Annotated in this window: 55 protein-coding genes and 1 tRNA gene (1 of these 56 running past the window's edge); 12 read left to right on the top strand and 44 right to left on the bottom strand. The window is 68.3% G+C overall.

Annotated elements, in window-relative coordinates; translation table 11 throughout:
* A protein-coding gene (locus VKT83_11500; GenBank protein ID HLY23079.1) for a HoxN/HupN/NixA family nickel/cobalt transporter crosses the window boundary here: on the top strand, positions 1 to 759 show its 3' portion. 258 nt of this gene lie to the left of the window's left edge; the window shows 759 of its 1017 coding nt (coding positions 259-1017); the start codon falls outside the window, past its left edge; the stop codon is at positions 757 to 759.
* Positions 760 to 802: 43 nt separating this feature from the next.
* Here the strand turns inward: VKT83_11500 and VKT83_11495 are convergent, their stop codons facing one another.
* Genes VKT83_11495 through VKT83_11485 form a run of 3 tightly spaced genes read right to left on the bottom strand, consistent with a single transcriptional unit; the run spans position 803 to position 4207 of the window.
* On the bottom strand, positions 803 to 1219 hold the full coding sequence (locus tag VKT83_11495) for a MaoC family dehydratase (GenBank protein HLY23078.1): 417 nt from the start codon (positions 1217 to 1219) through the stop codon (positions 803 to 805).
* A gap of 41 nt (positions 1220 to 1260) precedes the next feature.
* Positions 1261 to 2451: a glycine C-acetyltransferase gene (locus VKT83_11490; GenBank protein ID HLY23077.1), complete on the bottom strand. Its 1191-nt coding sequence runs from the start codon at positions 2449 to 2451 to the stop codon at positions 1261 to 1263.
* Between the two features lie 25 nt (positions 2452 to 2476).
* Positions 2477 to 4207 carry a hypothetical protein gene (locus tag VKT83_11485; protein ID HLY23076.1) on the bottom strand — a complete coding sequence of 577 codons (1731 nt, stop codon included), beginning with the start codon at positions 4205 to 4207 and terminating at the stop codon, positions 2477 to 2479.
* Between the two features lie 244 nt (positions 4208 to 4451).
* On the opposite strand from VKT83_11485, the gene VKT83_11480 reads away from it, so the two are divergent.
* Positions 4452 to 5222, top strand: a complete 771-nt coding sequence (locus tag VKT83_11480; GenBank protein ID HLY23075.1) for a response regulator transcription factor — start codon at positions 4452 to 4454, stop codon at positions 5220 to 5222.
* Positions 5219 to 7006, top strand: a complete 1788-nt coding sequence (locus VKT83_11475) for an ATP-binding protein (protein ID HLY23074.1) — start codon at positions 5219 to 5221, stop codon at positions 7004 to 7006. The genes VKT83_11480 and VKT83_11475 overlap by 4 nt, the downstream gene beginning before the upstream one ends.
* A 6-nt stretch (positions 7007 to 7012) precedes the next feature.
* On the opposite strand, the gene VKT83_11470 is transcribed toward VKT83_11475, so the two are convergent.
* The 6 genes from VKT83_11470 to VKT83_11445 all read right to left on the bottom strand — a co-directional run bounded on the left by VKT83_11470 (position 7013) and on the right by VKT83_11445 (position 12969).
* A complete protein-coding gene (locus VKT83_11470; protein HLY23073.1) occupies positions 7013 to 7726 on the bottom strand; it encodes an ABC transporter ATP-binding protein in 714 nt (237 codons plus the stop codon).
* A gap of 4 nt (positions 7727 to 7730) precedes the next feature.
* Positions 7731 to 8507, bottom strand: coding sequence for an ABC transporter ATP-binding protein (locus VKT83_11465; protein ID HLY23072.1), 777 nt, complete (start codon positions 8505 to 8507; stop codon positions 7731 to 7733).
* The gene (locus tag VKT83_11460; protein ID HLY23071.1) at positions 8504 to 9655 is read right to left on the bottom strand and encodes a branched-chain amino acid ABC transporter permease; all 1152 of its coding nucleotides are present in this window, start codon (positions 9653 to 9655) and stop codon (positions 8504 to 8506) included. Before VKT83_11460 ends, VKT83_11465 begins: the two co-directional genes overlap by 4 nt.
* Before the next feature lie 4 nt (positions 9656 to 9659).
* Positions 9660 to 10577 carry a branched-chain amino acid ABC transporter permease gene (locus VKT83_11455; protein HLY23070.1) on the bottom strand — a complete coding sequence of 306 codons (918 nt, stop codon included), beginning with the start codon at positions 10575 to 10577 and terminating at the stop codon, positions 9660 to 9662.
* Between the two features lie 70 nt (positions 10578 to 10647).
* Positions 10648 to 11820, bottom strand: coding sequence for a branched-chain amino acid ABC transporter substrate-binding protein (locus VKT83_11450; protein HLY23069.1), 1173 nt, complete (start codon positions 11818 to 11820; stop codon positions 10648 to 10650).
* 195 nt (positions 11821 to 12015) lie between these two features.
* Positions 12016 to 12969: a proline dehydrogenase family protein gene (locus VKT83_11445; GenBank protein HLY23068.1), complete on the bottom strand. Its 954-nt coding sequence runs from the start codon at positions 12967 to 12969 to the stop codon at positions 12016 to 12018.
* A 192-nt stretch (positions 12970 to 13161) separates the two neighbouring features.
* Between VKT83_11445 and VKT83_11440 the strand changes: the two genes are divergently transcribed.
* Entirely contained in the window at positions 13162 to 14382 is a 1221-nt protein-coding gene (locus VKT83_11440; protein HLY23067.1) for a transposase, read from the top strand.
* Here VKT83_11440 and VKT83_11435 read toward each other — a convergent pair.
* The 5 genes from VKT83_11435 to VKT83_11415 form a co-directional block, all read right to left on the bottom strand.
* Positions 14373 to 15626 (bottom strand): Glu/Leu/Phe/Val dehydrogenase, encoded by a 1254-nt coding sequence (locus VKT83_11435; GenBank protein HLY23066.1) that lies wholly within the window; start codon positions 15624 to 15626, stop codon positions 14373 to 14375. The genes VKT83_11440 and VKT83_11435 overlap by 10 nt on opposite strands.
* 34 nt (positions 15627 to 15660) lie before the next feature.
* Complete coding sequence (gene ftsX / locus VKT83_11430) at positions 15661 to 16584, bottom strand: permease-like cell division protein FtsX (GenBank protein ID HLY23065.1); 924 nt, start codon at positions 16582 to 16584, stop codon at positions 15661 to 15663.
* The gene (gene ftsE / locus VKT83_11425; protein ID HLY23064.1) at positions 16568 to 17254 is read right to left on the bottom strand and encodes a cell division ATP-binding protein FtsE; all 687 of its coding nucleotides are present in this window, start codon (positions 17252 to 17254) and stop codon (positions 16568 to 16570) included. Before ftsE ends, ftsX begins: the two co-directional genes overlap by 17 nt.
* Positions 17255 to 17363: 109 nt before the next feature.
* Positions 17364 to 18197 (bottom strand): 5'/3'-nucleotidase SurE, encoded by an 834-nt coding sequence (gene surE, locus VKT83_11420; GenBank protein HLY23063.1) that lies wholly within the window; start codon positions 18195 to 18197, stop codon positions 17364 to 17366.
* The gene (locus tag VKT83_11415; protein ID HLY23062.1) at positions 18163 to 19338 is read right to left on the bottom strand and encodes a HEAT repeat domain-containing protein; all 1176 of its coding nucleotides are present in this window, start codon (positions 19336 to 19338) and stop codon (positions 18163 to 18165) included. The genes surE and VKT83_11415 overlap by 35 nt, the downstream gene beginning before the upstream one ends.
* 190 nt (positions 19339 to 19528) lie before the next feature.
* Between VKT83_11415 and VKT83_11410 the strand changes: the two genes are divergently transcribed.
* Both VKT83_11410 and hpt read left to right on the top strand, forming a co-directional pair.
* Positions 19529 to 19903 (top strand): hypothetical protein, encoded by a 375-nt coding sequence (locus tag VKT83_11410; protein HLY23061.1) that lies wholly within the window; start codon positions 19529 to 19531, stop codon positions 19901 to 19903.
* On the top strand, positions 19903 to 20538 hold the full coding sequence (gene hpt, locus VKT83_11405; protein ID HLY23060.1) for a hypoxanthine phosphoribosyltransferase: 636 nt from the start codon (positions 19903 to 19905) through the stop codon (positions 20536 to 20538). The genes VKT83_11410 and hpt overlap by 1 nt, the downstream gene beginning before the upstream one ends.
* On the opposite strand, the gene dinB is transcribed toward hpt, so the two are convergent.
* The gene (dinB, locus tag VKT83_11400) at positions 20429 to 21793 is read right to left on the bottom strand and encodes a DNA polymerase IV (protein HLY23059.1); all 1365 of its coding nucleotides are present in this window, start codon (positions 21791 to 21793) and stop codon (positions 20429 to 20431) included. The two genes, hpt and dinB, sit on opposite strands and share 110 nt — an antisense overlap.
* Before the next feature lie 197 nt (positions 21794 to 21990).
* Between dinB and VKT83_11395 the strand changes: the two genes are divergently transcribed.
* On the top strand, positions 21991 to 24267 hold the full coding sequence (locus VKT83_11395; protein HLY23058.1) for an aconitate hydratase: 2277 nt from the start codon (positions 21991 to 21993) through the stop codon (positions 24265 to 24267).
* 72 nt (positions 24268 to 24339) lie between these two features.
* Here the strand turns inward: VKT83_11395 and mutM are convergent, their stop codons facing one another.
* Positions 24340 to 25128, bottom strand: a complete 789-nt coding sequence (gene mutM, locus VKT83_11390; protein HLY23057.1) for a bifunctional DNA-formamidopyrimidine glycosylase/DNA-(apurinic or apyrimidinic site) lyase — start codon at positions 25126 to 25128, stop codon at positions 24340 to 24342.
* 174 nt (positions 25129 to 25302) lie between these two features.
* Between mutM and VKT83_11385 the strand changes: the two genes are divergently transcribed.
* The 3 genes from VKT83_11385 (at position 25303) to VKT83_11375 (ending at position 29743) form a co-directional block, all read left to right on the top strand.
* On the top strand, positions 25303 to 26847 hold the full coding sequence (locus VKT83_11385) for a hypothetical protein (GenBank protein HLY23056.1): 1545 nt from the start codon (positions 25303 to 25305) through the stop codon (positions 26845 to 26847).
* A 202-nt stretch (positions 26848 to 27049) separates the two neighbouring features.
* On the top strand, positions 27050 to 29392 hold the full coding sequence (locus VKT83_11380; GenBank protein ID HLY23055.1) for a tetratricopeptide repeat protein: 2343 nt from the start codon (positions 27050 to 27052) through the stop codon (positions 29390 to 29392).
* 84 nt (positions 29393 to 29476) lie between these two features.
* Positions 29477 to 29743 carry a DUF4242 domain-containing protein gene (locus VKT83_11375; protein HLY23054.1) on the top strand — a complete coding sequence of 89 codons (267 nt, stop codon included), beginning with the start codon at positions 29477 to 29479 and terminating at the stop codon, positions 29741 to 29743.
* Here VKT83_11375 and VKT83_11370 read toward each other — a convergent pair whose 3' ends face one another.
* Positions 29744 to 31888, bottom strand: coding sequence for an HD domain-containing phosphohydrolase (locus VKT83_11370; GenBank protein HLY23053.1), 2145 nt, complete (start codon positions 31886 to 31888; stop codon positions 29744 to 29746). It lies immediately after the preceding gene.
* A 745-nt stretch (positions 31889 to 32633) separates the two neighbouring features.
* On the opposite strand from VKT83_11370, the gene VKT83_11365 reads away from it, so the two are divergent.
* A complete protein-coding gene (locus tag VKT83_11365; GenBank protein HLY23052.1) occupies positions 32634 to 33584 on the top strand; it encodes a MoxR family ATPase in 951 nt (316 codons plus the stop codon).
* A 1125-nt stretch (positions 33585 to 34709) separates the two neighbouring features.
* Here VKT83_11365 and VKT83_11360 read toward each other — a convergent pair.
* From VKT83_11360 to VKT83_11350, 3 genes are all read right to left on the bottom strand, one after another.
* Positions 34710 to 35762, bottom strand: a complete 1053-nt coding sequence (locus VKT83_11360; GenBank protein HLY23051.1) for a hypothetical protein — start codon at positions 35760 to 35762, stop codon at positions 34710 to 34712.
* A 1389-nt stretch (positions 35763 to 37151) separates the two neighbouring features.
* Positions 37152 to 37316, bottom strand: a complete 165-nt coding sequence (locus VKT83_11355) for a hypothetical protein (protein HLY23050.1) — start codon at positions 37314 to 37316, stop codon at positions 37152 to 37154.
* A gap of 152 nt (positions 37317 to 37468) precedes the next feature.
* A complete protein-coding gene (locus VKT83_11350; protein ID HLY23049.1) occupies positions 37469 to 38275 on the bottom strand; it encodes a methyltransferase domain-containing protein in 807 nt (268 codons plus the stop codon).
* 645 nt (positions 38276 to 38920) lie between these two features.
* Here VKT83_11350 and VKT83_11345 point away from each other — a divergent pair.
* A complete protein-coding gene (locus VKT83_11345; GenBank protein HLY23048.1) occupies positions 38921 to 39820 on the top strand; it encodes a site-specific integrase in 900 nt (299 codons plus the stop codon).
* A gap of 7 nt (positions 39821 to 39827) precedes the next feature.
* Here the strand turns inward: VKT83_11345 and VKT83_11340 are convergent.
* The 24 genes from VKT83_11340 to VKT83_11225 all read right to left on the bottom strand — a co-directional run.
* Positions 39828 to 39902 (bottom strand) — tRNA-Ala (locus VKT83_11340).
* A gap of 92 nt (positions 39903 to 39994) precedes the next feature.
* Positions 39995 to 40906, bottom strand: coding sequence for a GNAT family N-acetyltransferase (locus VKT83_11335; protein ID HLY23047.1), 912 nt, complete (start codon positions 40904 to 40906; stop codon positions 39995 to 39997).
* Positions 40907 to 41245 carry a ribosome silencing factor gene (gene rsfS / locus VKT83_11330; GenBank protein HLY23046.1) on the bottom strand — a complete coding sequence of 113 codons (339 nt, stop codon included), beginning with the start codon at positions 41243 to 41245 and terminating at the stop codon, positions 40907 to 40909.
* Entirely contained in the window at positions 41245 to 41958 is a 714-nt protein-coding gene (gene nadD, locus VKT83_11325) for a nicotinate-nucleotide adenylyltransferase (GenBank protein HLY23045.1), read from the bottom strand. Before nadD ends, rsfS begins: the two co-directional genes overlap by 1 nt.
* Positions 41951 to 43132, bottom strand: coding sequence for a GTPase ObgE (gene obgE / locus VKT83_11320; GenBank protein ID HLY23044.1), 1182 nt, complete (start codon positions 43130 to 43132; stop codon positions 41951 to 41953). Before obgE ends, nadD begins: the two co-directional genes overlap by 8 nt.
* A gap of 62 nt (positions 43133 to 43194) precedes the next feature.
* Positions 43195 to 43455 (bottom strand): 50S ribosomal protein L27, encoded by a 261-nt coding sequence (gene rpmA, locus VKT83_11315; GenBank protein ID HLY23043.1) that lies wholly within the window; start codon positions 43453 to 43455, stop codon positions 43195 to 43197.
* Positions 43445 to 43777: a 50S ribosomal protein L21 gene (gene rplU, locus VKT83_11310; GenBank protein ID HLY23042.1), complete on the bottom strand. Its 333-nt coding sequence runs from the start codon at positions 43775 to 43777 to the stop codon at positions 43445 to 43447. The genes rpmA and rplU overlap by 11 nt, the downstream gene beginning before the upstream one ends.
* 81 nt (positions 43778 to 43858) lie before the next feature.
* Positions 43859 to 45658: an Rne/Rng family ribonuclease gene (locus VKT83_11305; protein HLY23041.1), complete on the bottom strand. Its 1800-nt coding sequence runs from the start codon at positions 45656 to 45658 to the stop codon at positions 43859 to 43861.
* Between the two features lie 14 nt (positions 45659 to 45672).
* On the bottom strand, positions 45673 to 46782 hold the full coding sequence (gene rodA, locus VKT83_11300) for a rod shape-determining protein RodA (GenBank protein ID HLY23040.1): 1110 nt from the start codon (positions 46780 to 46782) through the stop codon (positions 45673 to 45675).
* Positions 46779 to 48746 (bottom strand): penicillin-binding protein 2, encoded by a 1968-nt coding sequence (gene mrdA, locus VKT83_11295; GenBank protein ID HLY23039.1) that lies wholly within the window; start codon positions 48744 to 48746, stop codon positions 46779 to 46781. Before mrdA ends, rodA begins: the two co-directional genes overlap by 4 nt.
* A 2-nt stretch (positions 48747 to 48748) precedes the next feature.
* On the bottom strand, positions 48749 to 49258 hold the full coding sequence (mreD, locus tag VKT83_11290; GenBank protein HLY23038.1) for a rod shape-determining protein MreD: 510 nt from the start codon (positions 49256 to 49258) through the stop codon (positions 48749 to 48751).
* Positions 49258 to 50094: a rod shape-determining protein MreC gene (gene mreC, locus VKT83_11285; protein ID HLY23037.1), complete on the bottom strand. Its 837-nt coding sequence runs from the start codon at positions 50092 to 50094 to the stop codon at positions 49258 to 49260. The genes mreD and mreC overlap by 1 nt, the downstream gene beginning before the upstream one ends.
* A 1-nt stretch (position 50095) precedes the next feature.
* Positions 50096 to 51139, bottom strand: a complete 1044-nt coding sequence (locus tag VKT83_11280) for a rod shape-determining protein (protein HLY23036.1) — start codon at positions 51137 to 51139, stop codon at positions 50096 to 50098.
* Between the two features lie 120 nt (positions 51140 to 51259).
* Entirely contained in the window at positions 51260 to 51976 is a 717-nt protein-coding gene (gene radC, locus VKT83_11275; GenBank protein ID HLY23035.1) for a DNA repair protein RadC, read from the bottom strand.
* 111 nt (positions 51977 to 52087) lie between these two features.
* Complete coding sequence (locus tag VKT83_11270; protein ID HLY23034.1) at positions 52088 to 52360, bottom strand: DUF4321 domain-containing protein; 273 nt, start codon at positions 52358 to 52360, stop codon at positions 52088 to 52090.
* 98 nt (positions 52361 to 52458) lie between these two features.
* A complete protein-coding gene (locus VKT83_11265; protein ID HLY23033.1) occupies positions 52459 to 52647 on the bottom strand; it encodes a twin-arginine translocase TatA/TatE family subunit in 189 nt (62 codons plus the stop codon).
* Between the two features lie 84 nt (positions 52648 to 52731).
* On the bottom strand, positions 52732 to 53763 hold the full coding sequence (locus VKT83_11260; GenBank protein HLY23032.1) for a polyprenyl synthetase family protein: 1032 nt from the start codon (positions 53761 to 53763) through the stop codon (positions 52732 to 52734).
* 4 nt (positions 53764 to 53767) lie between these two features.
* Positions 53768 to 53959 (bottom strand): hypothetical protein, encoded by a 192-nt coding sequence (locus VKT83_11255; GenBank protein HLY23031.1) that lies wholly within the window; start codon positions 53957 to 53959, stop codon positions 53768 to 53770.
* A complete protein-coding gene (locus tag VKT83_11250) occupies positions 53959 to 54567 on the bottom strand; it encodes a hydrogenase iron-sulfur subunit (protein ID HLY23030.1) in 609 nt (202 codons plus the stop codon). Before VKT83_11250 ends, VKT83_11255 begins: the two co-directional genes overlap by 1 nt.
* Entirely contained in the window at positions 54555 to 55712 is a 1158-nt protein-coding gene (locus VKT83_11245) for a cytochrome b N-terminal domain-containing protein (GenBank protein ID HLY23029.1), read from the bottom strand. The genes VKT83_11250 and VKT83_11245 overlap by 13 nt, the downstream gene beginning before the upstream one ends.
* Positions 55705 to 55899, bottom strand: coding sequence for a hypothetical protein (locus VKT83_11240; GenBank protein ID HLY23028.1), 195 nt, complete (start codon positions 55897 to 55899; stop codon positions 55705 to 55707). The genes VKT83_11245 and VKT83_11240 overlap by 8 nt, the downstream gene beginning before the upstream one ends.
* Positions 55896 to 56162, bottom strand: a complete 267-nt coding sequence (locus VKT83_11235; protein ID HLY23027.1) for a hypothetical protein — start codon at positions 56160 to 56162, stop codon at positions 55896 to 55898. Before VKT83_11235 ends, VKT83_11240 begins: the two co-directional genes overlap by 4 nt.
* 1 nt (position 56163) lies before the next feature.
* Positions 56164 to 57309 (bottom strand): cytochrome b N-terminal domain-containing protein, encoded by a 1146-nt coding sequence (locus VKT83_11230; protein ID HLY23026.1) that lies wholly within the window; start codon positions 57307 to 57309, stop codon positions 56164 to 56166.
* A 3-nt stretch (positions 57310 to 57312) separates the two neighbouring features.
* Positions 57313 to 57671: hypothetical protein (locus VKT83_11225; GenBank protein ID HLY23025.1), on the bottom strand; the 359-nt coding region annotated here is incomplete at its 5' end.

Below are 57671 nucleotides of genomic sequence, written 5' to 3'. Positions count from 1 at the left end.
TCGAGCGTCGTGTTCCTGATGGCGGCGGCCACCGTGCTCGTGACGCACTGGACGCAGCGGTCGCTGCCGTACCTCCAGACGGTCGGCGGGCTCATCGGCATCACCGTCTCCGGCGGCTTCCTCCTGCTCATCGGCGTGCTCAACCTGTTCATCTGGCTCGATATCTATCTGATCTTCCAGCGGATGCGCCGCGGCCATCACGACGCGGAGGAACTGGAAGGCCTCCTGCTCTCCCGCGGGCTCGTCATGCGCGTGGCGAGCCCGCTCTTCCGCCTGATCACCCGCGACTGGCACGTCTACCCGCTCGGGATGGTCTTCGGCCTCGGGTTCGACACCGCGAGCGAGGTGGCGCTGCTCGCCCTCGCCGCCGGGGCCGCCGCGAGCGCGCTGCCCGTCTGGGGCGTGCTCGCCCTGCCGCTGCTGTTCGGCGCGGGGATGAGCTTGATGGACACGTCGGATGGCATCTTCATGACGACCGCATACCGATGGGCGTTCGCGACGCCGATCCGGAAAGTGTATTACAACCTCACGGTGACGGGGCTCTCCGTGGTCGCCGCGCTGCTCATCGGCGGCATCGAGCTCGCCCAGGCGATCGCCCGCGCCCTTGGCCTGACCGCCGGGGTCTGGGGCGGCCTCGCGGCCCTCGACCTCGGCCGGCTTGGCTACCTGCTCGTCGCGCTGTTCGTGCTCACCTGGTCGCTCTCATACGGCGCGTGGAAGGTCCTGCGCCTCGAAGAGCGGCAGAACCGCCCGGCCTGACCGGCGCGCGCGCGCGACCTCTGAGACGACGCGGGACGCGTACTCACGTTTGTTCGGCGTCGGGCCTCAGCGTGTAGGTCCACGCCTCCGCGTCTAAGACGGTCTCGCCGTTCTGGTTGGTGACGGCGAAGGCAAGGTGACAGACGGGTTTGTCCGCCTTGAGCGCGAGGATCTCCACCGTGGCGGTCAGCGTATCGCCGACATATGCCGGACGACGGTACGTGAGCGATTGGCTCATGAACACGGTACCCGGCCCGGGCAGTTCCATCGCAACCAAGGCGTTCAACAGGCCCGCCGCGATCCCGCCCTGCGCGACCCGCCGGCCGAACCGCGTCCGCGCGGCGAAATCGTCGGAAAAATGCAGGGGATTATAATCTCCTGTGATCTCGGCGTAGAGGCGCAGGTCGACGTCCGTAACGGTCTTCGTCAGCCGCGCCGTCTGGCCGACCCGCAGCTGCAACGGCCCAACGGGCTCGCTCGCGGTCGTGTGATCCTCCTCGGCTACGATCCCGTGACCCCCATCTCGCGCCCCACCCGCCCGCAGGCGTCGAGCGCCTCGGACAGCTGCTCCTTCGTGTGCCCGGCCGTCACGATCGTCCGCACGCGCGCCCTGCCCCGCGGCACCGTCGGAAAGGCGATGCCGAGGGCAAACACACCCTCCTCGAAGAGGCGGTCCGAGAAGCGCATCGCCTTCGCCTCATCCCCGATCATGATCGGCGTGATCGGCGTCTCGCTCGTTCCGGTGTCGAAGCCGCGCCGCGCCAGTCCCGCCTTGAGGAACCGGGTATTGTCCCAGAGCCGGTCGATCAACCCGGGGTCCGCCTCGATCCGGTCGAGGGCCGCGAGCGCCGTCGCGGCGACCGAGGGCGGGTGCGACGTGCTGAACAGCAGCGGCCGCGCGCGCTGCATCAGAAACTCGATCAGGGCGCGGCTCCCGGCGACGTAGCCGCCCAGGCACGCCCAGGCCTTGCTGAGCGTGCCCACCTGCACGTGCACGCGGCCGTGCAGCTCGAAGTGGTCCACGGTACCCCGGCCGCCCGAGCCCATCACGCCGCTTGCGTGGGCATCGTCCACCATCATGATCGCCCCAAATTCTTCCGCGGCCTCGACAAGGTCCGGCAGCGGCGCGACGTCGCCGTCCATGCTGAAGACCCCATCGGTGATGAGCAGCACATGCCGGGCCGCTCCGGCGCGCGCCTCGGCGAGGTGCCGCCGGGCCGAGCCGACGTCGCGGTGCGGGAAGATCTTCCGCTCCGCCCCGCTGAGCCGGCAGCCGTCGATGATGCTGGCATGGTTGAGCTCGTCGCTGACGACGACGTCGCCGCGGCCGAGGATCGCCGACACCGTCCCCGCGTTGGCGGTGAACCCCGACTGGTACAGCAGCGCCGCCTCGGTGTGCTTGAACGCCGCGAGCCGCGCCTCCACCTGCTCGTGGATCGCGAGGTTGCCGGCGATCGTGCGGACGGCGCCCGACCCCACCCCGTACTCGTCGATCGCCCGCCGGGCCGCCTCTTTGAGCCGCGGGTCGTTGGCCAGGCCGAGGTAGTTGTTGGAGCAGAGATTGATCACGCGCCGGCCGTCGTAGACGCAGACCGGCGCCTGCTCGCCGGTGAGGCGCCGCGGCCAGCGGTAGAGACCCTGGCTCCGCAGCGCCGCGAGTTCGTCGTCGAGGAACGCGAGTGGGTTTGTCATCGCGGCCGCCTCCGGCGGCGCCGGATCAGGTGGACGCGCGCGCGGCCGCGACCACGTCTCGGTAGCCGTCCAGCGTCAGATGAATCGCGCCGGTGCGCGCCTCGATCGCGTAGCCGATGAGCTCCATCGTGCGGGCGACCGCCTCCTTGAGCCCGGTCACCTTCGGATCACGCGCCAGGATCGTGTTGAGGTCGTAGCACCGCGCGGCCTCGTGCAGCACCCGGAACAGTTCGAACTCCTCCGCCAGCGTCTCCGGCACCCCGTGCTGACGCAGGAACGCCGCGTAGAGCGCCTCCGCGGTCCCCCCGTCGCGGGCGGCCTCCGCCTCGATGCGGGCGATCACAGCCTGCTCCGCCTCATCGTCGACGGCGCGGTAGGCGTTGTAGGCAATCTCGCGCTTTCGGTCGGGCGTCTCCCCGAGCAGCAGGCGGCCCATGAACGCGCCGAGCGACAGGGTCTCGAGCACGGTGCGGTCGCTCGGATTCCGCTTCAATAAGATGACGCTGGCCAGCGGCGTCGGCTCCATCGGGTTCGTGACGACGCGCGACGCCGGAAGGATGCGCGTGATGTCGAGCATCGCGCGGCCGTTGTCGAAGGCGATCATGCGGGCCAAGAGGCGCCGCAGGTCCTCGCGCGGCATCGCGCCCAGGTGCGCCGCGGCCTCCCGCGCGTACTGGTCGTCCCCTCCGGTAACGACGAGGATGTCGTCGACGAGCGCGTCCAGTTCCGCGGCGCGGCCGTCCAGGAAGGCCGCCGTCACCTCGGGGACGTTCTCGAGCGGCGACCGCAGCATCTCGTGCGCCGAGAGCGGGAAATTGGCGACGAGGTTCGTCCGCAGATAGAAGATCTTCTCGCTCGTGTACGCGTAGGCCTGAGGCGGCTGGCTGTGGTCGAGGTCGGTGAGCGACACCGTGCGCTCCGTGTTGCGCAGGTCGAGGCCGCGGACCTGCGCGGCCGCGTTCCGATGCTCCTCGATCCACCGGAAGACGCGGTAGCCCCGGATCGCCGCGCCTTGGGCCGGCACCACCTCGAGCGGCGCCAGGCGGTCCCCACCGCGCGTGGCGTACGCGTACCGGACGTAGACCCAGTCGTCCGAGTGAAACCGCGTGTCGGGGTACACGGCCTGCAGCCCATAGGACGACGTCGACTTCCCCGTCCCGGTCGGCGCGATGTACAGCACGCCGCGGCCGCCCTTCTCGACGCACGCGCCGTGGATGCTGTGGATGCCCCAGTCCTCCGCGAGCACGCGGCCGACGGCGCCGAGGACCCACGACTTCAACTGCCCGTAGTACGAGGTGTTGAAGAAGACAACCGTGTTGGTGCGGCGGCTGTAGTAGGCCGCTTCCTGCTGGTCGGCGACGCGGCCGAGCGCGTACACGGTCACCTGCGGCTTGACCGGCGGCTCCAGACCCGTCTGGGCCCGCCACTCGTCGGGAGTGTACCAGTTGGTCAGCCAGAAGTTCGCAAGGTGCTTCGAGTTGGTGACGGCGCGGACGCGGACGCCGTGGATGACCACATCCTGGAGGCTGAGCGGCTCTTTGCCCGCCGCTCGGACGATGTGCTCGACGGCGGAGGACACCAGCTCATCGCGGCGGCCCTCCGCGCGATCGATCGTCTTGTCGTGGACGGCCGTGCGGCCTTTCGTCTTCGTGGTGGTATTGCTGGCGCCGATCGGCGTCCCGGGCCATTCGGGGGCCTTCGGGTCCGGAGCGGGGGGAAAGGTAAAGGGATCCAGCGGCGGTCCTCCTCCAGCCACAACGTCGGAACGCGGGCGTCGCGGCCCGCGCAGGATCGGTGACTTCGGTCCGGTCCGGCATCGCCCCTCCTGCGCTTCCCGACCCGTGTTACGCATTTGTGACCGAATCGTGACGGTCGCCCTACCGGACCCGAGGACAATGCTGTCAACGGGAGCCCGGGTGAGCCCGTTGGAGGGAAGACCGGAGGCACGGAGAAGCGACACGAACCCCGGAAAGCGACCCCTGGGGTGGAGGCGCACGGCGATGGCGGCGGTTAAATCGGACTGGCAGACGGACAACACCGGCCGGGCAAAACTCGGCGGGCGGATCCTCGTCGTGGACGACGAGCCCAACATCGTGGAGCTCGTCCGGTACAACCTGACCCAGGAAGGCTTTGCGGTCGACGTGGCCTACGACGGCCATGACGCCATCGAGAAGGCGCGTACCGCCCCGCCCGATCTCGTGATCCTCGATCTGATGCTGCCGTACGTCGACGGACTCGAAGTCTGCCGGCATCTGCGGCGTCAGACGCCGGTGCCGATCCTGATGCTGACGGCCAAGGACAGCGAACACGACCGCGTGCTCGGCCTGGAGTCGGGCGCGGACGACTACGTCACCAAACCGTTCAGCCCCCGGGAGCTCGTTGCGCGCGTGCGCGCGATCCTGCGCCGGACCGGGCGCGACGACGTCCGGGGGGCCGACACACCGCTCGTCTCGGGACGGCTCGTCCTGAACGCGCTCACGCACGAGGTGCGCCTCGGCGACCGCGCGATCGAGCTCACGGCGAAGGAGTTCGATCTCCTCCGTCTCTTGATGGGCCATCCCAATCAGGTCTTCACGCGGGATTTTCTCCTCGAGCACATCTGGGGGTACGAGTACTTCGGCAGCACGCGCACGGTCGACATGCACATCAGCCGCCTGCGCGAGAAGATCGAGGACGACCCGAACACCCCGACGTTCATCGTGACCGTGCGCGGGGTCGGTTATAAGCTGAAGCGGGACGCGGCCGGAGGGCCCTCGCCGGACACGAGATGAAACTCGGCAGCCTGCGCTGGAAACTCACCGCGAGCCACCTGCTTCTGGTGGTGTTCTCGCTCGCGCTCGCCGCCGCGTATCTCGTCCCGGCGCTGGTCCAGCTGCAGACGGAGATGTACGAACGCGCCGTGCTGAGCCAGGCGCGCATGGCCGCGCGCATGCTCGAGGGATCGCAGGCCGGCGGGCTCACGCTCTCGCAGTTGGACGCGGCGGCCAACCGGCTGGCCTGGCGCCCGGAAGTCTACGTGGGCGTGAAGGACGCGGACGGCCAGGCGCCGGCCACCAGCCGCTGGGCGCAGGCGGGACCGGTTCCGCCGGAGGTCACGGCTGCGCTCCACGGCGCCCCCTCCCCGGTCGACATCCGCTACGATCCCGTGCTGGGGGAGACGCGTCTCTTCGCGGCGGCGCCGCTTGTCTCGAACGGCCGCGTCACGGGGGTCGTGCAGATCAGCGTCCCGCACGTGTGGGTCCAGGCCGTGCTGAATCGCGTCTGGACCGCGCTCGGCACGGCGCTGCTGCTCGGCGCCGCGGCCGCGTGGCTCCTCGGCGCGTGGCGCGCGCGGGCGCTGTCGGCGCCGGTCCAAGAACTGGCCTTCACCGCGGGGCGTATCTCCGCGGGCGACCTCGCCAGCCGGGCGACCGTGGCAAGCCGGGACGAGATCGGTAATCTCGCCGCGGCGTTCAACAGGATGGCCGACCAGCTGAGCCAGAAGCTGGACGCCCTCACCGAGGAGCGCACCAAGATCGAGGCGATCATCAGCTCGATGAGCGACGCCGTCGTCGCCACCGACGGCGCGGGACGGCTCCTCCTCCTGAACGGCGCCGCGCGGGATCTGCTGGGCCTCCGCCCGGACGACGCGGGCCGTCCCGCCGCCGACGCCCTCGGGGACCACGCGGTGTGGCGGGCGCTCGACCACACGGCGCGCCGAGGCACGGACGCGGCGGAAGAGTTCACGCTCGGCAGCGGCGCCCGCGAGCGCCTCTTCCACCTGAACGCGACGCCGCTGCGCGCGGCCGGCGGACGGAACGCCGGCGCCGTCGCCGTCGTGCGCGACGTCACGGAGTTCCGCCGCGCGGAGCGCCTCCGGCGCGACCTCACCGCGAACGTCTCGCACGAGCTGCGCACCCCCCTCACGTCGATCAAGGGCTTCACGGAAACGCTGCTCGCCGGCGCCGCGGCCGACGAGCAGGCCTGCCGCCGGTTCCTGACGATCATCGACGCCGAGGCGACGCGCCTCATGACGCTCGTCGACGACCTGATGGCCCTCTCCCGCCTGGAGTCGCGGGCCGAACCGATGGAGCTCGGCCCGGTCCGCCTGGACGCCCTCGTCGAGGAAGCGGCGAGCCGCCTCCGCCCGCAGGCCGCGCAGCACCACATCGCGCTGCGGGCCTCCGCCGCCGGCACCCTGGTCGTGACGGCCGACGCGGACCGCATCCTGCAGGTCTTCACCAACCTGATCGACAACGCGATCAAATTTACGCCGGAAGGCGGCGCCGTCGAGGTGACGCTGCGCGAGGACGGCGCCGACGCGGTGGTATCCGTGACGGACTCGGGACGCGGCATCCCCCCCGACGACCTGCCGCGGATCTTCGACCGCTTCTACCGGGTCGAGCGGTCGCGGAGCCGGGAAGCCGGGGGCAGCGGGCTGGGACTCGCGATCGCGAAGCACATCGTCGACGCCCACGGCGGCCGCATTATGGTGACGAGCCGGCCCGGCGCGGGCAGCACGTTTTCGGTCGCGCTGCCGCTGGCGCGAGAGGCGACGTCCGCCCCGGCGAACTGATCCCCGCTACAGTTCGCCGAGGTAACTCTTCCTAACGAGATCGTTCTGGCGAAGACTCTCCGCCAGGTCCGTCAAGACGACCCGCCCCGTCTCGAGAACGTACCCGCGTTTGGCGATCGAAAGCGCCATGAGCGCGTTCTGTTCCACGAGAAGGATCGTGACCCCCTGGGCGTTGATCTCCTGCACCGTCTTGAAGATCAACTCGACGAGCACCGGCGCCAGGCCCATCGAGGGCTCGTCGAGCAGCAGGATCTTCGGCCGGGCCATCATGCCGCGGCCGATCGCGAGCATCTGCTGCTCGCCGCCCGACAGCGTGCCTGCGGTCTGCGTCAGGCGCTCGGCCAGGCGCGGAAAGAGCTGGCACACGCGGTCGAGGTCTTCGCGGATCTCCCGCGCGTTCGAGCGCGAAAAGGCCCCCATCTGCAAGTTTTCGAGGACGGTCATGCGCGGGAAGACCCGGCGGCCCTCCGGCACGAGGCAGATCCCGTGCCGGGTGATCTCGTGGGGCCGGAGGCCCTGGATCGGCCGATCTTCGAGGAGAATGCGCCCCGGGCGCGGCCGCAGAAATCCGGCGATCGTCTTGAGCGTGGTGCTCTTGCCCGCGCCGTTCGCACCGATCAACGTGACGATCTCGCCGGTTTCCACGGTGATCGAGACGCCGTGCAAGGCGTGGATGTGGCCGTAGAACGCGTGGATCTCCTCGACGACTAGGCTCGCCATCGTCTTATCCCAAAGCCGCCTTGCCCAGGTAGGCCTCGATGACCCGGGGATCGCGGCGGATCTCGTCCGGCGTGCCCTCCGCGATCTTCTCTCCGTGATCCAGCACCGTCACGCGGTCCGCGACGCCCATCACGACGCGCATCTGGTGCTCGATCAGCAGCACGGTGAGCCGCAGCTCCCGCCGGAGCCGGCGGATGAACTCCATGAGGCGCCGGGCCTCCTCGGGATTCATGCCCGCCGCGGGCTCGTCGAGCAGCAGGAGGCGCGGCCGCAGCGCGAGCGCCCGCGCGATCTCGAGCCGCCGCTGGTCGCCGTAGGCGAGGTTCTTGGCCATCTCGTCCTCGCGTCCTCGCAGCCCGACGAACGCCAGCAGCTCGCGCGCATCCCGGTGCGCGCCCTCTTCCTCACGGACGATTCCCCCGGTCCCGAGCACGATCCGGAGCGGATCCGCGGTAAGATGAGTATGCATGCCGATGAGCACGTTCTCGAGCGCGGTCATGTTGGCGAAGATCCGGATGCTCTGAAACGTCCTCGCGATCCCGAGGCGGGCGATCTCGTGCGCCCGCCGGCCGGTGATCTCGTGCCCGGCGAACGTGATCGTGCCGGCGGTGGGACGGTACAGCCCGGCGATCACGTTGAAGAACGTCGTCTTCCCCGCCCCGTTGGGCCCGATCAGGCTGACGACGCTCTCGGCGGGCACGGTGAAATCAACGTGGTTGACGGCGACGAGGCCGCCGAACGTCTTCGTCACCCCGCGCGCGTCGAGGAGAAGCTCGCTCACGCGCCGTCCTCCGTCGGGCTCTCCGCGGCCCCGGTGGCGCCGGCCGCGGCGGAGACGTCTTCGGGCGGGATCTCCGCCGCGACCCGCTCCGTGATGATCGCCCGCGTCCGCCGCTCGGGGAAGAGCCCCTCGGGTCGGAGCAGCATCAACAAGATCAGCCCCAGCCCGTAGAGCAGGAACTTGAGGTCGACGAAATTGAGCCGGGTGAGCAGCGGTATTCCCCACGCCGTGCCGATGGCGTGCGACCACTGCGTGAGGTCGTTGAGAAAGAGAGTCTGGAACTCGTAGAGGATCGCGGCGCCCGCGATCACGCCGAAGACGCTCCCCATCCCCCCCAGCACCACCATCGCCAGAATCGTGAAGGAGACGGTGAAGTTGAACTGCTCCGGGCTCACCACCCCGAGTTTGGCGACATAGAGCGCGCCGCCGAACCCCGAGAAGAACGCGCCGAACGAAAACGCGAGAAGCTTCGTCGTCGTGAGGTTGATGCCCATCGAGGCGGCCGCGGTCTCGTCTTCGCGGACGGCCAGCCACGCGCGCCCCAGCCGCGAATCCCGCAGACGCAGCACGGCGATCACCGAGAAGACGAGGATCACGATCAACGTGTAATAGTACGGGACCGGATTGAATCCGAAGCTGTAGCCGAACACCGTCGGCTTGTCGATGCCGACCACGCCGTTCGTCCCGCCGGTATATTTTGGAAGGTTCAGGAACACGGTCGGCACGATCTCGCCGAACCCCAGCGTCACGATGGCCAAATAGTCGCCGCGGAGGCGGAGCGTCGGCGCGCCGAGCAGCGCGCCGGAGATGCCGGCGATGATCGCGCCGAGGAACAGCATCGGCCAAAACGGCATGTGGACGTTGTAGAAGGGCGACGCCGACAGCGCGTACGTGTACGAGCCGATCGCAAAGAACGCGGCGTAGCCGAGATCGAGGAGTCCGGCAAAGCCGACGACGATGTTGAGGCCCAGCGCGAGGAGCGCGAAGACGGCCGCGTCGGCGGCGGCGTTGACGTGCCCGGCATTGTGATCGAGGAGCGGATAGAGCAGAAAGAGGATCAGGGCGCCGAGCGCGAAGCGATACCGCCCCAGCCGCTCCAGCACGCCGGGCCGCGACCCGGCATCCGACCCCGCCGAACGCGCGGCCACGGGCCTACGTGCGCTCCGGAAGCTGCTGGCCGAGGAGGCCGGTCGGCCGGAAGATCAAGACCAGGATCAGCACGGAAAAGATGGTCACCTCGGCCCACTGGAAGCCGATGTACTGGGCGGTCATGACCTCGATGAACCCGATGAGGAACCCGCCGAGCGCGGCGCCGGTCGTGTTGCCGATGCCCCCCAGCACCGCGGCCGTGAACGCGATCAGTCCGGCCCGGAAGCCGTTGATGAACCAGGCGTTGCCGTAGTACAGACCGGTGATGACCCCAGCCGCCCCCGCGAGCACCGAGCCGATAAAGAAGGTCAGCGCGATCGTCTTGTTGATGTCGATCCCCATGATCTCGGCGGCCATCCAGTCCTGCGCCGTCGCCCGCATCGCCCGGCCGAGCTTCGTGCGGTTGACGAACAGCTGCAGTGCGATCATCATGACGAGCGAGGAACCGATCACGATGAGCTGCATCTGGCCGACGCTCACGGGGCCGATGTCGAAGAACGGGTTCGCGATGATCTGCGGGACCGGCACCGGCGACGGCCCCATCCAGAGCTGGAGCAGATTCTCGAGGCTGAACGAGACGCCGATCGCGGTCAGGAGCGGGGCCAGACGCTGCCGGCCCCGCAGCGGACGGTAGGCAAACCGCTCGATCACCACCCCGGTCGCTCCCATGACGAGCATCGTCACGAGAAACACCACGATGAGCGTGAACGTGAGCGCCACCCCGACCATGCGGTGGGTCGCGCCCATGAACACGAGCACCGCGAGGGCGACGAACGACCCCGCGGTGTACACGTCGCCGTGGGCGAAGTTGATCAGCTCGATGATGCCGTAGACCATGGTGTAGCCCAGGGCCACGACGGCATAGATGGCCCCGAGCGACAGGGCGTTGATCAGCTGCTGGCTGAAGAGGACCCAATTCATGGCAGACGGGCCGAGGGGGCGGGCTCGGCGATCTGCCTCCCGCCCCCTCGTTCCCTTTCGGTATCTTTAGCTACTGCGCGATCTCTTGGTCCGCCCAGACCCACTTGCCGTTCTTGACCACGTAGACGCTGATGACCCGGTTGGTGGTGTCGCCGTTCGCGTCGAACCCGAACGTCCCGAGGATGCTCTTGTAGCCCTTGAGCGCGCGCACGTGCGCGAGGACCTTCGCACGGTCCGGCCCGGAGGCCTTGACCGCGTCGATGATGATCTTCGCCCCGACGTAGGCACTCGCGCTGTACGCGCCGGGATCGTCGTTGAACTTGGCCTTGTAGGCCGCAAGGAACGCCTTCGCGGAAGCGATCTTCGTCGCGTCGATCGCCGCGACCGTGCCGTAGGAACCGTCCGCCGAATCGCCCGCGACCTTGAGGAACTCGTCTTCGACGATGCCGTCGCCGCCCTCATAGAGGGCCTTCAGGCCGACGTCCGCCATCTGCTTGCGGATCAGGCCGCCGCCCGTGGTGGTGACGCCGCCGAAGAAGAGGATGTCCGGATTTTCCGCCTTGATCTTGGTCAGGATCGCATGGAAGTCCTGACTGCCCTTCGGAATGCCGTCGTGGCTCACGACCGTACCGCCGAGCCGCTTGAACTCTTTCTCCACCTCGTCGGCGATGCCCTTACCGTACGTCTCCGTATCGTCGAGGATCGCCATCTTCCGGGCCTTCAGCGCCTTGAAGGCGTAGTCTGCCGCGACCGGGCCTTGCAGGTCGTCCGTCGCGCAGATCCGGAAGTAGTTGTTCGGCTTGGTCCGAAGCGCCTTCGCATCCGGCCCCTTCGTGAGCGAGGGGTTCGTCTGAGATGGGGTGATCTGCACCACGCCCGCCGCGTTGCTGATCGGGATCGACGCCTTGCCGACGTTGCTGTTGAAGTTGCCGATGATGCCGACGACCGCGGAATCCGCGGCCAGTTCCTGCACGTTCTTCGCGCCCTGCGCCGGATCGTGCACGCCGTTCACGGCGTCGTCTTTCAGCACTTCCTCGAACCGGTACGGGCCGCCCGCCTTGTTGGCCTGGTCGATCGCCAGCAGGACGCCGTTGTTGGTCGGCACGCCGTTCGGCGCCTCGCCGCCCGACATGGGCAGGTCCACGCCGATCTTGACGACGCGGCCGGCGGCCGCGTTCGCGGCATGCAGGCCCACGCCGCTCGGACCGGCGAATCCAAAGCCCAGCACTGCCAGGACGCTCATCAATGCGATAATTCTTCTCACGTAACCACCCCCTGGTACGCTCTCCCCCAACGTTTCCGTACGAAGGAAATCATGAAGGAATCGCGTTGGGAGGTTCGCAGCCGCACGCGCAACTCCCTGCGTGCGGCCCGCGCGTTTCGCCTGGCTTAACTTGACGGATGCGGTACGCTTTGGCGCCCGCCGCGGGGCCCGGGGTCAGGCGGCCTTTAATTTCATGGTTGCCGGCCGACCCGGTCGGCCGGGGCGCTCTCGAATGAGGCTGCGCAGGACGAAGCCGACGTTGGCGGGACGCTCGGCCAGCCGCCGCATGAAGTACGGGTACCACTCTTCCCCGAAAGGCACGTAGACGCGGACGCGGTACCCCCGCCGGCGCAGCCCGGCCTGGAGATCGCGCCGGATGCCGTAGAGCATCTGGAACTCGAACCGGTCCGCGGGGATCCCCGCCGCCGCCGCGGTCCGGACCACGTGGTCGATGAGACGCTCGTCGTGGGTGGCGAACGCCGGGTACACGCCGTCCCGCAGCAGCGCCTCGGCGAGGCGGGCGAAGGCCGCGTCCACGTCCCGCTTTCGGGGATACGCCACGGTGGGCGGCTCGTCGTACGCGCCCTTGACGAGCCGGACGCGCGCGCCGAGGGCGTTGAGCCGGTCGACGTCGGCCGCGCTGCGGTGCAGGTACGCCTGGATCACGACGCCCACGTCGCGGCGGCCCTCCGCCCACAGCGTGTCGAACAGCGCCAGCGTGGCCCCCGTGTGCGCGCTCGACTCCATGTCGATCCGCACGAACATCGGCGCCCCGTCTGGGCATCTTTGGCTCGCCCCGCAGGCCCAGGGGCGGACGGCGGCGCGGTCGAGGATCCGGCGCAGCAGGCGGGCGCAGTGGGCCGCATCCACGGCGAGGCCCAGCTGCGTCAGCTTCAGGGAGAGATTGTTGTCCACCCCGGGCAGATCCGGCGGGACCGGGTGCGCGCGCAGCGCGTCGACGATACCGAGATAAGCGTCGGCGCTCGCCTCAGCCTGCGCGGGCGTCGTGACGTCCTCGCCCAGCAGATCGAGCGTGGCCGACAGGCCGTCCCGGTTGAGCCGGCCGAGGGCGTCCAGCGCCTCGTCGAGCCGTTCGCCCGCGATGAAACGACGAACGGCCCGGCGCAAGATAGGTTGCCGAAGCGACAACTCGCGAAACCAGGGTGACCGTGATAGTCCTAAAAATAGTGTACGAAGAAACCTCAACATTCCCATCTCCGGATGCGGTTAGATCCCCACTCGGCTGACTGTCTGAAGGATTCACGCAAACTCAGTACGAATGGACATCTAGACTGCAAAACATCTGAACTACTGTATACCATGACAACGATCAGAAAGGGATACCGATTTAGACTCAGACCGACACGGGTTCAACGTCTCGGACTCGTCAGGATGGCCGGCGCTCGCCGGTGGGTCTGGAATTGGGCCTTGGCGCGACGAATCGACCATTACCGTGAATACGGCGCGATGCTCACTCGTGGCGCGCTTTGCCGCGAGTTGACGATCTTGAAACGGCAGCCGACGACTCTGTGGCTTCAGAAGATTGACGCCCAGGCTCTTCAGGCCAGTGTCCGCGACGTCGATCAGGCATTTCAAAATTTCTTCGCGAGACGAGCGCGCTTCCCGCGATTCAAGAGCAAGAAATGGGATCGTCCTACTTTCCGAATTCCGCAACGAGTTAAAATTGCCAACGGCCGCGTTTTCATCCCGAAAATTGGTTGGGTCCGCTTACGTCAGTCGCGGCCAATCGACGGGCGCATCACGAGTACAACGTTTACGGAAGACAAGTTGGGACACTGGGGTGTCAGTTTTGGGACGGCGATCGAAATGCCGGACCCACCATCCCGTCCGCTGGACCCGGAAAGGGTCGTCGGCATCGATCAGGGCCTGGCGAATTTCGTCGTCCTGTCCAACGGCATGCGCATCGCCGCGCCACGATACTTTCGAAAGAGCGAGCGGTCTCTGTGCCGTGCGCAACGCCGCCTCTCTCGTCGCCGACCTGGATCTCGCCGTCGTCACCGCGCGCGGCTTCGAATAGCCGCCCTTTATCGGCGTGTCAGCAACAGGCGTTTAGATTTTACACATAAGGTCACCACGCAGCTCGTTCGCACGTACGACGCGCTATGCCTACAGGACCTGGCCGTCACGGGCCTTGCGAGAACCAAGCTGGCCAAGAGCGTCCAGGACGCCGCCCTCGGGCAACTCCTTCTCCAGTTAAGATACAAAACAAAATGGAATCATCGTCAGCTTGCCCTGGTTGACCGGTGGTTCCCCTCCAGCCAGTTGTGCAGCCAATGTGGCACGCGCAACAATAGACTGTCCCTGAACGACGGGATTTGGCGGTGCGCCTGCGGGGCGCTGCACGACCGCGACATCAACGCCGCCATCAATATTCGGACGCAAGGACTGAGATTGCTGGGTGTCGCCGCGGGGCACGCGGAGACGAAAAATGCTCGCAGAGAGACCGTCAGACTCTCGACGAGAGCAGGCCTCGATGAAACGAGAATCTCTGGCTTGATCCGCAGAGAATGTCAAGGGTAGATGCCTCTCGTCAGCAGCGCGTCGTTCAGGCGGCTCACCGCGCGCACGAGCGCGCCGGAGCGCATGTGAACTTCCTTCTCCTGCGACGTCTCGAGCACTTCGCGGAAGCTCCGCACCATGATCCGCTCGAGCCGCTCGTTGATCTCCTCTTCGGTCCAGAAGAACGACTGCAGGTCCTGCACCCACTCGAAGTAGGACACGACGACGCCGCCGGCGTTGGCCAGGATGTCGGGCACGACGAAGACCTTGCGATCGCGCAGGACCTCGTCGGCCTCCGGAGTCGTCGGCCCGTTCGCACCCTCGACCACCATGCGGGCCTTGATCCGCTCGGCGTTGTCCTTCGTGATCTGGCCTTCGAGCGCGCTCGGCACGAGGATCTCGCAGGGCAGCTCGAGCAGGTCGTCGTTCGTGACGGCGTCGGTCCCCCGGTAACCGACGACACTGCCGGTGTGCTCCTTGTGACGCAGCAGGTCGGCCGGGTCGAACCCCTTGGGATTGTAGACGCCGCCGCCGCTGTCGCTCGCCGCCACGATCTTGCAGCCCTGCTCCTGGAGGAGCATCGCCGCGATGCTGCCGACGTTGCCGTACCCCTGCACGACGACGCGCGCCCCGGCGAGCGGCATGCCGAGGTGCTTGGCGGCTTCGCGTGCGACGATCATACAGCCGCGGCCCGTGGCTTCGACGCGGCCCTGCGAGCCGCCGATCGAGATCGGCTTCCCCGTCACGACCGCCGGGACGGAGTAGCCGCGGTGCATGCTGTAGGTGTCCATGATCCACGCCATGATGCGCGGATTGGTGCCGACGTCCGGCGCCGGGATGTCGCTCTCCGGGCCGATCAGTATGGAGATTTCGGTCGCGTACCGGCGGGTCAGATGCTCGAGCTCCTGCAGCGACAGCTCCTTGGGATTGCAGATGACGCCGCCCTTCGCGCCGCCGTACGGCAGCCCGACGACCGCGCACTTCCAGGTCATCCACATCGCGAGCGCCCGGACCTCGTTCAGGGTCACGTCGGGATGATAGCGAATGCCGCCCTTCGTCGGACCGGGCACGGTGGTATGGTGGACGCGGTACCCGGTGAAGACGCGCACCGATCCGTCCTCGAGCTTGACCGGGAAATTGACGGTCAGCTCCCGTTTCGGGTGCGCGAGAAGCTCGCGCACGCCGCGCTTGAGTCCGAGCATGTCCGCGGCGATCTGGAACTGCCGGAGCGCAACCTGCCAGGCGTCTTCACGCGGCGCCGTCATCACTGCCTTCGCCATCGTTTCTCGCCTCCTGACTCTATATGCGCACGTACCGGCGCACCGCGAGCAGACTCGCGGTTACGCCGATTAGCACACCCCACACCACGAGCTTCCAGACGATATCGAAGGCGACCTCCCCCGCCCCCGGGAGCGGCACAAACGGCAGCGCCCGCGCGGCGCCGCCGGCGATGAGGGCGTAGCCGGCCGCGACCGCCGCAGCCGCGCCGCAGGCCCCGCAGGCTCCCGTGACGGCGCCCTCCACGACGAACGGCCAGCGGATGAACCACGCGGTCGCGCCGACGAGCCGCATCACCTCGATCTCGGCCCGCCGCGCGAAGACCGTGAGGCGGATGGTCCCCGCAATCACCACGAGCGCGACGCAGGCCAGCAGTGCGCCGGCGGCCGTTCCGCCGAGCCGCACCGCGCGGGTGACGGCCAGCAGCCGCTCCAGCACCAGCCCGCCGTCGCGAACTTCGTCGACGCCCGGCAGATCGCGCGCGCCGGCGGCGATTGCGCGCAGCCGGTCGCTCCCGGTCGCCGTCACGACCAGCGACGCCGGCAGTGGGTTGTGCTGGAGCAGATCGCGGAACTTGGCCCGCGCGCCGAGCTGCGCTTCGAGGCGGCGCAGCGCTTCCTGCGGCGAGACGTACTCGATCCCGGCCACGCCGGGGATCTGCTGAAGACGGCTGCGCGCCACGACGACCTCCTCGGGCGTGACCCCCGAGCGGAAGTACACGACCACCTGCAGCTGCTGTTCCAGGGCGGCGGCGACGTGGTTCAAGGCGCCCGCGACGGCGAGCGCCGCGCCGAGGGCGACCAGCGTCATCGCGGTGATGAGGACGGACGCGACGCTCGCGAGGCCGTTGCGCACGAAGCCCTGCGCCCCCTCGGCCAGCGCGTAACCCAGGCCCAGCGGACGCACGCGCCGCCCGCCGCCGGCCGCCTTAGGTTTCCCCGGCATACACGCCCTCCGCGTCATCGCGCACCACCGCGCCCCTGTCGATCGCGATGACCCGGCGGCGCAGGCGGTCCACGATCGTTTGATCGTGCGTCGTGACCACGACCGTCATCCCGCCCGCGTTGATTCGGGCGAGCAGCCGGACGATCTCCCACGACGTGTCCGGATCGAGGTTGCCGGTCGGCTCGTCCGCAAGCAGGAGGTTCGGCCCGTGTACCAGCGCCCGCGCGATGCTGACCCGCTGCTGCTCGCCCGCGGACAGCTCCCGCGGCACCGCGTCGGCGCGCGCCGTGAGCCCGACCATTTCCAACAGCTCCGTCACGCGGCGGCCGGCGTCCGGCGGCGCGGTCCCCGTCACCTCGAGCGCGAACGCGACGTTCTCCCAGGCCGTCTTGCGCGGCAGCAGCCGGAAATCCTGAAACACGACGCCGACCCGGCGGCGCAGGAACGGGATCTCGCGCGCCGGCATGCGGGTCACGTCGCGGCCCTCGACCGACACCGTCCCGCGGGTCGGCAGTTCCTCGCGGTAGATCAGCTTGAGGAGCGTCGACTTGCCGACGCCGGTCGGGCCGACGACAAACACGAAGTCGCCGGCGCCGATCTCGAGCGAGACGTCGCGCAGCGCTTCGACCCCGTTCGCGTACGTCTTGGACACCTGCGAGAAGCGGACCATCGGGTCAGTATGTCCGTCGCCCGTCACGTGCCCCTCGCCGGTCACGCGCCCGTTGCCCGTCGCCCGCTCGCCCCCCGGCGGCCATGCTCTCACGGCAACTGTATGCCCCTCACCGGCCCGGCACCGGCAGCGTCCACGACCGCAGGATCGGGCTGAGCTCTTCGTAGGTCATGCTGAGCCGGAGCGGGGTCACCGAGATGCGGCCCCGGGCCACCGCCCACGCGTCGGTGCCGGCGGGGCTCTCCTCGGTCTCGGCCGAGCCGGTCAGCCAGTAATAGTCGCGGCCCCGCGGATCCGACCGCTTCTCGACGCGGTTGACGTAGCGGCGGGTGCTCTGCCGCGTGATCTCCACGCCCCCGATCTCCCCGGCCGGACGGTTGGGCACGTTGACGTTCAGAAACGTGTCGGGCGGCAGGCCGTGCTCCGCCACCTGCCCGACCAGCTGCGCCGCGAAGTCGGCCGCCGGTTCCCAGTGGATGTCCCGGAACGCGGTCACCGACATGGCGACGGCGGCGAGGCCGAAGAGCGCACCCTCCACGGCGCCGGATACCGTCCCCGAGTAGATGAGGTCCATCCCGAGGTTCGCGCCGAGGTTGATGCCGGACACGACGATATCCGGCGGCTGGGCCAGCAGATCGAGGACCCCCAGCACGACGCAGTCCGCCGGCGTGCCGTTCGTCGCCCAGGCCGGCACGTCGACGGTGTCGAGCGACACCCGGGTTGCGCGCAGCGGCTTGTGCAGGGTGATCGCGTGGCTGGCCGCGCTCCGCTCGTGCTCGGGCGCGACCACAAACGCCGCCGCCACACGGCTGATCGCCCGGGCCAGCGCGAGCAGCCCGGGCGATGCGATGCCGTCGTCGTTGGTCAGAAGAACGCGAAGCGAAGCGCCGCGGCCCGCAGGCCGCGCGTCAGTCTTGGTCGCGCCACCAGTCCGGTGAGACATCTTTCTTCTTATAAGTCTTCACGACCGGACGAGTTCCCGCCTTCTCGCGCGCGACGCGTTTGCGGAGCTCCTCGTATTCGTGCAGGTTCGTGAGCACCTTGAGCGTGTCCCAGACGGCCTCTTCGACCTGGCCCCCGTCCTTCAGGAGCAGATCCATCAGCGGCTCGATCACGCGCTTGTCGCGCAGTTTGCCGAGGAGACGGACCACCAGGCGCTTGACGTCCGGGTCGTCGTCGGCGAGGTACCCGAGCAGCCGCTCGAACGACGTCTCACCGAGCAGCGCGAACATCGCCTTCAGCGCGAAGCGGCGGACCTTCCCGATCGGGTTTTCCATCGCGGCGCCGAGGGCCGCGAGCACGGCCTCGCGGTCGCCCTGCGACAACGCGTGCACGACCTCCACCGGCAACCCGGCCTCGCGATCCCCCGGCGGGAGCGTGATCACGACGCGCTCCTCGAGCCGGCCGATCGTCCCGACGACGGTCTCCTGCAGCCGCGGGTCGCTCAGAAAGACGCCGATGATCGGCGCCACCACGCGTTTGTCGCCGATGCGCCCGAGAATGGTAAGCGCGGTCAGCTTGACGTAGTAGTTCTCGTCGCCGAGCGCCGCGAGCAGCGCGTCCATGCTGCGCGGGCCCATCTCGGTGAGGATGCGCCAGACCTGCGCGCCGATCCGGCGGCGGAGGTAGCGGTCCTTGAACGCCTCCATCAGCGGGCCGACCGCGTCGGGCCCGATCCGGATGAGCGCGTCGGTGGCCGCGGCCACGAGGGACCGCTCCCGGCGCGACAGCACCTTGATGAGCGCCTCCGCGGCGCCGGCGTCGCGCAGTTCGCCGAGCCCCTTGACCGCCTGCACGCAGACCTGCTCCGAACGGTCGCCGAGCGCCAGCCGCATCGCCTCCATGGCGCCCTGGCCGCCGATCCGACGAAGCGCCATGATCGCGCTCTTCCGGACGTATTCGTCCTGGTCGTGGAGGGCTTCCGCGAGCGCCGGCACGGCCCGCTCGTCGGCCAGCTTGCCGAGCGCGTGGGCCGCGTCGCTGCGCAGAGTGACGTCGGCGCTCCGCAGCTGCTGCACGTAGCGCTCGACGTCGTGCTCCGGCCCCGTCGATTCCGGCCGACTACCCGAAGGGGGTGTCGTCATGGCACACTGCCTCCCAGCCCGCCCGGAGCATTTCGCGATTTGCGAACGCTCGGGGACCCGGGCCCGCCGAAGAGGGCATATCTTGAGGTTCGGCAGACGTTCGCCGCCCCCTAAACCCTCTCCTTGATCTATTTTACACCGGCGGCTATACTAGCGTTCAGGTCGTGCGCCGGAGGACCATGAGGGCTCGGTGAGGAGCCGTTCGCCCGCCGGCGACGGGCATCCGCGGTTCGCCCACGCCAGCGAGGCTGAGTTCGCAAGAATACTCGATTTTTACGGGGTCCGGTGGGAATACGAACCCCGCAGTTTCCCCCTCCGCTGGGACGCCCGAGGCCGCGCGATCGAGAGTTTCAACCCCGACTTCTATCTTCCCGACCTCAACCTCTACATCGAATTGACGACGCTGAAGCAGAGCCTCGTCACCAAGAAGAACCGCAAACTCCGGCGCCTGCGGGAGCTGTACCCGGACATCAACGTCAAGATCTTCTACGGCCGCGACTACCGGCAGCTGCTGCTGAAGTACGGGATGGCGCCCGCCGGCGACCGGCAGCTGGCGCCGCGGTAGTGACTGATCCGTTCGCGGACATCCAGGAGATTCTGTTCACGGAAGAACAGATCACCGGGCGCGTGCGCGAGCTGGCCGCCGCCATCTCCCGGGACTACGCCGGCCGCGCCCCCCTCCTCGTCTCGGTGCTGAAGGGCGCCGTCTACTTCCTCACCGACCTCACCCGCGCGCTCGCCGTCCCGGTCGAGATCGACTTCATGGCAATCACGACCTACGGCAGCGCCAAGGCGCAGAGCGGGGTCGTGCGGCTGATCAAGGACCTCGACGTCGAGATCACGGGGCGCGACGTGGTCCTCGTAGAAGACATCATCGACACGGGGTTGACCGCGGGATACCTGCTCCGGCTTCTGCAGGCGCGCGCGCCGGCCAGCCTGCGCATCTGCACGCTCCTCGACCGGCCGTACCGGCGCATCCTCGAGACGCTCGACATCGCCTACCGCGGCTTCGAGGTGCCGGACCGCTTTCTCGTGGGCTATGGGCTCGATTATCGCGAGCGGTATCGCCACCTGCCGTTCATCGGTGTCCTCAAGAACGAGGTGCTGGCCGCCGGCGCCCCGGCCGCTCCCCCGACGGCGCGGGACGCGGCGTCCCCCTCTGCCGCGGGGCCTCCCGACGCCGGCGCGGCCGAGCCGTAGCCGTACCCGGCTCCAGCACGCGCGCCGGAGCGACCGTCCCCTCACCGAATCGCTCGTTGATCGCATCGACAACGCGATCGACCCGACTGTGCAGGACCGGCGGATCTGCCGCCGGCGACCATGACGTCGACGCCTGTTCCCCGGCGCCCGCCGGGCGCGGCGGACCGGCGCCGCCGAACAAATTGATCTGCGCCCCCGTGGGGCGCTCCAGTCCCGACACGGTGACGCCGACGAGGCGAACGCGGCGCGACAGAGGCTCGAACCGCCGCCAGAGGTCCGTCACGGCCCGGGCGATGCGGCCGCCGTGGTCGGTCGCCGCGGGCAGCGTGAGGCGGCGCGTGCGCGTCTCGAACGGCTCGAACCGCACCTTCAGCGTGACGACGCGGCCGGCGACGCCGCCGGCCCGCAGCCGGTGCGCGACGTCTTCGCACGCCGCGCGCAGCGTGCGGGCGAGGAGGTCGCGGTCGCGCGTGTCGTGGTCGAAGGTCACTTCGCGCCCGATCGACTTCGCCTCACCGCCCGGATCGACGGGCCGGTCGTCTTCTCCGCGGCTCAGCGCGACGAGCCGTTCCGCCGGGAATCCGAGGATGGCGCGCAGGGCCGACACCGGGGTCCGGCGGAGCGCGCCGACCGTGGCGATGCGGAGGGCCTGAAGCCGCGCGCGGGTCTCCGGTCCGACGCCCCAGAGCGCCTCCACCGGCAGTGGATCGAGCACCGACTGCACCGCGTCCGGCGTGATCCGGCGGACGCCGTCCGGCTTCGCCAGCTCGGACGCGACCTTCGCGAGGAACTTGTTCGGCGCGACGCCGACCGACGCGGGCAGCCCGAGGCGCGCCCGGATCCGCCGCTGAATTGCCTGCCCGAACGCGAGGCCCGGTTCGGCGGACGACGACGCGTGGCCGGCGGGCACGGGGCAGCCGGTCAGATCGAGGAACGCCTCGTCGACCGAGACCGGCTCGATCTGCGGCGTGAACGTCTCCAGCAGGTCGAACACGCGCTCCGACTCCGCGCGGTAGCGCGCCATATCGGGCGGCAGGAACACCGCGCCGGGGCACAGCGCAAACGCGCGGCGCGAAGGCATCGCCGAGTGGATGCCGTACCGGCGCGCCTCGTACGACGCGGCCGCGACGACCCCGCGCGCGTGCGGCCCCGCGCCGACCACGACGGGCCGGCCGCGATACTCCGGATGGTCGCGCACTTCGACGGCCGCGAAGAAGGCGTCCATGTCGACGTGCGCGATGAGGCGCTCGGCCACGGGCGTCCGGCTATGCCTGCCGGCTGCGCGGCGCGCGACGTATCATGGCGACCGCCGTTCGACGATGACGCGACGGCCCCTGCCCTGTCTCTCGCAGGAGCTCCGGCCGCGTCGCCGCCTCGTGCGTCCCGGTGACGCGTGGGCGGCGGAGTGTTATGCTCGTTTTCGGTTCCGATCTTCGCCTGGGGGGCACGCGCATGGTCACAATCGAGTCCACCGCCGCGATGGCGGCCGCGGTCTACGATCGGATGGAACGGACGCTCAACGTCGTGCGGCGCCGCCTCGGCCGGCCGCTCACTTTAGCCGACAAGGTCCTGCTGGGCCACCTCGACGATCCCGACACCCAGGAGATGGAGCCCGGCCGGAGCTACCTCCTGCTGCGGCCGGACCGCGTTGTCCTCCAAGACGTGTTGGGCCAGACCGCGATGCTGCAGTTCATGCAGACGCGGCGGACCCACGTCGCCGTTCCCACGACGATCCACTGCGATCACCTCATCCAGGCCCGGGTTGAGGGCCAGGCCGACTTGCAGGCGTCGATCGCCGAGAACTCGGAAGTCTACGATTTTCTCAAGTCGGCCGCGGCAAAGTTCGGGGCCGGGTTCTGGGGCCCCGGCGCCGGGATCATCCACCAGGTCGTCCTCGAGCACTACGCGTTTCCCGGCGAGCTCATCATCGGCACCGACTCGCACACGCCGAACGGCGGCGGCCTCGGCGCCTGCGCGGTGGGCGTCGGCGGGGCCGACGCGGTCGAGGTCATGGCGGGCCTTCCCTGGGAGGTCCTCTATCCGAAGCACATCGCGGTGTACCTGACCGGCGAGCTCAGCGGGTGGACCGCGCCGAAGGACGTCATCCTCTACGTCGCCGGGCAGCTCACCGTGGCGGGCGGGACGAACGCCATCGTCGAGTACATCGGACCCGGCGCGCAGACGATCAGCGCCACCGGCAAGGCCACGATCACCAACATGGGGGCCGAGCTCGGCGCGACGACGTCGATGTTCTCGTACGACGAGCGGATGGCGACCTACCTCCGGGCCACCGGCCGCGGCGAGCTCGTCGAGCCGGCCCGCGCCCACCGGCATCTGCTGGCGCCGGATGCGGAAGTCGAAGCCGACCCGGAGCGTCACTACGACCGGGTGATCCGGCTCGATCTCTCGGCGCTGGAACCATACGTGGTCGGTCCCCACTCCCCCGACCGCGCACGCCCGGTGTCGAAGCTCGCGGCCGAGGTGCAGGACGGGAAGAACGAGTTTCGCGACGCCATCTCGACCGCGTTGATCGGCAGCTGCACCAATTCATCGTACGAGGACATGAGCCGCGCCGCCGACGTGGCCGAGCAGGCCCGCGCGCACGGGGTCACGGCGGCCGTCCCGTTCCTCGTGACACCCGGCTCCGAGCAGATCCGGGCGACGATCGAGCGCGACGGCCAGATGCACTCGCTGACGGAGATCAAGGCGACCGTCCTCGCGAACGCCTGCGGGCCGTGCATCGGGCAGTGGCGGCGGGCCAAAGAGGCCGCGGCCGTTCCGAACACCATCGTCACGTCCTACAATCGCAACTTCCCTCGGCGCAACGACGGACAGCCGACGACGATGAACTTCATCGGCAGTCCGGAGCTCATCACCGCGCTCGCACTCGCCGGGCGGCTGTCGTTCAATCCGCTCACCGATACGCTGACCGGCGCCGATGGGAAGCCGTTCCGGCTTCGCCCGCCCGCGCCGGCCCCCGAGGTGCCGTCCCGCCCCTTCGACCCGGGGCGCATCACGTACGTCGCGCCGCCGGCCGACGGCAGCCGGATCGAGCTGAAAGTTGATCCGCGCAGCGAGCGCCTGCAGCTGATGGAGCCCTGGCCGGCCTGGGAAGGCCAGGACTTCGTCGACATGCCGATTCTATTGAAGACGAAGGGGAAGACGACGACGGACCACATCTCCCCCGCGGGCCCATGGCTGCGGTATCGGGGTCATCTCGACAGGTTCAGCGACAACATGTTCATGGGAGCGACCAACGCGTTCACCGGCGAAGCCGGCAAAGTCCGGAACGCCGTGACCGGCGAGGCGGGCCAGCCCGTCTCCGTTGTGGCACGGGACTACAAAGCGCGGGGGCTGCGCTGGGTCGTCATCGGCGACGCCAACTACGGCGAGGGCAGCAGCCGCGAGCACGCGGCGCTGTCGCCGCGGCTGCTCGGCGCGGGGGCCGTCATCGTGCGGAGCTTCGCCCGGATCCATGAGTCGAACTTGAAGAAGCAGGGCGTGCTGGCGCTCACTCTGCCCGAGCCCGGCGATTACGACCGGTTCCGCGAGGACGACCGCGTGAGCCTGGTGGGTCTGGCCGGCATGGCGGCCGGCAAGCCGGTGGAGTGCCGGATCCGCCACGCCGACGGCACGACCGAGACGGTGTGGCTCAACCATTCGTACAGCACCTCGCAATTGGAGTGGTTCCGGAAGGGATCCGCGCTGAATCTGTTCCACGGCAAGTAACGACCCCGCTCAACTGGACGACAGTGAGGGGCGGCCGTTAGGCCGTCCCTCTTTCGTTCGCGGCGCGCGCCCCTACCGCTGGCAGCGCGGGCAGTAGTACGTCGTGCGGCCCCCGATTGTCGCCACACGCAGCGGCCCACCGCAGCGCGGACACGTGCCGCCCTTCTCGCGAGCCTCAACAAAGTCTCCGATCGGCCGGCCCCGACCCGAAAGCGACGCGATGCCACGGCGGAGCGCCCCGCGGATGGAACGGTGGAGCGCACGGACTTGCGCGGGACGCAGATTCCGAAGCGAGCGGGACGGATGGAGCCGCGCTTGGAATAGGATCTCGTCCGCGTAGAGGTTGCCGATCCCGGCGATCAGGTCCTGGCGCAGCAGGAACGCTTTGAGGCCACCGCGGCGCCGATCGATCAACGCGCGCAGACGGTCCAGCGAGAACGCCGGCGTCAGCGGCTCCACTCCGAGCGCCCGCAGGCCCGGAAACGTCTCGAGCTCGCCCGCGGCGATCAGGTCCACGTGGCCAAACCGGCGTTGATCGACAAACCGGATGTCGCGGGGACCGAGCCCGAGGACAAGCCGCGTGTGCGGGTGGATCGGATCGCGTCTCGGCACCACGACGAAATCCCCGGTCATTCGCAGATGGCCAACCATGACGAGGCCTCCGCCGAGGTGGACGAGGAGATACTTGCCGCGCCGGCCGACCGTCCGAATCCGCCGGCCGCGCAGTCGCCGCGCGAAGAGGCGCGGCGCCGGAGATCGCACGACGGACCGGTCACGAATCGCGACGCGCGTCACGCGGCGCCGGACGACGGACCGGCGAAGGCGGCGCGCGACCAACTCGACATCCGGCAGTTCCGGCATGGCAACCGGTTCAACAAGGCGCCGGCCGGATCATCTTGCGGACCGGCGTCCGACGCGGCCCTTCAAATCTGCGAACGCGCCTTCATAAGTTTCCCACAATTTCTCCATCGCTTTCCAACAGACCGTTCACCCGCGGAGGGTACCCTGGAACCAGGACGCAGGAGGAGGTCCAACGTGAAAACGCTCATCGCCGCCGCTATCGCGGTATTTGTCTCGTTCCTTGGTCTCAACGGAGTCGGCCAGGCGCAGACGGCCGCGGAACTTCAAGGAAGTATCGATGCCGTTGACTGCCAATCGGGCACGTTCACGCTCGACTCGGCCGGCAACACGGAGACGATCTACGCATCGGATCAGACAGCAGTCGCCGTGCAAGAATCAACCGTCCCGTTCTGCACACTCGAAGGCTACGTCGGCGCGCCCGTTGACGCCTGGGTGGTACCGTACGGCAGCGAGTTCATCGCGACGCAGATCGACGTGACGGGTCCCGTCCCTGTTCTCGCGGCGTCTCAGACCGCGATCGCACCGATGCCGCTGTTGGGCACGGTGCTCGGCACTGTCCTCGTCGCCGGACTGTTGTACCTCATCTCCCATAATGCCTCCGGCGGCTACTATCGGTATCCCTATTACGGCGCCTATTACCACCACTACTACAGCGCGCGGTATCGGCCGTACGGGGGCTACTATCCGGCGTCCGCCCCGCTCATCTTGGCGGCAGAGCCGCTCTTGGGAGCGGTCCTCGGAATCATCACGGTCAACAACTACCAGTACCTTGCCGTGCGTGACTACGATGGACAGTACCGGCGCTATCCGTACTATGGGCCGTACCGTTCGTACTACTATCATCCGACCTATCGGAGCTACAGCGGAACGTACGTGAACGTGTACGTGCAGGCTCCCGTTGCGGTCGGCGATCCGCACTGGGACGCGCCGAGGTATCAGATGCAGCAGATCGCCCGGACCGTGACGTCGCGGCCGAGTCCGTGGTCGGCACCCCATCGCGCGCTGCCGGCGCCGCAGGCGCAGCCCACTTATCAGCGGCCGCAGCAACAGTGGCAGCCGCAGGCCCAGCCCACCTACCAGCGGCCCCAGCCGCAGCAGGTCCAGCCGACCTATCAGCGGCCGCAGCAACAGTGGCAGCCGCAGGCCCAGCCCACCTACCAGCGGCCCCAGCCGCAGCAGGCGCAGCCGACCTATCAGCGGCCGCAGCAACAGTGGCAGCCGCAGGCCCAGCCCACCTACCAGCGGCCGCAGCCGCAGCAGGTCCAGCCGACGTACCAGCGGCCCCAGCCGCAGCAGTTCCAGCCGACGTACCAGCGGCCGCAGGCGCAGCCGACCTATCAGCGCCCGCAGCAACAGTGGCAGCCGCAGGCCCAGCCCACCTACCAGCGACCCCAGCCGCAGCAGGCGCAGCCGACCTATCAGCGGCCGCAGCAACAGTGGCAGCCGCAGGCCCAGCCCACCTACCAGCGGCCCCAGCCGCAGCAGGCGCAGCCGACGTACCAGCGGCCGCAACCGCAGCAAGCGCAGCCGACGTACCAGCGGCCGCAGCCGCAGCAAGCGCAGCCGACCTATCAGCGGCCGCAACCGCAGCAGCCGGCGCAGCCGCAGCAGCAGCAAGCACAGCCACAACGGGGTAATAGCGGCGGCGCGCCCGGGTACCAGAAGCAGCAGCAGTGTGACCCTCGATCGAACCAGGGGTGCAACACTCCCGAAAACTAGCGGGCCGAAATGAGGCGGCGCACGCGGTGCCGCCGGGATACTGATTGATCGCGGAGGGCCGCAGCCCAACGGGTGCGGCCCTCCGTTTGCGTCGCATTCAACGATCGTGCCCCCGTCGGGACAGTGCCACAAAACCGGTCCCGCAACCAACCCGCGGCAAGAACCGCGTGAACGTAGGGTAACATTTGATCGGAATCAGACGATGAGCAACCTGCCGTCCCAAACCACCAGCTTCATCGGCCGCGAACACGAGAGCGCCGAGGTGACCCGTCTCCTCGGCACGACGCGGCTTCTTACGCTGACGGGCGTCGGCGGAGGAGGCAAGACGCGGCTCGCCCTGCAGGTCGCCGGCGGCCTGCGTGACACGTTCCCGGACGGCGCATGGTTCGTCGAGCTCGCACCGCTGTCCGACCCGAGCCTCGTCGTCCAGACGGTGGCGACGGCCCTGGGGGTCACCGAGGAGCCGGGCCGTACCCCGGCCGACTCCCTGGTCGCGTTCGCAGCCTCGAAGCGGCTGCTGCTGATCCTCGACAGTTGTGAGCATCTGGTAGCCGCCGCCGCGCATCTCACGACCGGGCTGCTGCGGGCGTGTCCGTCTGTAAGGATTCTCGTCACGAGTCGCGAGCCGCTTGCCGTCGCGGAAGAAATCACCTTCCGCGTGCCTTCGTTGTCCCTGCCGCACGAGCACGCGGCACTCTTGCCGGACGACCTGATGTCGTGCGAGGCGGCGCGCCTGTTCGCGGAGCGCGCCGCCGCGATCGCGCCGGCGTTTCGCGTCATCCCCGAGAACGCCGCGGCCGTGGCGAGGATATGCCGCCGGCTCGATGGCATACCCCTGGCCCTCGAACTGGCCGCCGCGCAGCTGAACGCGCTCACGGTCGATCAGATCGCCGACCGCCTCGACGACCGGTTCCGGCTGCTGACGGATGCGAGCCGCACCGACCTGCCGAGGCACCAGACGCTGCGGGCGGCGATGGACTGGAGCCACGACCTCTTGTCGGACGGCGAGCGCGCGGTGCTCCGGCGCGCATCGGTATTCGCCGGCGGCTTCACGCTCGAGGCGGCAACGGCGGTCTGCGCCGAAGACGGCGTCGCCGCGGACGAGATCGGTCCGCTCGTCGGACGGCTCGTGAACAAGTCGCTGCTGCTCGCGGAGCGGCCGCAGAACGAACCGCGGTTCCGGCTTCAGGAGACTGTTCGCTGGTACGGCCGGGACCGTCTTCTCGAAGAGGGCGAGCGGGCCCGCGCGTGCGCGCGGCATCGCGACTGGTACCTCGCGCTCGCCGAGCGATCCGAGGCCGAGCTCCAGGGCGCCGATCAGCAACGCTGGATCGCAAGGCTCGAGCGGGAGCACGACAATCTACGGGAGGCCATCGCCTTCTCGCTTGATGAACCGTCCGGCGGCGAGGCGGTGCGACTCGTCGCCGCGCTGTGGTGGTTCTGGCACACGCGAGGGTATCTCACGGAGGGCCGGAGCTGGCTCGCGCGGGCCATCGGCGCCGGTCCGACCGACAATCCGCGTGCGCGGGCGCGGGCGCTCTACGGCGCCGGGTTTCTCGCCTGGCGGCAGGGAGAGTTCGATCAGGCGCAGGCGTTCGGGCGGGAGAGCCTCAACATCGCCCGCGCGCTCGGCAACGCCCTCGGCATGGCCGCCGCAACCTCGCTGCTCGAGCAGGTGGCGCGCTCGCAAGGCCATTACGCGCGCGCCGCCGCCCTCCCCGAGCAGAGCCTGGCGATGTTCCGCGAGCTGGGTGAGACGTGGGGCATCGCAACCGCGCTCATCTCGGTCGGCAACGCCGCGCGGTTCCAGGGCAACTACGGTCGTGCGCGCGAGGCGCTGGAAGAGAGCCTGGGATTGTTCCGAAGCGCGAACGATCCATCCGGTACCGCGGCCGCCCTGCACTTTCTGGCGCTTGTCGCCCGCGATCAGGGCGACTACGCCCGCGCCGAGGCCGCCGGACAGGAAAGTGTAGATCTCAATCGCCGGCTCGGCGACGCCTCGCGCGTCGCGTTCTCGCTGCACGTCCTCGGCCTGGTCGCGCGCGATCAGGGCCGGTCCGCCCTGGCGGAGGCCCTGCTCGAGGAAAGTCTCGGCATCTTCCGGGCCCTCGAGGATACGTGGGGTGTGACGACCGCGCTCGTCAGCCTCGGGGTCGCCGCGCGGCTGCGCGGCGCGCACGTTCAGGCGGCGGCCCTCCTCCAGGAAGGTCTGAGTCTCCGGAAACGCCTGGGAGACAAGGTCGGCATCGCCGAATGTCTCGAGGACCTCGCGGCGGCCGCGGTCGGCGACTCGCCCCAGCGGGCGGTGCGGCTGCTCGGGGCCGGCGAAGCGCTGCGGGGCTCGATGGGCGCGCAACTGCCGCCGGCGCACCGGGCGGATTGCGAACGCGCCGCCGAGATCGCGCTCGCCCGCCTCGGCCGGGAAGCGTTCGACAGCGCGTGGTCGGCCGGCCGGCGTATGGACGCGGAGAGGGCGGTCGAGGAAGCCTTGACGCTGACGATGCCGGATAGAGCAGGAGGTCCGGAATTGGCCGACAGGCACTAAATGACACGGTGCCCGGCCGCGAAGCCGCCGGGCGTCATTTACACGGCGGCCGGTCAAGGGGCCGGCCGCGAGAGGAGGACGACATTGGGCACGTACATGGTGGACCGGGACCTGCCCGGCGTCACGATGGAGCAGCTCGCCGCGGCTCAGAAAGCGGCAATCGAGACCAGCAAGAAGTTTACCGCGGAGGGGAAGCCGGTCCGGTACATCCGGAGCACGTTTGTTCCGGGCGAGGCGCACTGCATGTGCCTGTTCGAAGCGCCGAACGCCGCGCTCGTCCGCGAGGTCAACGAGACGGCCAAGATTCCCTTCACCCGGATCGTGGAGGCCGCGGATCTAACGCCGAAGTAGCTAGGCGAGGCGGAGGAACGCCTCCACCACCTGAGGATCGAACTGCTTGCCGGATTGTTCGGCGATCCGACTGCGGGCTTCGTCGTCGCTCATCGCCGGCCGGTACGGGCGGTCGGACCGCATGGCGTCGAACGCGTCCGCGACGGAAAAGATGCGTGCCGCGAAGGGGATTTGCGCGCCCCGCAGGCCCCGCGGGTACCCGGTCCCGTCCCACCGCTCGTGATGGCAGTGCGGGATGTCGAGCGCCGGACGCAGGAACGCGATGGAGGAGAGCAGTTCGTAGGCGGTCAGCGGGTGCTGCCGCACGATCCCCCACTCCTCCTCGGTCAGCGGACCCGGTTTGAGCAGCACGCTGTCCGGAATCGCCATCTTCCCGATATCGTGCAGCAGCGCGCCGCGGCGCAGGTGGATGAGCTCCGGATCGGGCACGCCGAGCGCGCGCGCGAGCCGCAGCGTCATCTCCGCCACCCGCCGGGTGTGACCTTCCGTCTCCCGGTCCCGCAGGTCGAGGGCGCGGGACCAGCCGTCCAGCGTGGTATCGTAGGCGAGCGCGAGATCGATGTTCGAGCGCTGCAGGTCATCGAACAATGTCGCGTTGTCCGCGGCGATCGCCGCTTGTCCGGCCAGCGCCGTCAGCAGCTCCTGCCAGTCGTGTCCCTCGCCGAGCGGCGTCCGCTGGAAGATCTCGAGCACGCCCTTCACGTGACCCTTGGCCATGAGCGGAACGGCAACATAGCCCGAGAACTTCTCGGCGGCCAAGAGGCGCGACCGTGAGGCGTCCCCGGGATCCGAGTCCAGGTTCGTCACCGTCACCATGCGGCGCTCCAGCGCGGCGCGTCCGGCGTGCCCCTCGCCGAGGCGCAGCTGCCCGTGCTGCACGGCCGCGGTCCGAAACCCGCGGCCGGCGCAGTACTCGAGCGCCTGCAGGTGCGGGTTGAAGAGCAGCACGGCCGCGGCATCCGCCCGCAGCAGCGATATCACGTGCCCGAGGAAGACGTTGAACGTGACCCGCACGTCGAGGCTGCCGCTGATCGCGGCGTCGATGTCCCGCAGCGCCTGAAGCTGGCGCAGCCGGCGCTCGGCCTCGTCGTAGAGCCGCGCGTTCTCGAGCGCCGCGGCGACCTGGTGCGTGTAGGCCTGAAAGAACTCGATGCGCTCCGGGCTGAAAAACGCCGGCTGCGCCGTGTACAGGCTGAGCACGCCGACCGGCCGGTCCCGGCTGATCAGCGGAAACGCGCCGACGGATCTGACCGCGAGATCCTGCAGCGTCGCGCGCCACCGCGCCGCCACGGGCTGTTCGGTGATGTCCATCTGGACCGCCGGGATACCGGTCCGCAGGGCCTGCATCGCCACGTTGTGCGGCCGGCCGGACTCGTCGGAATTCGCCGCGATGTGACGCGGGAAATCGGTCTCCTGCGGATAGTGGGCCAGGAGATGGATCGCGCCCGGGGACTCGGCCCGCCCCAGCCACGCGACCGTGACGCCAAAAGACTCGACGCAGGCGCGGACGATGTCGTGCGCGAGATGTTGCAGGTCAAGGGTCAGCGACAGCTGCTCCGCCACGCCGTAGAGCGCGGTGAGCCGTTCCAGCTGCTGCCGGATCTGCGCTTCGTGACGCTGAGCCTGCGCCTCGGAGTTCTGCAGCGCCAGTTCGTGCCGTTTGCGCTCGGTAATGTCGCGGGCGATCCCCTGGATTCCGACCGGACGCCCGTCGGCCATGAGCAGCTGCGAACTCACCTCGATCGGGATGCGGTGCCCGTCCTTCGCGACGAGCTCGATCTCGTAAGTGGTGGGCCCGGCCCCGGCCAGTTTCCGGCGCACGTTCTCGCGCGTCACCTCGAGGTATTCCGGCGCGACGACCGTGCTGTACGGCTTGCCCCGTACCTCGTCCAGCGTGAAGCCCGTGAGACGGAGGGCCGTCGCGTTCACGGTCATGAACGCGCCCTCCATGTTAAGGACGTAGACGATGTCGTGGGCGTTGTTGAAGATTTGCTGGTACCGTTCCTCGGTAGTGCGGAGCTGCTGCTCCAGCGCCTGAACGCGCGCCGCGAGGGCGTCCAAGGTTTCGGCCTCGGTCGCCTCGCTGTTCGGGGCGCCGCTGCTCCCGCCGCTTAGATTCCGCGCTCGTATGACGCTGTCGCTCATCCGGGCCAACCTGTTCAGCGGATGGTCAGACTTCTTCCCAAAATACCCATTCCGTAGGCGGCGTAGTTCGTGAATCTACGCAGTTTTTCATCTATTACGCGCGCCGTGAACCGACAAGGCAAACGCGACGGTAGGGGCTCTACTGGGCAGCCTACCCAATGGACGCTTAAGCCGCAGTATTATCCCGCGCTCGCGGCCGGAGCGCATCCCGCGGGCAGTCGCCGGTACGGCGCCCTCGGCTTAGTGGGAACTCAGGTATACGATGAGAGCGTTGGCCTGCGGGCTTCCAAGCCCGGTGATGAAATCGTACCCTGCGCCGGCCGTGCACAGCGTGCCGCAGTTGCCGTTACTTCCGGACGCAATATCATGATAGTTGATGGAGTACGATGCGCCCGCGGCCGCGTACAGCGGCGGTCCGCTCACACCGCCGGACCCCAGCAACGACGCAGCGGGCCTGGTTTACCAGCGCGATGAGCGCGGCCCATTGAGGCGCGCCGATACTCGTGCCGCCCACGACGAATGCTGCGACGTCGCACGGTCGGAACGCGGAAGCGTCAGGACCATGGGGCGCACAGAACATTCTGCCGCTGCTCAGTGTCTTGAGAAGAGACTGACCGAAAGTTCGATCAATGTTGCACAGAACAGAGTTCTAGCACCTCCACCGCGTGAGGTGCCAATCCTCTCGCACCCGATACCCAACCTCTTTACTATGAAAGCGCAGTTCCGCGATGAGAGGAGAAGGATCATGAACCAAATACCGGTTACTCCGGTTTCACGGGCGAGCGGCGAATCGATCGTCAACTCTTCAACGGAAGACACCGTGGCGGCGATCGGGCTCGCCATCTTGGCCAACGTGCCGCTGGCGCTGCGCGGTGCCCCCGGGACCGGGAAAACATCGCTGGTTCTCTCGATCGCAGATGCCCTCGCGTGGCCCATCCACACGATGACCGCGACGATCCATGACGCGACGGATTTTGCCGGACTGCCGTTTCTGTCGTCCAGCGGCTCCTTGGATACCCGCACGATGCGCGCATCCCTGCAATGGGCCGTCGCGCTCGCCGCGCAAGCAGTGAAGCAGGGCGGTGACGGACTCGTCTTTTTCGATGATATCGCCTACGCTCCGCCGGCCGTCCAGAACGCTCTGCTCCAAATCGTGCAGCAGCGGCGCGTCGGAGATTTTCAACTGCCGCTGGGTGTCCGCTGCGCCGCGGCCCTGAACCCTCTTGAAACGGCAGCAAGCATGCAGCTGCTCACTGCGCCGCTTGCGAACCGCATGGTCCACATCACCTGGGCGCCCGACGCCGACAGTTGGTCCGAGGGATACTTGTCCGGTTGGCGTTTCACCCTGCCGACGCTCCCGGAAGGCTGGCAGCGCAGTCTTTCCGCGACCCGGGCGGGCGTAGCCGCGTTCATCCGTGCCCAGCCGAGTTTCCTGCACAGCGAGCCCGCCGAACCAAGCGCCCAGGGCTGCCCCTGGCCGTCCGGGCGGACATGGGACATGGTGAGCACGCTTCTCACCGCCTGCGACGCAGCGGATGCGAACGCAACCGTCCGGTGGCTGCTCACCGCGGGCGCAGTCGGAGAGGATGCCGCGGCCGCTTACCTGGCATGGAGGCGCGAGGCAACCGTCGCTACGGCTACGGCATTTGCCACGGGGCGGCCGAAGTTGAAGTCGTCGGAACTCGTGGCCGTATAGCCGCTCGGATCACCACACCCGTTTTCTCGACGGCAGGCCCGCGTCCCGGAGACGCGCCCGTTCCGCAGCGTGCCGACGTTCCGCGATGATTGCCGTCGCCTACCGGACACGTGGCCACAGTGGATCGATCCGGCCGGCACTCATCGTCGACGTCGAGTATCGGCAGCGCCTCAAGCACGGCTCGCGACACGCGGTCTTGAGAGGTACCAAGCCGAACAAGAACCGGCCCCGAAGCCCCCACACCGAGTTATGGGTCGTTTCAGGCTTAGCCAACGAGCCCAGTGCCTCATTAGGGGCACCTCTCAAGTGTTTTCATTTACCGAGCCGGAACTGACACAAGCCCACGCGCTGGTCCGAGTTCACCTGCGGGTGCGGCGATGATCCCCAGACAATCCACGCGTCCCTTGTCATCATCTCAAACTCGGGCCGAAGCACCGGGACAGCGGACTGCTGTTCGTGGGCGAATTTAGCCGACCGTTCAACCCAAGCAACCTTCGTAACCGCGACCACTTCCCTCGGCTCGAACGTCTGAAAATGGCGCGCTTCCGACTGCATGGCCTGCGGCACTTGCGAGGTCCTACCTCAAAGCCCAGCGGATCGACGCCCGCCATATTGCCGACCGGCTCGGCCACAGTCAGGCGTCATTCACAATGGATCGCTATATTCACGCTGACCCGCGAGGGCAAGAGCAGGCGGCGGCGATTGCTAATGAATTGCTAATGCAACCGAAGGTTTTGAACGGCGAGGCGAACACGCGCTAGCCCTAGTTAAAATATGGTGGAGCTGGAGGGAATTGAACCCTCGACCTCCTCTACGCCAAAGAGGCGCTGCAATCGTTAAGGCTTAGATTGCGCGGGCTGGCGAGGAGCCGTCAATACCTTGCTAATACAATCGCGGGGAGCCTCGGAGGATCGGGGCTCCCCTCTTCGGACTAGCTCTTTTCCGTGGGCTCTTTCAACCCATAAACCGGCTGAATCGGAGCGAGTGTGAGGACTACCATCGCGGCTCTCCCGGCTTGAATATCGCCAGCTTCGAACCGACAGTCAACTATACCCCACCGGTCCAGCATCGGCTTGGCGATGAGCCCCAATCCCTCCTGAGGCGTCATTCTACCCGCAAGTAGCTCTACCAAAATGTTACTTGGTATTGCCACCTCCATAGCGGAACCCCCGATGGGCGCAAAATTGGATTACCCCAGACGCGACGAATCCACTCCGGACCGACGGGAGCATCCCGAGGCGTCAGCGGAAAAGTGTATGCCCACCGATTGAAATCCAACCTGAGTAGAGCGTCGAACTCATTTTCCCTAAGAGGGAAGCGTGTATTCGAATTGCGGAAAATCTCCCCCTCGGCGGGCTTTTGTGATTTTATCGCGACGACAACGACGGCCGATACCCAGGGTGCATAGCGGAAGAATTCCTCGACTACTCTTCGATTCTCCGGCTGGTTTGGTCCGGGAAAGGAGGTAAGAACAGGGCTCGCATCGCTTCCCACACAAATGACTAGCGGAAGATTAGTGGCGCTGTGCTGATCGGCCTTTTCTACGAGCGCTCGGTGCAGCCCGTGTTCTAGTACCGTCTGAGGGGCATCGAGCCTCGGCGCGCTGCTGCCTATGAAGCGGCTGTCAGCATTCGCAGTGTAAACTAGAGAGAGCGAGTAATGCGGCGTCTTATAGCTGCGGTCTTCAGACGGCTGTTTCTCGATCGCGTCGAGAAACGAAGATAGTCCTGGCTCGCGAAGAATCAAGTCGCGTTCCCTCAACTCGGGCAACTCCACCTTGGGGCCTGCGTCGCTGCGGACAGCTGTCGCGAAGCGAAAATGGACTTTCCCAGGAGGAATGTTTCGTCGTCTGAGCTCTTGTACGATCAATTCCGTAGATGCCTCGCGTTTTAGCTCCTCTTTCCAAAACCGAGGGTGAAGAAACGTCGCCTCGAGCCAGATAGTGCGATCAGCCGAAATCTGCAATTTTATGTCTGGACGACTGCTACCAGTTTGTGGCTGGTAACTTACTCTTCCAATCTGTCCGGCCGAGTCCATGACAATCAATTCCCAAATCGCCCCGGCCCGATGTTCCGCAAGGCCCAAGCGGTCCCGGGTGTCCCCGAGTCGCCTGCCGAGCAAGCCCTCGCATTGCCTGAGAAGTTCCGCAGCTTGATCTTCTTTCAACATCGGAAGCACAGTTCACGGCGGCTCCGGCGTTCCCCCTCATCGCCAACAAGGTAGCTTATTGAATTGCCCCCCGCCCGCAATCCGATTATCATATGGTCTACCGCGCTAGTGGGTTTCGCGTATCGCCTCGGGGCCGCTGCTCCCACGCCCGGAGTCTATCCTCAGCGATGCCCGTGACGACAAGGACTCTCCGAATCTCTTCCTCCGTGAAACAGTCTTTCCCGAACACGACGATAGCGCGGTAGCGGTCCAGCGAAATCGCGACCCGTTGCGCGGCCTGCTCGATAGTCAGACACGAGCGGAGTTGCCAGTATTGGATCGGGTTTTGGGTCCGGGGCGGAGCCACTCCGTTTGCGGTTCCGGATGTTCGGTGGGAGACTCCTCCCGAACGAAGGCGGCACCGCAGCAAACTCCGAGCGAGGGCAACAATATCGGCGACAACTCAAAGGTCCCAGCGATCCCAGAAAAATAGCGAGAGCGAGTCAGAATCCCTGACCCGCTCCCGTCCCCGTGCGTTCCTGAATAACCCTTGCGCGGACACGCCAGATGCTAGCACGGCTTCAATCGCACCTGCTGTTTTAGAAGCACCTCCCGTCAAATGTGCTAACCGGCGTACAGTCTCCGGGATGGCAGCTGGAGCCGGGACAGGGCGTACAACCACCACAGAAAGGCTTGTGGACGGTGCAGGTGCAAAAGGGTTTGGATGGGGCGGCGAAGGCGTTAGCTGACACGGCGGCGGAGACCAGAACTCCGAGACAAACGCTCCTGGCGAAGACTCCCACCATCCGCCGCCTACTAATCAACGAGATTGCCGCAGGCTCTGTCGTTGCTACACCTGATGTCTCGCGCCGCGCACACGCCACTGCCCTGCCGCCGAAGATTGTGATGTGGAGGACCCATAGTGCCGTAAAGCTCAACGGCCATACGGTTAGGAGATTCGCGAACGGAAACTGCGGCCAGAAGTAGAGGACAGCAGCCAGCACAATCCAGCCGATAATCGCGCCGCTAAGAGAAAGACCCATGCACTTAGGACACCGACCGAGTTTCGCTGAAACCTGAGCAGAGCCGTGCTGAACCAGAGCACGTATCAAGCCCATAGACTCCCCCCCTCGGACTCTATTCGGACCGGTCGTGTTCTGGAGCGGCTGCGAATGACGGCACGTATGGGACGTTGCTACGAAGTCACAAACAATTGAAACAAAGTTCATGACAGACGTTGCGCTCCGGGTTCGGCGTCGTCACGAGGAATTCCCTGCCTGCGAGATTTATCAAAGGTGGCTGATGCACAGGGCGGACGAGTCGCCAAAGACAAACCTCATTCGCGCAAAAGGGGATCAGCGGCAAGCCACGGCCGGGCGGATAATCACATACGGCCTGTCGTGGCAGCGCGAACGACCACTAGTTCCACCGCAGCCGCGCCTCTAATTCGGCGACGCGCTCGGTCTGCTCTGCCAACCGCTCAAGCAGCCAAGCCACGTCACACTCCGCATCCGGGTAATGCGACAGGTAGCCCCAGCAGCGCAATTTCTGCTCGATGTCGTGGAGGCGCTCAACGTCGGTCACATCGTTGCGGTTCCGGATGTTCGGTAGAGCCCTCCTGCCGAACAGGAGCGTTGGATGAGTCTCGGCACCGCAATAGGGTCACGGGTACAATGTTCGAGCCTTTACGTACCTCGGCTTGTCCTTTGTCAGGGCTAACAAGGCCCGAAGGCTTCTTACGCGGTCGCGATCAGCACGCGAAACTCGTTTTCCATCCGGTACCCACCGGACGCGCGCTTGAACGGCGCGAGCGCGGTCACGACCGTCTCCCGTACGCGCGCTTCCCCTGACGTCTGGATCGCCTTGGTTACAGGACCGGCGGACAGCAGCCCTCGCAGAGCGGTCTCCAAATCAGGGTACTCGTAAGGGCAGGCCACATCGCGGACATCCCGTGGCGTCAGACCGGCCTCGGCCACCAAGGTTTCGAGTGCACCCTCCACGGAGAGGGCAAACGGCCCCGGAGCCCCTGGAGGCGCGGGCGGCAGAAGTGTGCGTAAGGCCTGCAGGTACCGCGCAGTCTCGCAGCGCTCCGGCTTCCCCCATGTGGTGACGACGATTGGTGCGTTGGGGCGCGCGACCCGACGTGCTTCCCTAAGCGCGTTGGCCGGGGTCGCGGCGAATTGAAATGAGTTGAACCCGGTCACGACATCGAACTCCCTGTCGTCGTAGGGCAGGGCCTCCATCTCCCCGACACGGAAGTCACCCTGCGGGACACGTTCCTTTGCGATCCCGATCAGCGCCGGTGCCGCGTCAACACCCGTAATCGAAGCCCCGCGTGCGGCTGCAAGTCCGCAGAACACTCCGGAGCCGCACCCAACGTCGAGCAACCGCGTCCCTAGCCCCACCTCAACACTGGCGAGCACCGCCTCGTACATAGGCCGGTGGACGGGCTCCTGCACTTCGGCCCAATCCTTTGCCCGGCCGCCCCACAACTCGCCCTGCACGCCCGCCGATCCCGCTGCCCGTTCCCCTCCGGCCGCCATCGCGCTTTCCCCTCCTTATTTCGAGCGGCGTCCTCGGACCGCTGGTTTCAGCCGGACCTTCCATTTTAACGTCTGAACTCCTTTCACTGGAGAACGCGTCCCTCGTCGCAAGAGGCTGACCCCTGGCTTGCGAACGGGCTTTCGCTCGCAGCATCACCGGGTCCGGTAGAATGGACTGGAATCTCATGTTCACCCAGACCGTCACCCGCGCGCCCGCTCCCACCGACTTTCCCCCTTCCGTAACCGGTCTCGATCAGGTCTACTTCCCACGCTTGGCCGGAGCCGCCGGCCATGTCTAGGAGAAAGCTCGCTTCCGTGCGAACCCTGCCCCCTCAAGAACTGCAACCAAGGGGGTGGAGCTTGTCCGGTACTTGCATCGTTCAGCGAAATAGGAAGTTCTACGTGGCCTGTTACGCCGGCCGAGATCCTGCGACGGGAAGACGACGGTACAAATGGTACTCGGGTTTTGCCAGTCGACGCGAGGCGGACCAGTTCGCACGGCAGTTACAGCACCATCCGTTGTTTGGGGCCGGGGCGGGTCCGAACGCTTCGGCGCACCTCCGCACCCAAGACTACTTGCAGTCGTGGACGCGAGAGCGGGTCGCGAGGGGCTTGATTCGGCCTAAGACGCAAGAGCTGGAGGAGATGCTGATCCGCTGCTACATCGCTCCGCGGCTCGGCCACGTGCCACTCTCCCGCCTCGGAGCGCCGGCTATCGACGGCCTCTACACCTTCCTGCTCGATGGCGGCACGAGCCGATCAACGGTGAAGCGCGTGGCCCAACTGCTTCATACGGCGCTGGAGCAGGCAGTCAAAGCTGGCCGCATTCTGAAGAACCCTTGTGCAAGCACGACGCCCCCGAGCGCCGACGAGTACGAGCCCACGTTGCCGACTGTCCAGCAGCTCCAAGTCTACCTGGAGGACGCGCGAGCCACGACTACCCCAGCCGAATACGCGCTGTACGTCACCGCGGCTGGAACGGGCGCGAGGCTGCGGGAGTTACTTGGACTGTCCGAAGAGGCGTTTGATGGCCAGTGTATCAACATCGAGCGGACGCTACGCCGCGCGGGTCGCAACCCGGCTTACGGGAAGCCAAAGACAAAGCGCGGGCAACGGACGGTACTGTTGCCGGGCAAGGCTGTCGAGGCGATGCGGGCAGCGCTTGTGTGGAAGAAGGAGCAGCGGCTCCGGCTCGGAGAGCAGTACAGGGACAGCGGCCTCTTGTTCGTAGGCCCAACCGGCCGGCCGCTCAACCCGTCCAATCTGCGTAACCGGGACCATTTTCCTCGGCTCGAACGGCTGGCCGAGAAGTGCCCGCGGTTTCGACTCCACGACCTGAGACATCTGCAAGCCACCTGGCTCAACGCGCAGCGGGTCGATGCCCGGCACATAGCCGACCGCCTTGGTCACAGCCGGGCCTCATTTACACAGGACCGCTATGTTCACGCGGACGTGCGTAGCCAAGAGCTGGCTGCGGAGATCTCTAATACTCTTCTAATACAAACTGGGGTTTTGAACGGAGCAACCGCAACGCGCCAAGCCTAGTAATTACTGGTGGAGCTGGAGGGAATTGAACCCTCGACCTCCTCTACGCCAAAGAGGCGCTCTCCCGCTGAGCTACAGCCCCACGCGTCACGTACGGGACAATGCGTATTATACCGGAGGACTTAGAGACGGTCTACGCCCCGGACGCGCCACCGGGGCTCACCGAGATCACCCTCAAAGCGGCCGTTCCGCGTAGAGATAGACGCGCTCGGTCGTGAAGTCGAGCGCGGACCCGAACGCTTCCGCGACCGCGTCGCCGGCCCAGTGCGTGCCGACGACCATGTGCACACCGCGGGCACCGAGGGCGGCGAGGGCAGTGCGGGCCAGCGCCGTGCCGAGTCCGCGGCGGCGATGCGTCTCGCGTACGCCGAGCCGCCACTCCCCCACCCCATCGCGCGCGGCGGCCATCACAAACCCGACGGGGTAGCCGTCGCGGGTCGCGAGAAACGTGCGCGCGTCCCGGCCGGCCAGATGATGGGCAAGCTCGTGGCGCTCCGCGCGGCCGCCGAGGCACTCCTTGTCCAGTTGGGCGACGGCTTCTTCGTCTTGACCGGCGAACGCCCGCCGGACAACATAGCCCTCGGGCACCACGCCCGCGTCCGGCGCCGGCTCGGCGCCGGCGGCCGCGGACGGCAGATCGAGACTCGAGATGACGAGCGCGTCGGCGACGGTGAAACGTCCGGACATGACAAGGAGCATGCCGAGCGGATTGCGCTCCATCGTGCGGAGGCGAAGGTGGTCCTGCCGGGCCTCCTGGAACCGCCGGGTCAGCTCCGCATCAACCCGGTCGACCACCGTACGCAGCGCCTGCGCCGTCGGGGTATGCCGCAGCGCGTCCGGCACCAGCAGCACTTCCTCGGCGAGCAGCCGGTTCTTGTCGCGGCCGAAGACGAGCAGGCCGGCCGGCTCCTTGTTCAATTCGATCACGACCACGTCTTTCTCGGACTGAATCCACCAGACGTCCTTCGGCCCGAGGGTACCGTACCGGCCGAAGCATGCCGAGTAGCCGCCGTGGTAGACGCCCTCGTAGAGACGCAGCAGGTGCTCCGCGTCCCCGCTCTCGGCCGGGCGCAGCGTCAGCAGCATCTACCGCTCGAGGATGGGCGTATCGCCCCACAGGCGCTCGAGGTTGTAGTACTCGCGCTCCCGCGGGTTCATCACGTGCACCACCACGTCGCCGAAATCGAGCAGCACCCAGCGGCCGTCGTCCCGGCCCTCGGCGCGCGGCCGCGGCGCGCCGGCCTCCTTCAAGGCCTCCTCGATCGCGTCGATGATCGCCCGAATCTGGACCCGCGTGGTGCCGCTGGCAATCACGAAGAAATCGGTGACCGGCGTGTGTTCCTGGAGGTCGAGCACGATCACGTTGCCGGCAAGCTTGGACTCCGCGGCATCGGCTGCAAGGAGCGCCTTGCGGCGTGAATCCACTAGGCGTCCCCGCCCCGCTCCGCGTCGGATCCTTCGGTCGCCCGCGCGGTGGTCCGGCCGGAGGCGCGCGCGCCCGGCGTTTCGCCGGCGGGCGGTGCCGCGTTCGCGTACAACTGGTGCTTGACGATGTAGCCTTCGACGGCCTCGGGGACAAGGTAGCGGATCGGCCGTCCGTCCCGGACGCGGGCGCGGAGGTCCGTGCTGCTGATCGCCATCGCCGGAATCTCGAGCGTGTGCACGTTGTGGAGATGCGCCCGCAGCGGCCCGGTGACCGAGGACCACAGCTCCTGATCGAGCCGGTAGCCCGGCCGGTTCGCGGCGATAAACCGGCACAGCCCGAGGAGCTGCGCGGTCTCGCGCCACTCTCCCCTCAAGATTTGCTCGAGCGCGTCGGCCCCGGTGATGTAGTAGAGGTCGTCGTTCGGATACTGCCGGCGCAGCTCATGGATCGTGTCGATCGTGTACGACGGCCCCGGCCGCTCGATCTCGAGGCGGGACACCGCGAACCGTGGATTCGTCACGGTCGCGAGGAAGGTCATGAGGTAGCGGTGCTCGGGCGCGGAGACGTCGCGGGGATCTTTATGCGGCGGATGACGGTTGGGCACGAAGATGACGGCGCTGAGCCCGAACCGCCAGCGGGCCTCGTCCGCCGTGACCAGGTGGCCGTAATGCACGGGATCAAACGTGCCGCCCATGATCCCGATCTTACCCACGGCCACCTCCCCCGTCTTGCGCAGGACCTCCGGCCGCTCCCGTTTCCGAGCGGCCTCCTGCCGCCGCTTCGCGGTGCGTCCCCCTCTCGGTCGAGCGAGACGAGGCGGCGTCCGGGGCGAAATTCTCGCCCGCGCCGACCTCCTCCTCCGGCGGGTGCGCGCCCCGCAGACCGGCCTCCGAAGGGGGCGACGCCCGCAGCAGCCGCGCCAGCGCGGCGATCAGCGCTGGGACGCCTTCGCCTGTGGCCGCGGAGACCGCCAACGCCGGCCGGCCCCGCGCGGTTTCGGCGGCCACGAAGGCCTCGGTGCGCGCCCGGGCCTCCGGCAGGTCGATCTTGTTGCCGACCATGACCACGGGCCGGGCCGCCAGCGCCGGGGAGTGCTGCTCCAGTTCGCGCGTGACCGTTGCCACCGCCGCGTCCGGGTCCGGCGCGCCGAGATCGACGACGTGCACCAATATCCGCGTGCGGTCGATGTGCCGGAGAAACTCATGTCCCAACCCGGCGCCCAAGTGGGCGCCCTCGATGAGGCCCGGAATGTCCGCGATGACGATGCCGTCGGTGTCGGGAAGCGGCACGACGCCCAGCATCGGCTCCGTCGTCGTAAACGGATAGTCCGCGATCTTCGGCCGGGCCGCGGAGAGGCGCGCGAGCAACGAGGATTTCCCGGCGTTCGGCAATCCCACGAGTCCCACGTCGGCAAGGAGTCGAAGTTCGAGGCGCAGCGCGCGCTCCTCGCCGGGCTCGCCGGTTTCGGCCCGCCGCGGCGCGCGATGCGTCGGGGTCGCAAAGTGGGCGTTGCCGCGGCCCCCCTTCCCCCCGCGGGCCACGACGAGCTCATCGCCGGCCCGCACGAGATCGGCGATCACGGCCCCGGTGGCGCCGTCGACGACGATCGTGCCGGGCGGCACGGCAACGACCGCGTCCCGCCCCGCCCGCCCATTTCGGCGAGAGCCTTCGCCGTGCGCGCCTCGGGTCGCCCGAAAGAGCCGGCGATAGCGGAACGGCAACAGCGTATTGAGGTTCGGATCGACTTTCACAACGACGTCGCCCCCGCGTCCCCCGTCGCCACCCGACGGGCCGCCCTTCGGCACATACTTTTCCCGGCGGAAGGCGACGACGCCGTTGCCGCCGGCGCCGGCCTTTACCTGGATCGTGGCACGATCAATGAACATCGCTGATAACAACGAGGCCCCGGGCGCTGCGCGCCCGGGGCCTCGTCACGCTCCCCTCGCTGTTACGCGCCGGCCGGGTAAACCGAGATCTGCCGCCCGTCACGGCCGCGCCGCTCGAACCGAACGACGCCGCTCGCCAGGGCGAACAGGGTGTCGTCGCGGCCGATGCCGACGTTTTGCCCGGGACGGTACCGGGTCCCGCGCTGCCGCACGAGCACGCTGCCCGCCGGCACCGTCTCGCCCCCGAACCGCTTGATCCCGAGCCGCTGCGCGTTGCTGTCACGTCCGTTTCGAGAACTGCTGCCGCCTTTCTTATGCGCCACCGCCGGCCCCTCCCACTTCGATCCGCTCGATCCGCACGCGGCTGAGCGGCTGCCGGTGCCCGACCCGGCGCCGGTAGTGCTTCTTCGGCCGGAACTTGCCGACCGTCACCTTGCGCGCCCGCCCGTGCGACAGCACCTTGGCCGTCACCTGGGCGCCGTCGACGACCGGCGCGCCGCACCGGACGTTGTCGGCGTCGACGATCATCAGCACGCGCCCGAGCACGACTTCGGCGCCCTTCTCCGCGGCGAGGCGGTCCACTTCCAGGACCTGGCCTTCCTCGACGCGCATCTGTTTGCCGCCTCTGTCGATAACCGCGTACATACCTACTCCACCATCCTGTCTTTCATGGGCGCCACGCAATCATATCATTGGCGCCGAAGGGCGTCAAACGCGGAAGGCGTCTTACCTGGTTGCGGGCGGCCGTGACTGCCGGCGGCGGCCGCCCCGGCCGCGCCGCCTCACGCGCAGCGGTCCGTTCGAGGATATCATCGGCAGCGGCGCCCCTTCGATCGGCGGGGGCGCCGGCGTGGGGTCCGCACGCCGGCCGCGCAGCCAGTTCCACAGCCGCGCGAGAGCACCGGGACGGTACATCTCCACCGGCCGCAGCATCCGCGCATCCACCGTCTCGTCGTCCGGCACGTGCAGCGGCTCGCCGCGCACCGGGTCGAGCCAGATCGATTCACCGGCGCCATCCCCCTGCGCCGCCTGCCGCTGCGCGGCCTCCGGAGTGTCGGCCTGCCGCACGACCGCCCGGTCGAGATGAATTCCCGGACGCGGAAGCACGAGCACGCGCTTGCCGGTCGCCTGCTCGAGCGCCTGCCGCCATGCGCCGTCGTCGTCGAGCAGCGCCGCCACTTCCGGGTGCACCTCGGCGACCACGTAGGCCGCCCGCGCCGTCTGCGCGAGCCGCCGCAGCTCCCGCCGGGCGCGTACGGCGACGCTGCGCGGCGACAGCACCCGCCCCCGGCCTTCGCAGTACGGGCACGGGATCCGCATCAGTTCCTCGAGGTCCTGGTAGACGCGCTTGCGCGTCATTTCGACGAGTCCGAGGCCGGTGAGATCGATGATGTGGATCTTGGTGCGGTCGGCGCGGACCGCCTCGCCGAGGGCGTCCAGCACGGCGCGGCGGTGCGGCAGCGACTCCATGTCGATGAAATCGATGAGGATGATCCCCCCGACGTCGCGCAGGCGGATCTGCCGCGCGATCTCCCGCGCCGCCTCGATGTTCGTCTTGAGGATCGTGCTGGCGAGGTCGGTCTTGCCGACGTACTTGCCGGTGTTCACGTCGATGACCGTCGCGGCCTCGGTCCGGTCGAAGACGAGGTAGCCGCCGCTCTTCAGCCACACTTTGCGATGCAGCGCCCGCTCGATCTCGCGCTCGACGTGGTGGGCCTCGAAGATCGGCGCGGGACCGTCGTGCAGCTGGACGCGGCCGGCGAGCTCGGGCGCGAAGGCGCCGATCAGCTCGCGGACCCGCCGCCATTCGTCGGGCGAATCGAGGACAAAGCGCTCGACCTCGCCGGTGAACAGATCCCGCACGACCCGGCGGATCAGCCCGAGATCCTGATAGAGCAGGGCCGGCGCGCGGGCGTCGCGCGCGCGCGCGGCGACGCTGTTCCATAACTGGAGCAGGAAGCGGACGTCGTCCGCCAGCTCGCGCTCCGCCACTCCCTCCGCCGCCGTGCGGACGATGAGTCCCATGCCCTCCGGCCTGAGGCGATCCGCGATCGCGCGCAGCCGCCGCCGCTCCTGCTCGTCGTCGATCTTGCGGCTGACGCCGATCCCGGGGACGGTGGGGGTCAGCACCAGGTAGTGGCCGGGCAGCGCCACGTACGTCGTCGCCCGCGCGCCTTTGCTGCCGCGCGGCTCCTTGGTGACCTGGACCAGGATTTCCTGACCGACGCGCACCCGCTCCGCGATCGCGGCCCCCCGCCCGATCTGATCCTCGATCTCCTCGGTGGCGCCGAACGCGGTGACCCCGCGGGTGCGGATGTCCGACAGATGTAAGAACGCGTTGCGGTCGAGCCCGACATCGACGAACGCGGCCTCCATGCCCGGCAGCACGCTCGCGACCCGGCCTTTATAGATGTTGCCGGCGAGCGGCTCGCCGCGTTCGATGAGGAGGCCCACGACGACGCCGTTCTCGATGACGGCCACGCGGACTTCGAACGGCTCGATGTTGGCGATGATCTCTTTGCCCATGCCCACTCCAGTGCTTAGAAGAGAATCTTCTGCCGCCGCATCCCCACGTTCAGTAACAGCGCCGCCGCCCAGATCATCGTCATGAGGGCGCTGCCCCCGTAGCTGATGAACGGCAGGGGGATGCCGGTGATGGGCATGATCCCGACGGTCATCCCCACGTTCACGAAGACGTGGAAGGCGACCATCGAGACGATCCCCACCGCGACGAGCGCGCCGAACCGGTCACGCGCGACCGTGGCCGCGCGCACGCCGCGCACCAGCCACAGGTAGAACAGCGCCAGCAGCACGACGCATCCGACGAACCCGAGCTCCTCGCCGACGACCGAGAAGATGAAGTCGGTGTGGTGCTCGGGGACGAACTGCAGCACGTTTTGGGTCCCGGCGAAAAGCCCTTTGCCCCACAGCATCCCGCTGCCGACGGCGATCTTCGACTGGATGATGCCGTACCCGGAGCCCAGGGGATCGAGCGACGGGTCGAGGAACGAGAGCAGCCGCCGGCGCTGGTAGGCCTTCAGGATGTGCCAGAGCAGCGGGGTCACCGCGGCCCCGGCGACGCCGAGGAGCGCGAGGTCGCGCCGCCGCGCGCCGCCGGCGTACAGCATACCGGCGAAGATCGCGCCGTAGACCAGCGCCGTGCCGAGGTCCGGCTGGCGAAAGATCAGGATCATTGGGATCGAGATGTGCGCGAGAAACGGCAGCAGGTCGCGAACCGACGTGTACGGTCCCGGCCGGTCCGAGAGATGCCGGGCGAGCGTGACCACGATCGCCAGCTTCGCGAACTCCGACGGCTGGAACTGTCCGAGCGGGCCGAGCGGAATCCAGCGCTGCGCGCCGAGGCTCGACCGGCCGGCCACCAGCACCGCGGCCAGGAGGATCAGGTTGACGATGTAGAGCGCGCGCGCCCCGGACGCGAAGGAGCGGTAGTCGACGGCGAGGATGGCGCCGGCGATCACCGCGCCGACGACGAAGTGCAGCACCTGGCTGCGCACGAAGACCAGCGGGTGCAGCCCGTAGTGCGTCGTGCTGTAAACCATCACGAGCCCGAACAGGCAGAGCAGCAGGGTCGAGGTCGCGAGAAACGGATCGATGTTGCGAACGACGCGCCGGTCGAGTCCGATGCTCACTGGCGGCCGCTCTCCCGCAGGCCGGGCGGGGCCGCCGGCTCAGGCCCCGCGGCCGGCACCTGCGCCGGCTTCGGAGCCGGTGCGGAGGGCGACCCGCCGGACGGCGCAACGGGCAGAGGCGCCGGACCGGCGGGCACAGGCGCGGCGGCGCGCGAACCGGGGGCGGTCCGTGGACCACCCGTCTGCGGCGGCGCCGCGGCTGCCGGCGTCGCCGGAGCCGCGCCGTTCTGCTCGGCCAGCCATGCCTGAAACACCTGCTTAACCACCGGCAGCGCGTTCTCGGCGCCGAAGCCCGCGTTCTCCACCATCGCCACCACCACGAGCCGCGGCGCGTCCACCGGCGCATAGGCCGCAAACCACGCGTACGGCTTGCCGTGCGAGGCCTCGGCGGTCCCGGTCTTGCCGGCCGCGGTGAAGCCCGGCATCTGCAACGCGGTCCCGGTCCCGCGGCTGACGACCGCGGCGAGACCCGTGCGCAGGACGTCGAGCGTCTGCGGGGTCACCTGGATATGGCCGCCGGGCGGCGGCGCGATCCGCGCCACGACGCGGCCGTCGAGGCTGCGGATCTCCGTCACGAGGTGCGGCGTCACCAGCGTCCCGCCGTTCGCGACCGCGGCCATCATGCGCGCGATCTGCAGCGGGGTCGTGAGCACGAACCCCTGGCCGATCCCCATGTTGAGCGTGTCACCGCCGTACCAATCCTGCTTCCAAACGCGCTTCTTCCACGCGGGATCCGGCACGACGCCGCTGCCCTCGTTCGGCAGGTCGACGCCGGTCCGCTCGCCGAGACCGTACGTCCGCGCGTACTTGGCCACCTCGTTCGGCCCGGCGCGCCGCGCCAGGTCGTAGAAGCACTCGTCGCACGACTGCGCGATCGCGTCGATGAAGTTGACGTGGCCGAGCGCCTTCCACGCGTGGAACGTCCAGTTGCCCAGGTTGTAGTAACCCGGGGAGTAAAAGCCGGTGTCGGGGGTCACGAGACCCAGTTGCAGCGCGGTCGAGGCGGTGACGACCTTGAACACCGAGCCCGGCGGGTACGCGCCCTGGATCACGCGATCGAGCAGCGGCCGCGCGGGGTCTTTGATGAGGCCGTTCCAGACCCCCGTCTTGATCCCGCCGGAGAACACGTTGGGATCGAACGCGGGGTGGCTGACCATGGTCAGGATCGTCCCGTCGCGGGGATCCATAGCGACCACGACGCCGGGCCGGTCGCCGAGCCCCGCCTCCGCGACCTGCTGCATGGCCAGGTCCAAGCCGAGCACGACTTCATTGCCGGGCACGGCGGGCACCGTCCCGAGCGTGCGCACCATCCGGCCCTGGGCGTCGACCTCCGCCTGGATCTGGCCGTTCCGGCCCCGGATGTACGCGTCGTAGGTCTCCTCGATGCCCTCTTTGCCGATCAGGTCGCCCAACTCGTAGCCGGCGGGCCGGAGGCGCTTCAATTCGTCCTCGTTGATCTCGCCGACGTAGCCGAAGATCTGGGCGCCGAGCGTACGGTAGACGTACTGCCGGAGCGGCTCGACCTCGACCAGCACGCCGGGCAGATCGAGCTGGCTCTCCTCGATCGCGGCGATGATCTCTTTCGGCACATCGCGCCGGAGGCGGACGGGCTCAAACGGCCGGTCGCGGCCGGCCGCAAGCCGTGAGAGGATCTCCGCCGGATCCATCGCGAGGAGCTTGCCGACGGCCTGCGCCTCGGCCCGCGGGTGGCGCAGCTCCAGCGGCAGCAGCGCCACGGTGAAGGCGGGCCGGTTCGCAACGAGGGTACGGCCGCGACGGTCGACGAGCACGCCGCGCGGCGCCAGCACGGGCGTGACGCGGAGCCGGTTCTCTTCGGAGAGTTTGAGGTAGTAATCGCCCTGGACGATCTGGACCTGCCACAGCCGGATCACCAAGACGACGAGCATCACGGCGGCCAGCACGGCCAGCGTGGTGAGGCGGCGTTCGAAGACGTCCCGGTCCATGGTTAGGCGGGGTGAGACCGCTCGTAGAGCCGGACAACTGCGACATCGAGCCGGCGCAGTCCGTGGAAGATAGGCACGGCGATGACGCCATTATAGCACGCGCTCCCGAGCACGGCGCGGGCGGCGTCGGGCAGCGGCGCCGCGGCGAGTCCGACCAAGTGCGCCCCGATCAAAGTGACGCCGCCGGCCAGGACGGTGAGCAGCGCACCGCCGATCGCCGGGAGCCACGCGCTCTCGAGCGACAAGCTCCCTTCGCCGAGCCCCGCGGCGAACCCGGCGCAAACGCCGGCGGCCATGCCGAGCCCGAGGGGCGACCCCGACATCACGTCGTGCAGCAGGCCGATGCCGGCGCCGACTACCGCGCCCTCTTCCGACCCGTGCAGCAGGCCGATGGTCATGATGATCGGCAGCAGCGGATCCGCGATGCCGCCGGCGAGGGGCAGGTACGCCAGCCACGCGGTCTGCACGACCGTGCCGGCCGCGGCGAAGACCGCATACACGACGAACCGCATCAGCGGGCCGGCTGAGGTCCGCCGCGCAGGACGACGAGCACGTCCTCGAGGTGCCCCAGGTCCGAGGTCGGCCGCACGACCGCCTCCTGGAACATCGTGGTGCGCGACACGCTGACGACGCTGCCGACCGACAGACCCCGAGGGTAGATCGGGCCGAGGCCCGAGGTCAGCACCACGTCCCCCTGGCGCACGTCGGCGTCGCGGGAGAGGTAGGTGACTTTGAGCAGCGTCTGACCCTGGCCGACGGCGACGCCCACCTCGCGCGACCGGTCGAGCACGACGCTGACGGCGCTGCGGGGATCGGCCACGAGGAGCACCCGCGCCCACGAGCCTTGGGTCTCGACGACGTGGCCCACGACGCCGTCGCTCGTGATCACGGGATCGTCCCGCGCCACCCCCTCGGACGCGCCGCGGTCGATGAGAACCGTGCTGAACCACTGGCTCGGGTCCCGGCCGACGATCCGCGCCGCGAGCGAGCGATACGGCAGCTGCTGCTTGAATCCGAGGAGCGTCCGCAGGCGAACGTTCTCCTGCGCGTCGGGCCGCAGGCGGGCGTTTTCCTCGCGGAGGCGCGCGACCTCGGCTTTGAGCCGCTGGTTTTCCGTGCGGAGCGTGCCGATCTCGGAGATAAAGCCCCAGGCGTCGGCGAGCACGCCGCCTGCGCGGGCCAGCGCCGCCGTCGGCGGCGCGAGCACCGCCTCCACCGCGGTGCCGATCCAGCCGATGCGGCGCCCGTCCGGGGAGCGCACCTGCGCCGTCAGGATCACGAGCGCGATGATGCAGAGCAGGCTCCAGACAAGCAGCCTGCGGCGAACCAGCGCGGGCGACGGAAACACGCTACATCTTCTTGCTCGTGATGAGCACCTTCTTGAGCGTTTCGATTTCCTCGAGCGCGCGGCCGGTGCCGAGCACGACGCTGCTGAGCGGATCTTCCGTCAACATCACCGGCATCCCCGTTTCCTCGCTGAGCAGACGGTCGAGGCCGCGCAGCAGCGATCCCCCGCCGGCCATAACGATGCCGCGATCGACGATGTCCGCGGCGAGTTCCGGCGGCGTGCGCTCGAGCGTCATCTTCACCGCTTCGACGATCGCGGCGATCGGCTCCGCCATCGCCTCGCGGATCTCCGTGCTGGTCATGCGCACGGTCCGCGGCAGCCCGGAGACGAGGTCGCGGCCCCGCACCTCGATCGACTGCTCGTCCTTCTGCGGATACGCCGAGCCGATCTTGATCTTGATGTCCTCGGACGTCCGCTCGCCGATCAGGAGGTTGTAGGCCTTGCGCGAGTATTGAATGATCGCCTCATCCATCTCGTCGCCGGCGATCCGGATGCTGCGCGCCGTGACGATGCCGCCGAGGGCGATGACGGCGACCTCCGTGGTGCCGCCGCCGATGTCCACCACCATGCTGCCGATCGGCTCCGACACCGGCAGCCCGGCCCCGATCGCCGCGGCCATCGGCTCTTCGATGAGATACGCCTCGCGCGCGCCGGCCTGCAGCGTCGCGTCGATGACGGCGCGCTTCTCCACCTCGGTCACGCCGCTCGGGATCCCGACGATGACGCGGGGACGCATCAGGCTGCGGCCGCGCGAGCTGCGGCGGATAAAGTACGCCAGCATCGAGGCGGTCGTATCGAAGTCCGCGATCACGCCGTCGCGCAGCGGCCGGGTTGCGATGATGTCGCCGGGCGTCCGGCCGATCATCCGCTTGGCCTCTTCGCCGACCGCCAGCACCTCCCCGCCGTCGACGCGCCGCGCCACGACCGACGGCTCCCGCAGCACGATGCCCTCGCGCCGCACGTACACCAGCGTGTTGGCGGTTCCGAGATCGACCCCCATGTCCCGCGTGAACCGGGCCAGCAACCCGTTCAGCACTCCCCTCACGCTCCTCCCCCGTCTTGGACACGGGGTTTCCGGCCGCCCCTGTGGCTGACGGCCTCCTATCCTCTCCGGCGCAGGACCGCCGGCCGCACGGCCGGCAAGACCTTCCTTATTGTGCCCCAGTTAGGCGTCGGCGGACGGCGGCCCTTCGAACGCGACGCCCCGCTCCCGCAGACTGACCCACCGGCCGTCGCCGATGATGACGTGGTCCAGTACCGGGACGCCCATCACCGCCGCCGCACGGCAGAGGCGCGCGGTGATCGCGAGGTCCGCCCGGCTCGGCGTCGGATCCCCCGACGGATGGTTATGCACCAAAATGACCGCCGCGGCGCCCTCCCGCACCGCGGGCTTGAACACCTCCCGGGGGTGCACCGGCGAGCTCGCCAAGCCGCCGCGCGTCACCTCCACCGCGTCCAGCACCTCGTGCCGCGTGTTGAGCAGCAGCACCACGAACCGCTCCGCCTCGGCGAACCGGAGCCGGTCCATCAGCACCCGCGCGGCATCGGCCGGTCCGGCGATGAGCGCGCGGCGGCGCGCCGGCAGCGCGCCGAGCCGCCGGCCGAGCTCAAAGGCGGCGAGGAGATTGAGCGCCTTCACCTCGCCGATCCCGTCCACGCCGCACAGCTCGCGGACCCCGGCCGCGGCGAGCCTCACGAGACCGCCGTGCCGCGCGATGAGGTCCGACGCAACCTCGAGGGCGCTTCGGGTAGGCGAGCCGGTTCGCAGGAGCACCGCCACGAGCTCCGCGGTGCTGAGCGCGTCCGGACCGTGCCGCAGCAGCCGTTCCCGCGGCCGGAGCTCGTCCGGCAGGTCCTTGATCCGCCGCCTGGTCTGAAGCATAGCGTCCGCGACCGGCCATCGTGACGTTGACGTGTGTCGTGCCGCGCAGACAAGAACGGGGCGGAGCCGGCCCCCACGGGGCGCGCCCCACCCCCCTCGGTGTTCGGACGGCTACAGCAACCGGAATACGAATACCGCCGCGATTATACCAAGCACGGTGGCGAGGTTCAATCGAACCACGAAACCCAACGTCACGGTGAGCACGCGCAGGTCGAGCGTGACCGGCGGATCCACGCCGACCGCGACGGAGTGTCCGAGCGGCGCGAGATAGGTAAACTGCCCCAGCGCGTCGGCGACGACGCTGCCGAGCATCGCGCCGGCCACCACCACGACGATGAATATCCACCAGGGGTCCCGGGCCGTCCGCTTTGCCGCTCTGGCCACGGTTCACCGTCCACATGAAACAGGAGCGGCCTTGGGCCGCTCCCGCGCTGCGCTGCTCCCGTCGCGTCCGGCGAGCGCCGGACGCATGCCGGCGGCCGCTAGGCCTTGGTACCGGCGCCACCGCCTTGGCCGGCCGGAGGGGCCTTTGGCTCCTCGGGCTTGGTCGCGTCCTTGAACTCCCGCATCGCCTTGCCGACTGCGCCGCCCAGTCCCGCGAGCCGGCTCGGGCCGAACAGCAGGATGACAATCGCCAGGACAATGATCAACTCCCAGAACTTGGGCCCCATGGTGCACCTCCGGCTCGATTGCCTCAATTATACACCAAGAACGCCGTGGGACGGCGATCCGTTCCGGCCGCAGGCCCAGACGAGTCATCGGGTGCGGACCGTCACGAATTGCACGAGGGCCGCGAGGCTGTCGCGCGCCGCCGACGGGGGGAGCCCCACGAGGGCGCGCGCCGCGCGCTGCGCGCGCTCGCGCGCCACGCCGAGCGCCCGTTCGACCGCCCCCGTGCGGGCGACGATCGCCTGCACCTCGTCGAGAACGGACACCGGCGCGGCCGGAAGTCCGGCCCCGGAGGTGTGATTCCCATCGGCGCTCAGAATCTCGCGGAGGCGCCGGCCGTCCTGCTCCGGCGCGTCGCGCAGCGCGTAGATGATCGGCAGGGTGACCTTGCCGGTCTGAATGTCGCTGCCGATCGGCTTGCCGAGGTGATCGGCGGTCGCCGTGATGTCGAGCGCGTCGTCCGTGATCTGGAACGACATGCCCCACTCGAGGCCGAAGGTCGCGAGCGCTTCCGCGACCTCCGGACGGGCCCCCGCGGTGAGCGCGCCGCACCGGCACGCCGCCCCCGTCAGCGCCGCGGTCTTGCCGTCGATGATCCCGAAGTAGATGCGCTCATCCGTATGCGGCGTGTTGCCGTGCTTGATCTGGATGATCTCGGCCTTCGCCATGCGCACCGTCGCCGCCGCCATTGCGGCCGCGACCTCGCGCGTCCGAAGGCGCGCCAGCATGTGAAAGGCCTTGCTGAAGAGGAAGTCGCCCAGCAGCACCGCGACCTGGTTCCCCCAGATCGCGTTGACCGAGGCCTGCCCGCGGCGCAGATCGGCCGCGTCGATGACATCGTCGTGGATCAGCGACGCCACGTGGATCAGCTCGACCGCCCCGGCCGCGCCAAGCCGGTCCTCGGCCTGCTCCGGCATCCGGGCGGCGTCCCCCGCCGCCCGCGCGGAGAGGCAGGCCAGCGCGGGCCGCAGCATCTTGCCGCGCGTCGCGAGCACGTGCGTGACCAGCTGGCCGACGAACGGATCTTCGGACGACAGCTCCGCGCGAAAGAGGCGTTCGAGCGCGTCCAGGTCGGGCCGGACGGGCGCGTAGATCTCCTCGAGCGCCGCGGCGGCCAAGTCGTTAGGCTTCGGCGACGATCCCGTAGAGCGTGACGAAGTAGACAAGCCCGAAGAAGAGCAGCCAAAAGATGAGATACCGCCAGTAGATCACGCTCTGCGACCGACGCGGACCGGGATCGCCCCGCGCGGCGCGCGCACCGCCCACCCGCTCCGCCGCGGGACCTCCGGGCGCCGGGGGACGCTGTTCTGCCATTACGATCCCTCCTGGGTGCCGGGCGGGGGCGCCTGTTCCGGCGCACCCGGCCGGGTTTGCCCCGTCTCGACGACACGGTTGCCGGCGGCGGGTCCGCCCGCAGGGGGGGCGGCCGGCCGCGCCGGACCTCCGCCGGGCGCGCGGGGCGCCGGTACTGCGGGACCCGGCAATTGCGCGACGCGCTCGCTGAATGCTTTGACCGCGCCGAGGAAACTTTCTTGGTCGTGCAGGCCGAAGTAGATCGAGGCGATCCGGTCCGGGTGGATCTTCTGCCGCTCGAACCGGCGCCGCAGCTGCACCACGCGGTCCCCGATCAGGTTGTTGCCGAGCCGGTTGAAGCAGTCGCCGAGCGGGCAGCCGCAGACAAACGTCCCCTCCGCGCCGTTGCGCAGCGCGAACTCGAGCCAGGAGGGCCGCACGAAGCCGGAGCACGGCACCTTGATCAACGTGACGTTCGGCGCGTCGCGCATCGTCCCGTCCGGCGCCGTCAACGCCGACGCGTCGACGGCGAAGTCGCAGAGGAACCCGACGATCTTCGGACGGCGGCCCGCGCCCGGCGCGGGCGCCGCGGCCTGGGGGGCGGCCGCCGGGCGCTCTAGGTCCGGCATGCCTGCACCACCTTCTCCTGGACGTCGCGCTCCAGGAGCCGCGGCAGCTCGAGCGCTTCGAACGGACACGCGCCGACGCAGATGCCGCACTCCACGCACCGCGACTCCAGCACGATCGCGAACAGCTTCCGTGCCTGCGCCGCCTTTGTCACGCCCGGATGCGGGCTCGCCACCATGACGATGGCGTTGTAGGGGCAGTCGAAGTAGCACAGCTCACAGCCCGTGCAGTTCGCGTCGATCACCTGCGCGATGCCCGAGTCGCGAATGCCCATCGCGGCCGGGGTCTCCGGCAGCTGGTACGGAATGTACAGACCGTAGACCGTGATCACGACCGCGAGCGCAACGAGCACGAGCGGCGACAGCACCTTGAGCCCGACGTACGGCAGCAGGAACAGCCAGTCCACCGAAAGCGTCGTCGGGACCGTGTCCGGCCGCGCGGCCGGCTGGCTCGTCGCCGGCAGCAGGCCGGTCAGGAGAAAGATCAGGCCCAACGAGAACAGCGTCCAGACCGCGGGCGGCCACACCTTGGGATGCCGGATCCGCACGTAGTGCCACCACAGCAGGATGTAGAGCATGACCGCCGGCCCGACGTGAAGGTAGAGCATCCGGGGCAGCAGCAGATTGGAGACGCCGGCGCTGCCCTGCCACTGGGTCTCGAGCCACCCGCCGATCCACGGCACCGCCCCGAGCGTCCGCCCGGTCATGGCGACGAGGAGCTGGCTGCGCTGATCCCACACCAGCACGTACCCGGTCACGCCGAGGAAGCCGGCGAACAGGAGCAGCATCATCCCGCTGATCCACGGTTCGTCGCGCGAGAACCGGAACCGGTCTGTGAACCAGTTGCGGAAAAAGTGCAGGAGCACCGCGATCATGAAGCCGTCCGCGGCGTAGCGGTGGATCCCGCGGATGATCTGCCCGTACGGCACCGTGTCCGTGATGAACTGCACCGAGATATAGGCGTCGTTGAACGAAGGGATGTAGTACAGGAACAGGAAGATACCGGACAGGACCAGCACCGTCAGGAACAGGTTGGAGAGCCCGCCGGTGTAGTAGAGCGGATTGAAGTCCTCCGGGTAGACGCGGTTGATCGCCACGTCGAGCCGGAGCGTCCAGTCCAGCAGGCGGGCGAGCGCCCGGCTATACACCCGTGAACCCTCCCTTGCGCAGAAAGAGCAGGATGAACGAATACGCCAGCAGGATCACCCCGACCGCGGCGCCGCCGACGAGGCGCTGCCCCGCGACCTCGCCCCAGGCGATCGCCAGGACGGCCGCCAGGCTGACGAGGGCGAGGATCACGATCCAGACACTGTAGCGCGCCTCGCGGTCGTTCATCGGCCCGCGCCCCTCCGCATCGCGATCACCCACTCGTAGACGCCGACCTGATGCCGGATCCGGCCGGCCGCCCGATCGACCTCGTACAGCAGGAACCCGAGCCATCCCATGGCCGCCAGCAGTCCCACCCCCAGCACCGTCACCGCCGCGGCGTGTTCGAGCGTCGGCACCGCCCGCCAGTCCCGCCACGCCGCGAGGAACTCGCTCAACGCCAGGACCGCGACGATCAACAGCCCCCAAAAGGTCAGCTTGCGCTTCGACATGTTACGACGCCGCGGCCGGGCGCACGGCCTGGCCCCGCGGCGCCGGGCGCGCGGCCGCCTTCCGCCGCCGGTGCAGCATCTCCCAGATGAAGGCGAGCGAGATCACAACGACCGTGATCGCGAAGATGATCGGCGGGTCGCGGCTGATCACGGCGATGTTGAGCATGATGAGCGCCGTGAAGCCGACGAACATCGCGAGGGCGTAGACGCCGACCACGAAGAAGAACGGGCGCTCGAGCGGCCGCGTCTCCTTGGTCCGGTCGAGAAACGGCACGATCATGCCGTAGCCGATCAGGAGGCCCGGGGCGATGCCGGCCCACAGCGGCGGCATGTACTTGACCACTTGATACAGCGCGAGGAAGTACCAGTCCGACAGGATCGGCAGCGGCGTCCGGTTGGGATTGGCCCACCGTCCCATCGCCGCCAGCTGATCGAAGCTGACGTACGCCAGGAACGCGAGCACGAGCCCGATCGTGAAGAACGACAGGTTGACCCGGCGCCGCCGCGTCCGATAGAAGAAGATCTCGGCCAGGATCACAAACACGACCGAGATGCCGTAGTGGATTGAGTAAAACCGGGTCAGGGTCGCCTGCCCGAGCGCCGGCCCGCCGAGGAAGATGTAGGCGATCGCGTGCCCGATGCCGAGTTTGCCCAGCCCCGGAATCTCGTCGTAGTAGGTCGGCACAGTGAGCACCGTCTTGGCCGCCCAGAACGCCCGCTGGTTCCAGATCAGCGCGTAGCCGGTGATCCCCGAGATCATCGCCAGCACGAGCGAGGCGAAGAGAATCATCCATGACAGCTCGCCCGGCTTCTTGTATTCTCCGGCGAAGTACATGCGGTAGATCCGGATCGTGATCGTAATGACGAGCATGTCGGCGCCGTACTTGTGCATACCGCGCATGAGCCAGCCGAACGGGATGTCTTCCGTCAGATGCAGGATCGATCGGTAGGCACCGGTGGTCGTGGGGATGTACCAGACCATCAGAATGATGCCGGTGACGATGACGACCATCCACGACAGCCAGACCAACCCCCCCACGATGTAGAGCGGGTTGTCCTGCAGCGCGGTCTTGGTCTCGTCGAACAGATCCAGGTGCTGCTTGCGATCCTGCAGCCACTCCCGGAGATTGGCCAGCACCGATTCCACGCGTCAGGCCTCCACGCGGCCGGCCGTCGGGCACTCGGCGATGCCGCCGGTCTCCGCGCCGCTGACGACGATGTCCTGGCCCTTGATCTCGAACTTGAAGTAGCGGGCGCCCCGCGGGGCCGGGCCCGAGATCACGTTGCCGGGGTCGTTCGGGTACGTCGGGTCGTAGATGCTGAGGTGGCAGGGGCACGCCATGAGCGAGTGCTGCTCCCACTTCGGCGGGACGAACCCGCCGTAGCCGGCCGTGACCTCGTGCCAGTCCGGGATGAAGTTGAAGATGCAGCCCAGGTGCGGGCAGATCCGCTGGAACAGCACGACGTCGGTCTCGCCGTCGAACCCCACGTAGCCGGAGGCGTTGACGA

The organism is bacterium (genome assembly GCA_035308905.1).
In the GTDB taxonomy this organism is placed as follows: domain Bacteria; phylum Sysuimicrobiota; class Sysuimicrobiia; order Sysuimicrobiales; family Segetimicrobiaceae; genus DASSJF01.
This window is presented reverse-complemented; position numbering and strand designations above follow the sequence as displayed.

Bases quoted from the DNA above. Each gene is read 5' to 3' on its own strand.
- VKT83_11490 (HLY23077.1), bottom strand. From the start codon at position 2,451: ATGACAAACCCACTCGCGTTCCTCGACGACGAACTCGCGGCGCTGCGG.
- VKT83_11480 (HLY23075.1), top strand. From the start codon at position 4,452: ATGGCGGCGGTTAAATCGGACTGGCAGACGGACAACACCGGCCGGGCA.
- VKT83_11475 (HLY23074.1), top strand. From the start codon at position 5,219: ATGAAACTCGGCAGCCTGCGCTGGAAACTCACCGCGAGCCACCTGCTT.
- VKT83_11470 (HLY23073.1), bottom strand. From the start codon at position 7,726: ATGGCGAGCCTAGTCGTCGAGGAGATCCACGCGTTCTACGGCCACATC.
- VKT83_11455 (HLY23070.1), bottom strand. From the start codon at position 10,577: ATGAATTGGGTCCTCTTCAGCCAGCAGCTGATCAACGCCCTGTCGCTC.
- VKT83_11450 (HLY23069.1), bottom strand. From the start codon at position 11,820: ATGAGCGTCCTGGCAGTGCTGGGCTTTGGATTCGCCGGTCCGAGCGGC.
- VKT83_11440 (HLY23067.1), top strand. From the start codon at position 13,162: ATGACAACGATCAGAAAGGGATACCGATTTAGACTCAGACCGACACGG.
- VKT83_11435 (HLY23066.1), bottom strand. From the start codon at position 15,626: ATGACGGCGCCGCGTGAAGACGCCTGGCAGGTTGCGCTCCGGCAGTTC.
- ftsX (HLY23065.1), bottom strand. From the start codon at position 16,584: ATGCCGGGGAAACCTAAGGCGGCCGGCGGCGGGCGGCGCGTGCGTCCG.
- ftsE (HLY23064.1), bottom strand. From the start codon at position 17,254: ATGGTCCGCTTCTCGCAGGTGTCCAAGACGTACGCGAACGGGGTCGAA.
- surE (HLY23063.1), bottom strand. From the start codon at position 18,197: ATGTCTCACCGGACTGGTGGCGCGACCAAGACTGACGCGCGGCCTGCG.
- VKT83_11415 (HLY23062.1), bottom strand. From the start codon at position 19,338: ATGACGACACCCCCTTCGGGTAGTCGGCCGGAATCGACGGGGCCGGAG.
- VKT83_11395 (HLY23058.1), top strand. From the start codon at position 21,991: ATGGTCACAATCGAGTCCACCGCCGCGATGGCGGCCGCGGTCTACGAT.
- mutM (HLY23057.1), bottom strand. From the start codon at position 25,128: ATGCCGGAACTGCCGGATGTCGAGTTGGTCGCGCGCCGCCTTCGCCGG.
- VKT83_11380 (HLY23055.1), top strand. From the start codon at position 27,050: ATGAGCAACCTGCCGTCCCAAACCACCAGCTTCATCGGCCGCGAACAC.
- VKT83_11370 (HLY23053.1), bottom strand. From the start codon at position 31,888: ATGAGCGACAGCGTCATACGAGCGCGGAATCTAAGCGGCGGGAGCAGC.
- VKT83_11365 (HLY23052.1), top strand. From the start codon at position 32,634: ATGAACCAAATACCGGTTACTCCGGTTTCACGGGCGAGCGGCGAATCG.
- VKT83_11350 (HLY23049.1), bottom strand. From the start codon at position 38,275: ATGGCGGCCGGAGGGGAACGGGCAGCGGGATCGGCGGGCGTGCAGGGC.
- VKT83_11345 (HLY23048.1), top strand. From the start codon at position 38,921: ATGCTGATCCGCTGCTACATCGCTCCGCGGCTCGGCCACGTGCCACTC.
- VKT83_11335 (HLY23047.1), bottom strand. From the start codon at position 40,906: ATGCTGCTGACGCTGCGCCCGGCCGAGAGCGGGGACGCGGAGCACCTG.
- obgE (HLY23044.1), bottom strand. From the start codon at position 43,132: ATGTTCATTGATCGTGCCACGATCCAGGTAAAGGCCGGCGCCGGCGGC.
- rplU (HLY23042.1), bottom strand. From the start codon at position 43,777: ATGTACGCGGTTATCGACAGAGGCGGCAAACAGATGCGCGTCGAGGAA.
- VKT83_11305 (HLY23041.1), bottom strand. From the start codon at position 45,658: ATGGGCAAAGAGATCATCGCCAACATCGAGCCGTTCGAAGTCCGCGTG.
- mrdA (HLY23039.1), bottom strand. From the start codon at position 48,746: ATGGACCGGGACGTCTTCGAACGCCGCCTCACCACGCTGGCCGTGCTG.
- mreD (HLY23038.1), bottom strand. From the start codon at position 49,258: ATGCGGTTCGTCGTGTATGCGGTCTTCGCCGCGGCCGGCACGGTCGTG.
- radC (HLY23035.1), bottom strand. From the start codon at position 51,976: ATGCTTCAGACCAGGCGGCGGATCAAGGACCTGCCGGACGAGCTCCGG.
- VKT83_11265 (HLY23033.1), bottom strand. From the start codon at position 52,647: ATGGGGCCCAAGTTCTGGGAGTTGATCATTGTCCTGGCGATTGTCATC.
- VKT83_11255 (HLY23031.1), bottom strand. From the start codon at position 53,959: ATGGCAGAACAGCGTCCCCCGGCGCCCGGAGGTCCCGCGGCGGAGCGG.
- VKT83_11250 (HLY23030.1), bottom strand. From the start codon at position 54,567: ATGCCGGACCTAGAGCGCCCGGCGGCCGCCCCCCAGGCCGCGGCGCCC.
- VKT83_11240 (HLY23028.1), bottom strand. From the start codon at position 55,899: ATGAACGACCGCGAGGCGCGCTACAGTGTCTGGATCGTGATCCTCGCC.
- VKT83_11235 (HLY23027.1), bottom strand. From the start codon at position 56,162: ATGTCGAAGCGCAAGCTGACCTTTTGGGGGCTGTTGATCGTCGCGGTC.